General features: G+C 60.3%; 53 protein-coding genes and 1 pseudogene (2 of these 54 running past the window's edge). 33 read left to right on the forward strand and 21 right to left on the reverse strand.

Annotated elements, in window-relative coordinates; all coding sequences use genetic code 11:
- Together kdgK1 and rtcA are read right to left on the reverse strand one after the other, a co-directional pair.
- On the reverse strand, positions 1–795 hold the 5' portion of the coding sequence (gene kdgK1 / locus G6M89_RS03535; protein WP_165160405.1) for a bifunctional 2-dehydro-3-deoxygluconokinase/2-dehydro-3-deoxygalactonokinase. Its footprint begins 159 nt before the window's first position; 795 of the gene's 954 nt are visible here — the first part of the coding sequence; its start codon is at positions 793–795; its stop codon lies off the left edge, out of view.
- A gap of 225 nt (positions 796–1,020) precedes the next feature.
- Positions 1,021–2,100: an RNA 3'-terminal phosphate cyclase gene (gene rtcA / locus G6M89_RS03540; RefSeq protein WP_165160406.1), complete on the reverse strand. Its 1,080-nt coding sequence runs from the start codon at positions 2,098–2,100 to the stop codon at positions 1,021–1,023.
- 503 nt (positions 2,101–2,603) lie between these two features.
- On the opposite strand from rtcA, the gene G6M89_RS03545 reads away from it, so the two are divergent.
- Positions 2,604–3,143, forward strand: coding sequence for a hypothetical protein (locus G6M89_RS03545; RefSeq protein ID WP_165160407.1), 540 nt, complete (start codon positions 2,604–2,606; stop codon positions 3,141–3,143).
- A gap of 138 nt (positions 3,144–3,281) precedes the next feature.
- Positions 3,282–4,199: a DUF6293 family protein gene (locus tag G6M89_RS03550; protein ID WP_165160408.1), complete on the forward strand. Its 918-nt coding sequence runs from the start codon at positions 3,282–3,284 to the stop codon at positions 4,197–4,199.
- Between the two features lie 30 nt (positions 4,200–4,229).
- Here the strand turns inward: G6M89_RS03550 and G6M89_RS03555 are convergent, their stop codons facing one another.
- The 3 genes from G6M89_RS03555 to G6M89_RS03565 form a co-directional block, all read right to left on the reverse strand.
- A complete protein-coding gene (locus G6M89_RS03555) occupies positions 4,230–5,156 on the reverse strand; it encodes a M50 family metallopeptidase (protein ID WP_165160409.1) in 927 nt (308 codons plus the stop codon).
- Positions 5,157–5,158: 2 nt separating this feature from the next.
- The gene (locus G6M89_RS03560) at positions 5,159–6,109 is read right to left on the reverse strand and encodes a RimK family alpha-L-glutamate ligase (RefSeq protein ID WP_165160410.1); all 951 of its coding nucleotides are present in this window, start codon (positions 6,107–6,109) and stop codon (positions 5,159–5,161) included.
- A 1,093-nt stretch (positions 6,110–7,202) separates the two neighbouring features.
- A complete protein-coding gene (locus G6M89_RS03565) occupies positions 7,203–7,376 on the reverse strand; it encodes a hypothetical protein (protein WP_165160411.1) in 174 nt (57 codons plus the stop codon).
- A gap of 405 nt (positions 7,377–7,781) precedes the next feature.
- Here G6M89_RS03565 and G6M89_RS03570 point away from each other — a divergent pair, with 405 nt between their 5' ends.
- Positions 7,782–8,438: a nucleotidyltransferase domain-containing protein gene (locus G6M89_RS03570; RefSeq protein WP_241175197.1), complete on the forward strand. Its 657-nt coding sequence runs from the start codon at positions 7,782–7,784 to the stop codon at positions 8,436–8,438.
- Positions 8,428–8,931, forward strand: a complete 504-nt coding sequence (locus G6M89_RS03575) for a hypothetical protein (RefSeq protein WP_165160413.1) — start codon at positions 8,428–8,430, stop codon at positions 8,929–8,931. The genes G6M89_RS03570 and G6M89_RS03575 overlap by 11 nt, the downstream gene beginning before the upstream one ends.
- Positions 8,932–8,962: 31 nt before the next feature.
- Here the strand turns inward: G6M89_RS03575 and G6M89_RS03580 are convergent, their stop codons facing one another.
- Positions 8,963–11,626, reverse strand: a complete 2,664-nt coding sequence (locus G6M89_RS03580; protein ID WP_165160414.1) for an RND family transporter — start codon at positions 11,624–11,626, stop codon at positions 8,963–8,965.
- Between the two features lie 169 nt (positions 11,627–11,795).
- On the opposite strand from G6M89_RS03580, the gene G6M89_RS03585 reads away from it, so the two are divergent.
- From G6M89_RS03585 to G6M89_RS03600, 4 genes are all read left to right on the forward strand, one after another.
- The gene (locus tag G6M89_RS03585; RefSeq protein WP_165160415.1) at positions 11,796–12,461 is read left to right on the forward strand and encodes a hypothetical protein; all 666 of its coding nucleotides are present in this window, start codon (positions 11,796–11,798) and stop codon (positions 12,459–12,461) included.
- Between the two features lie 150 nt (positions 12,462–12,611).
- On the forward strand, positions 12,612–15,413 hold the full coding sequence (locus tag G6M89_RS03590; protein ID WP_165160416.1) for a valine--tRNA ligase: 2,802 nt from the start codon (positions 12,612–12,614) through the stop codon (positions 15,411–15,413).
- A 41-nt stretch (positions 15,414–15,454) separates the two neighbouring features.
- The gene (locus tag G6M89_RS03595) at positions 15,455–16,444 is read left to right on the forward strand and encodes a hypothetical protein (protein WP_165160417.1); all 990 of its coding nucleotides are present in this window, start codon (positions 15,455–15,457) and stop codon (positions 16,442–16,444) included.
- Between the two features lie 338 nt (positions 16,445–16,782).
- On the forward strand, positions 16,783–17,151 hold the full coding sequence (locus tag G6M89_RS03600; protein WP_165160418.1) for a hypothetical protein: 369 nt from the start codon (positions 16,783–16,785) through the stop codon (positions 17,149–17,151).
- A 27-nt stretch (positions 17,152–17,178) separates the two neighbouring features.
- Here the strand turns inward: G6M89_RS03600 and G6M89_RS03605 are convergent, their stop codons facing one another.
- On the reverse strand, positions 17,179–17,880 hold the full coding sequence (locus G6M89_RS03605) for a DUF1405 domain-containing protein (RefSeq protein ID WP_165160419.1): 702 nt from the start codon (positions 17,878–17,880) through the stop codon (positions 17,179–17,181).
- A gap of 226 nt (positions 17,881–18,106) precedes the next feature.
- Here G6M89_RS03605 and pdxS point away from each other — a divergent pair, with 226 nt between their 5' ends.
- From pdxS to G6M89_RS03630, 5 genes are all read left to right on the forward strand, one after another.
- On the forward strand, positions 18,107–19,018 hold the full coding sequence (gene pdxS / locus G6M89_RS03610; RefSeq protein WP_165160420.1) for a pyridoxal 5'-phosphate synthase lyase subunit PdxS: 912 nt from the start codon (positions 18,107–18,109) through the stop codon (positions 19,016–19,018).
- Positions 19,019–19,171: 153 nt separating this feature from the next.
- On the forward strand, positions 19,172–20,098 hold the full coding sequence (locus tag G6M89_RS03615) for an ABC transporter ATP-binding protein (RefSeq protein ID WP_165160421.1): 927 nt from the start codon (positions 19,172–19,174) through the stop codon (positions 20,096–20,098).
- On the forward strand, positions 20,095–20,877 hold the full coding sequence (locus tag G6M89_RS03620) for an ABC transporter permease (protein WP_165160422.1): 783 nt from the start codon (positions 20,095–20,097) through the stop codon (positions 20,875–20,877). The genes G6M89_RS03615 and G6M89_RS03620 overlap by 4 nt, the downstream gene beginning before the upstream one ends.
- On the forward strand, positions 20,877–21,734 hold the full coding sequence (locus G6M89_RS03625; protein ID WP_165160423.1) for an ABC transporter permease: 858 nt from the start codon (positions 20,877–20,879) through the stop codon (positions 21,732–21,734). Before G6M89_RS03620 ends, G6M89_RS03625 begins: the two co-directional genes overlap by 1 nt.
- Positions 21,735–21,827: 93 nt before the next feature.
- Positions 21,828–22,862: a hypothetical protein gene (locus G6M89_RS03630; protein ID WP_165160424.1), complete on the forward strand. Its 1,035-nt coding sequence runs from the start codon at positions 21,828–21,830 to the stop codon at positions 22,860–22,862.
- A gap of 31 nt (positions 22,863–22,893) precedes the next feature.
- Here G6M89_RS03630 and G6M89_RS03635 read toward each other — a convergent pair whose 3' ends face one another.
- From G6M89_RS03635 to G6M89_RS03645, 3 genes are all read right to left on the reverse strand, one after another.
- Complete coding sequence (locus G6M89_RS03635) at positions 22,894–23,241, reverse strand: hypothetical protein (protein ID WP_165160425.1); 348 nt, start codon at positions 23,239–23,241, stop codon at positions 22,894–22,896.
- 7 nt (positions 23,242–23,248) lie between these two features.
- Positions 23,249–24,133, reverse strand: coding sequence for a homoserine kinase (locus tag G6M89_RS03640; protein ID WP_165160426.1), 885 nt, complete (start codon positions 24,131–24,133; stop codon positions 23,249–23,251).
- 113 nt (positions 24,134–24,246) lie between these two features.
- On the reverse strand, positions 24,247–25,512 hold the full coding sequence (locus G6M89_RS03645) for an MFS transporter (protein ID WP_165160427.1): 1,266 nt from the start codon (positions 25,510–25,512) through the stop codon (positions 24,247–24,249).
- 140 nt (positions 25,513–25,652) lie between these two features.
- Here G6M89_RS03645 and G6M89_RS03650 point away from each other — a divergent pair, with 140 nt between their 5' ends.
- On the forward strand, positions 25,653–26,294 hold the full coding sequence (locus G6M89_RS03650) for a hypothetical protein (protein WP_165160428.1): 642 nt from the start codon (positions 25,653–25,655) through the stop codon (positions 26,292–26,294).
- 15 nt (positions 26,295–26,309) lie between these two features.
- On the opposite strand, the gene G6M89_RS03655 is transcribed toward G6M89_RS03650, so the two are convergent.
- A complete protein-coding gene (locus G6M89_RS03655; RefSeq protein WP_165160429.1) occupies positions 26,310–26,909 on the reverse strand; it encodes a DUF6149 family protein in 600 nt (199 codons plus the stop codon).
- 261 nt (positions 26,910–27,170) lie between these two features.
- On the opposite strand from G6M89_RS03655, the gene G6M89_RS03660 reads away from it, so the two are divergent.
- Both G6M89_RS03660 and nrfD read left to right on the forward strand, forming a co-directional pair.
- A complete protein-coding gene (locus G6M89_RS03660) occupies positions 27,171–28,409 on the forward strand; it encodes an NAD(P)/FAD-dependent oxidoreductase (protein WP_165160430.1) in 1,239 nt (412 codons plus the stop codon).
- 273 nt (positions 28,410–28,682) lie between these two features.
- Complete coding sequence (nrfD, locus tag G6M89_RS03665; protein WP_165160431.1) at positions 28,683–30,029, forward strand: NrfD/PsrC family molybdoenzyme membrane anchor subunit; 1,347 nt, start codon at positions 28,683–28,685, stop codon at positions 30,027–30,029.
- A gap of 40 nt (positions 30,030–30,069) precedes the next feature.
- Here the strand turns inward: nrfD and G6M89_RS03670 are convergent.
- Positions 30,070–31,270, reverse strand: a pseudogene (locus G6M89_RS03670) (aminotransferase class V-fold PLP-dependent enzyme).
- Positions 31,271–31,661: 391 nt separating this feature from the next.
- Complete coding sequence (locus tag G6M89_RS03675; protein ID WP_241175199.1) at positions 31,662–32,249, reverse strand: hypothetical protein; 588 nt, start codon at positions 32,247–32,249, stop codon at positions 31,662–31,664.
- A 189-nt stretch (positions 32,250–32,438) separates the two neighbouring features.
- Between G6M89_RS03675 and uvrA the strand changes: the two genes are divergently transcribed.
- A complete protein-coding gene (gene uvrA / locus G6M89_RS03680) occupies positions 32,439–35,402 on the forward strand; it encodes an excinuclease ABC subunit UvrA (RefSeq protein WP_165160432.1) in 2,964 nt (987 codons plus the stop codon).
- Here the strand turns inward: uvrA and G6M89_RS03685 are convergent.
- Entirely contained in the window at positions 35,399–35,578 is a 180-nt protein-coding gene (locus tag G6M89_RS03685) for a 30S ribosomal protein S14 (protein WP_165160433.1), read from the reverse strand. The two genes, uvrA and G6M89_RS03685, sit on opposite strands and share 4 nt — an antisense overlap.
- 112 nt (positions 35,579–35,690) lie before the next feature.
- On the reverse strand, positions 35,691–36,923 hold the full coding sequence (locus G6M89_RS03690; RefSeq protein WP_165160434.1) for an FAD/NAD(P)-binding protein: 1,233 nt from the start codon (positions 36,921–36,923) through the stop codon (positions 35,691–35,693).
- Positions 36,924–37,069: 146 nt separating this feature from the next.
- Between G6M89_RS03690 and G6M89_RS03695 the strand changes: the two genes are divergently transcribed.
- The 5 genes from G6M89_RS03695 to G6M89_RS03715 all read left to right on the forward strand — a co-directional run bounded on the left by G6M89_RS03695 (position 37,070) and on the right by G6M89_RS03715 (position 40,815).
- On the forward strand, positions 37,070–37,477 hold the full coding sequence (locus G6M89_RS03695) for a hypothetical protein (RefSeq protein WP_165160435.1): 408 nt from the start codon (positions 37,070–37,072) through the stop codon (positions 37,475–37,477).
- A 97-nt stretch (positions 37,478–37,574) separates the two neighbouring features.
- Positions 37,575–37,922: a hypothetical protein gene (locus G6M89_RS03700; protein ID WP_165160436.1), complete on the forward strand. Its 348-nt coding sequence runs from the start codon at positions 37,575–37,577 to the stop codon at positions 37,920–37,922.
- 60 nt (positions 37,923–37,982) lie between these two features.
- Positions 37,983–39,479: an NAD(P)/FAD-dependent oxidoreductase gene (locus G6M89_RS03705; RefSeq protein ID WP_165160437.1), complete on the forward strand. Its 1,497-nt coding sequence runs from the start codon at positions 37,983–37,985 to the stop codon at positions 39,477–39,479.
- Positions 39,480–39,668: 189 nt separating this feature from the next.
- Positions 39,669–40,229 (forward strand): GNAT family N-acetyltransferase, encoded by a 561-nt coding sequence (locus tag G6M89_RS03710; protein WP_165160438.1) that lies wholly within the window; start codon positions 39,669–39,671, stop codon positions 40,227–40,229.
- A gap of 67 nt (positions 40,230–40,296) precedes the next feature.
- Positions 40,297–40,815 carry a GNAT family N-acetyltransferase gene (locus G6M89_RS03715; protein WP_165160439.1) on the forward strand — a complete coding sequence of 173 codons (519 nt, stop codon included), beginning with the start codon at positions 40,297–40,299 and terminating at the stop codon, positions 40,813–40,815.
- A gap of 13 nt (positions 40,816–40,828) precedes the next feature.
- Here the strand turns inward: G6M89_RS03715 and G6M89_RS03720 are convergent, their stop codons facing one another.
- The gene (locus G6M89_RS03720; protein WP_165160440.1) at positions 40,829–42,133 is read right to left on the reverse strand and encodes a ribonuclease R family protein; all 1,305 of its coding nucleotides are present in this window, start codon (positions 42,131–42,133) and stop codon (positions 40,829–40,831) included.
- Between the two features lie 105 nt (positions 42,134–42,238).
- Here G6M89_RS03720 and G6M89_RS03725 point away from each other — a divergent pair, with 105 nt between their 5' ends.
- Together G6M89_RS03725 and G6M89_RS03730 are read left to right on the forward strand one after the other, a co-directional pair.
- On the forward strand, positions 42,239–43,147 hold the full coding sequence (locus G6M89_RS03725) for an ABC transporter ATP-binding protein (RefSeq protein WP_165160441.1): 909 nt from the start codon (positions 42,239–42,241) through the stop codon (positions 43,145–43,147).
- Complete coding sequence (locus tag G6M89_RS03730) at positions 43,144–43,941, forward strand: ABC transporter permease subunit (protein WP_165160442.1); 798 nt, start codon at positions 43,144–43,146, stop codon at positions 43,939–43,941. The genes G6M89_RS03725 and G6M89_RS03730 overlap by 4 nt, the downstream gene beginning before the upstream one ends.
- Positions 43,942–43,947: 6 nt before the next feature.
- Here the strand turns inward: G6M89_RS03730 and G6M89_RS03735 are convergent, their stop codons facing one another.
- Together G6M89_RS03735 and G6M89_RS03740 are read right to left on the reverse strand one after the other, a co-directional pair.
- On the reverse strand, positions 43,948–44,256 hold the full coding sequence (locus G6M89_RS03735; protein ID WP_165160443.1) for a hypothetical protein: 309 nt from the start codon (positions 44,254–44,256) through the stop codon (positions 43,948–43,950).
- 104 nt (positions 44,257–44,360) lie between these two features.
- On the reverse strand, positions 44,361–45,002 hold the full coding sequence (locus tag G6M89_RS03740) for a TMEM175 family protein (RefSeq protein WP_165160444.1): 642 nt from the start codon (positions 45,000–45,002) through the stop codon (positions 44,361–44,363).
- Between the two features lie 202 nt (positions 45,003–45,204).
- Here G6M89_RS03740 and G6M89_RS03745 point away from each other — a divergent pair, with 202 nt between their 5' ends.
- A complete protein-coding gene (locus G6M89_RS03745) occupies positions 45,205–45,684 on the forward strand; it encodes an RNA-binding protein (RefSeq protein ID WP_165160445.1) in 480 nt (159 codons plus the stop codon).
- A gap of 8 nt (positions 45,685–45,692) precedes the next feature.
- Here G6M89_RS03745 and G6M89_RS03750 read toward each other — a convergent pair whose 3' ends face one another.
- On the reverse strand, positions 45,693–47,027 hold the full coding sequence (locus G6M89_RS03750; RefSeq protein ID WP_165160446.1) for an MFS transporter: 1,335 nt from the start codon (positions 47,025–47,027) through the stop codon (positions 45,693–45,695).
- Positions 47,028–47,260: 233 nt separating this feature from the next.
- On the opposite strand from G6M89_RS03750, the gene G6M89_RS03755 reads away from it, so the two are divergent.
- From G6M89_RS03755 to G6M89_RS03770, 4 genes are all read left to right on the forward strand, one after another.
- Positions 47,261–48,013: an SOS response-associated peptidase gene (locus G6M89_RS03755; RefSeq protein ID WP_165160447.1), complete on the forward strand. Its 753-nt coding sequence runs from the start codon at positions 47,261–47,263 to the stop codon at positions 48,011–48,013.
- A 214-nt stretch (positions 48,014–48,227) separates the two neighbouring features.
- Positions 48,228–49,883 (forward strand): thermosome subunit beta, encoded by a 1,656-nt coding sequence (thsB, locus tag G6M89_RS03760; RefSeq protein ID WP_165160526.1) that lies wholly within the window; start codon positions 48,228–48,230, stop codon positions 49,881–49,883.
- A 480-nt stretch (positions 49,884–50,363) separates the two neighbouring features.
- Positions 50,364–50,504, forward strand: coding sequence for a hypothetical protein (locus G6M89_RS03765; protein WP_165160448.1), 141 nt, complete (start codon positions 50,364–50,366; stop codon positions 50,502–50,504).
- Positions 50,505–50,615: 111 nt separating this feature from the next.
- Positions 50,616–52,547 (forward strand): ABC transporter ATP-binding protein, encoded by a 1,932-nt coding sequence (locus G6M89_RS03770; RefSeq protein ID WP_165160449.1) that lies wholly within the window; start codon positions 50,616–50,618, stop codon positions 52,545–52,547.
- Between the two features lie 33 nt (positions 52,548–52,580).
- On the opposite strand, the gene lrp is transcribed toward G6M89_RS03770, so the two are convergent.
- Positions 52,581–53,042, reverse strand: coding sequence for an HTH-type transcriptional regulator Lrp (gene lrp, locus G6M89_RS03775; RefSeq protein WP_165160450.1), 462 nt, complete (start codon positions 53,040–53,042; stop codon positions 52,581–52,583).
- A gap of 125 nt (positions 53,043–53,167) precedes the next feature.
- Here lrp and glnA point away from each other — a divergent pair, with 125 nt between their 5' ends.
- The gene (glnA, locus tag G6M89_RS03780; RefSeq protein WP_165160527.1) at positions 53,168–54,523 is read left to right on the forward strand and encodes a type I glutamate--ammonia ligase; all 1,356 of its coding nucleotides are present in this window, start codon (positions 53,168–53,170) and stop codon (positions 54,521–54,523) included.
- Positions 54,524–54,719: 196 nt separating this feature from the next.
- On the opposite strand, the gene G6M89_RS03785 is transcribed toward glnA, so the two are convergent.
- Complete coding sequence (locus tag G6M89_RS03785) at positions 54,720–56,066, reverse strand: YihY/virulence factor BrkB family protein (RefSeq protein WP_165160451.1); 1,347 nt, start codon at positions 56,064–56,066, stop codon at positions 54,720–54,722.
- Positions 56,067–56,168: 102 nt separating this feature from the next.
- Here G6M89_RS03785 and G6M89_RS03790 point away from each other — a divergent pair, with 102 nt between their 5' ends.
- From G6M89_RS03790 to G6M89_RS03800, 3 genes are all read left to right on the forward strand, one after another.
- Positions 56,169–56,372 (forward strand): hypothetical protein, encoded by a 204-nt coding sequence (locus G6M89_RS03790; protein WP_165160452.1) that lies wholly within the window; start codon positions 56,169–56,171, stop codon positions 56,370–56,372.
- 307 nt (positions 56,373–56,679) lie between these two features.
- Positions 56,680–57,087: an IS200/IS605-like element ISHmu6 family transposase gene (gene tnpA, locus G6M89_RS03795; protein WP_165160453.1), complete on the forward strand. Its 408-nt coding sequence runs from the start codon at positions 56,680–56,682 to the stop codon at positions 57,085–57,087.
- Positions 57,087–57,671 carry the beginning of an RNA-guided endonuclease TnpB family protein gene (locus tag G6M89_RS03800; protein ID WP_165160454.1) on the forward strand. The gene runs 771 nt beyond the window's last position, so the window shows 585 of its 1,356 coding nt (coding positions 1–585); the start codon lies at positions 57,087–57,089; the stop codon falls past the right edge of the window. Before tnpA ends, G6M89_RS03800 begins: the two co-directional genes overlap by 1 nt.

The raw sequence follows: 57,671 nt of genomic DNA on the forward strand, positions 1-57,671 counted from the left end.
GAACGTCCCCGTGAACGCGTCGCCGGTGCCAATCGGCGAGACGGTGTCCGTTTCGTAGACCTCCTGCTCGTGGACAACGTTGTCGTGCCAGCCGATTGCGCCCTCCGAGCCGCGGGTGACGATGACGGTCTCAAAGTCATACTGCGAGCCGAGGTTGTGTGCGATCTGACGTGGGTCGCCCTCGAGCCCGAGGACGTTCTGGGCGTCTCGAGCGGCGATGACGAGCACGTCGATGCCTGGGAAAAACTGGGTCAGCGTCTCCGTTGCCTCCTTGGGCGACCAGAGTTTGGCGCGGTAGTTGAAATCGAAGGCCGTCGTCGTGCCGCCCTCTTTGGCTGCTTTCAGGAGGTTCATCGTCGTCTCGGCCAGCGTCGGCGAGAGCGCAGGCGTGATTCCCGTCGTGAAAAAGACTGTCGCGTCACGAATCAGATCGAGGTTCAGTTCGCGCGCCTCTGCCGTCGTAATAGCGGCGTCTTCCCGGTCGTAGATGACGTTCGTGCCGCGTGGCTCGCCAGCCTGTTCCATGTAGTAGGTCCCCTGCCGACCGCGATGGCACCACGAGACATCGGTTTCGATGCCGTACTGGCGGAGTTTACCCACGACCTGTCGCCCGAGCGGGTTCTCCGGCACTTTCGACATCCAGGTCGCCGGCGTTCCGAGTCGCTGGGCTGCGATTGCGACGTTGCTCTCGGCACCGCCGACGTGAACTTCGAACTCCTCTGCATCCTCGAGGCGCTCGTCTTTCCCCGGCGAAAACCGCAGCATCGTCTCTCCGAACGAGACAAGCTCACTCACGGCACATCCCTCCGATGCTGAATCGGTCGGTCATATCCCGATACACGAACGGGTGTGGTATAAGTCGTACCGGTCTCGTTGGAATTACCCGGTTTTGACTCGAGAAATAGTCTCGCTCAAGCGCGCGTTGTCCGCTCGTCTCATACGGTTTACTGTCCGTCAGTTCCGGTGTAACCGCGACCGGGCGGCGGTTGCACCGGTAATCGGTACAGCAATCCGTCTCACTCACAGATCGAGTGACGGCGCTGCGGTCACGACCAGTTCCTCGCCTCGGTCTTCGAACTCGAGGGCAACGTCGAACGTCTCGAGTAACTCCCGACTGGCTCGCACGTGATCAGTTACGGCCGGAATCCGAACACGTCCGCCCGCGAGCGCGAGGAAGACGAGCAACTGGTCGCCCAGGTGTTGGTCGACTGCCGCCTCGCGCTCGAGGAACCGATTCGCCTCGTCGGCAGCAGTCTCACCGATGCGTTCGGCTGGAACGCCGCGCTCACCAAGCGCAGCAAATCCCGCGACGCCAGTCCCGTAATCGAGTCGAATGACGAGTGCCGATCCGGGTGATGGACTCGGCGCGGTTGTTTCGTGGCGCTCGAGAGCGGGCGCGTCCTCGCCGAGTTCGAGCCGCGCGAGTGCACCCTCGAGTTGGCGATGTGCCACGTCTCGGTCGGCCAGCGATTCGGATTCAGTCGAATAGAGTTGCACGATCTCGAGTGGACCGCGTCGCTCGAGGTCAAGTGACTCGAGTTGTGCGGGGCCGAGATGGAGCGTTGCCTGCCCGCCGCCGTTCGGATAGAAGCCCCGGCGGTCGACCTCACAGGCTGCGACGAGGCCGAATCGCCGAAGGAGTGGCAATTTGATTTCGCGAAAGTAGTCGAGCGGTGGCGACCACTCGACGTCCGTCCCACCGGTGGCTGTCACCCGCAGCGGTGACTCGAGGATCGGTGCGAGTGGAAGCAACGCGTCGAACAGCAGGGTAACACTCCCCGCAGTGTTGATATCGACCTCGTACTGGCCGCCCTCGAGTCGAGGCGAGCCGTCGGGGCCAGTGCTCGAGGGAGTCGGATCGAACCTCACCGTCTCTGCGCCGAGTTCCGCACCGTCGATTTCGGCGTCACAGACCGCAGCCATAGTCTCGAGAACGGCCAGATGCTGATGGCGAAGACCCGGTTTTGGCCGGTCACCGCGGACGTTCTCGATCCGAATCGACTCGTTTCGCAAGACTGCGAGGCCGAGCGCCGTCCGGAGGAACTGCCCGCCAGCGTCCGCACCGTCGAGGACGTGGGTCGGCTCGCGTGTACTCGTCATAGGAGTTCGTACGGACTCGAGGCCCCTACCGGTATCGGGATGCACTCGAGTCAATCGCTCGTTCTGCTCGTGTGTCCAGCCACGCAATGGGCGTCTACGGATGTAAATACAGCTTAGGAAATGGTAGACGTCCAACATTATGGCCATCTGCCCCTTACAATGAGGTGACTCGAAACCGCAGCCTATGGCACTTGATCGGCTAGTGGCGTGCTACTCGAGTGAAGGGCAGATTGAGAGCGAGAGCGGACGAAATAGCACCACAGCCGACCGATATTGCAGCAATCTCTGGTTTTCAATAGGACATATTCGATGAAACTGGACGAAGAGTCAGTTCTCATCTCGGATTGGAGTGTGAAAGCTCCATTACAGCTTATCATCGGTGTCAACCCATGGCTGATACGGTTCGTTGTAGTTCGGTACCAGTGATCACTCTAACCACGTGGTGGTCGTCTAACACGTTACAACGAGCTGTACGACGCGGGGTGAGTGTCACCCAGATTACTATGAGAGATGAGAGCACTTCCAGTCACCGACGTCACATCCTCCGAACAGCCGGCGTAGTCAGTCTCGGCGCAATTGGAATCTCCGGTACTGCGGCTGCCGGTCGTCAACAGGATGGAAAGGCAAAGGGCGAACCCGAGGACAAACCGAAACAGAAGCAGAAAAAAGACGAGCCGAAGGCTGAACCCGAAGGCAAGCCCAAGCAACAGGAGAAACCGAAAAAGGACGAGCCAAAGGCCGAACCCGAAGGTAAGCCAAAACGGACGCAGAAGAAAAAAGATGAGCCGAAGGCTGAACCTGAAGGGAAACCGAAACGGAAGGAGAAACGGAAAAAGGGCGAACCGAAGGCCGAACCCGAAGACAAGCCAACGCGGAAAAAGAAACGCAAAAAGGACGACACAGCCTGTCCGGACGACGACGATACCGTCGTTCAGGCCGGTGATGTCTCCATCGCAAAGAACGACAACGGCACCAGAGTCGAGACCAGTAACACGCGCGTCGAATCCTGCGACGGAGAGCGCAGTATTACCACGGGCGAGTGAGATGTCCCGTCCATTTTTTGTCTGACCGCCACACGGACCACGTCGACGCCAACTCGAGCGGTGTCACTGGCGTCCGATGCCCCGTCGCAAAATACCAAGTCTGGTGGTTTTTATACCGATCAGCACACTCTACTGACTATGCAGACCCACATCGTTCCGGTCGGCTTCGACTACGACCGGCTGATCGCGCCCCTCGTCCGCGATCAGATCGACGTCGAGCGCGTCATCTTGCTCGAGGGAGCCGTCGGGAGCGAGGCCAACGTCGAGTACTCCCGGCATCTCTCGGAGAAACTCGAGACGGACTTTCGAAACTTACTGGGCGCGAGCACTGAGCGATTCATTCTCGAGGATGTCTACGACTACGACGAGGCGTTCGAGCAGGCCTACGACCTCATCACGGCCGAACTGGACCGCGGCAACGAGGTCTGGGTTAACGTCGCCGCAATGCCTCGAACGGTGAGTTTCGCGTTCGCGACCGCCGCCAACTCGCTGATGGTCGAACGCGAAGACGACCGCGAGCAGATCCACACCTACTACACGGCTCCCGAGAAGTACCTCGAGACCGAACTCGCTGAGGAACTACGTGAGCAGATCGCCTTGCTCGAGGACCTCAAGGACGAACGCGACGCAGCCGACGATATTATCGACGACGAACGGATCGACACCCGTCTCGAGAGCGCCCGCGATCTGCTCTCGGAGTTCGACGAGCGCGGGACGACGATTGGCGCAAAAGAGATCGACGGCCGCCACATCGTCGAGTTACCCGTCGCTTCGTTTTCGAACGTCAAGCCCTTCGAGGAGCTAATTCTCTACAAGTTAGGCGAGGACGGTGAGTTTGACTCCGTCTCCGAACTCGCAGAATCGCTCTCGAGCGAGCTCAACGAGGAGTACACCGACAGTTTCCGCTCGAAGGTCATCTACAACGTCGACCGGCTTGGCCCGGGCGGCAAGGGCTACATCGAGCGCGAGGAACACGGCAAATCGTATCGGACGCGCCTCTCGCGTATCGGCGAGTTGTGGGTCCGTGCACACTCGGACGGCCCAGGGTCGCCGTAACGGACGTTTCTCCACTGCCGATTCCCCCAGTCAGACGAGGCCGAACACCGTCGCCAGAATTGCGATATTGAGGCCGACGAACCCGATAGTGAAGATAACAGCCGAGAGCGCGTACACCGCCGGTCCCGAGAGAATGCGGTGCTCGAGGTCGCGAAAGCCTTGCGTCCGCAGGTTGTGCCAGCCGAAGGCATCGACGAGCGCCCAGTAGCCGTCGCCCTCGATGAGGGGGTTCAGGACGAACAGCGCGCGTGCGGCGATGAGAAGTGCCAGAAAGCCGAAGATGGGCTGACCGGGGACGATGACGAACGCGACGGCGAAGCCAGTCGCGACGAGCAGGTCGACGAACGGGCCGGCGAGACTGATCCAGAGGCGCACGTTTCGCGGGCAGCGCCAGGCGTCGGTCGTCCGCGTGATGATTGCGGGAATAACCTTGTTCAACAGCCCGATTCGAAGCTGTGGGTCGAAGTAGCGCCGACTTGGGACGTAGTGACCGAGTTCGTGGAGCGCAATCGAACCAAGGAGGATGGGCAAGACGATCAGCGCAAGTCCGAGGCCGAACTCGAGGTCAGCGGGCAACTGTCGGAGTTCGGGCCAGCGGACCGCAAGACAGCCGACGAGCAGTGTCGCTGTCGCGGCGACGGCGCCGAGTCGCGGCCACAGTCGAATATCCGGCGGCGGCTGCTCGTGGACAATTTCGCCGCCGGGCTCGAGGTAGCCCTCAGAAGCCAGTAACACGACCGTCTCGCGGACGCGCTCGTCGTGGTCGGTGGGGTCACTCGAGCCAGTCGCGATCTCACGCAGTTGCTCGAAAAAGACCGGGTGGACGCGCTTGTACGACCCCTCGTCAGTGCGCAGCCAGGTCGTGCCGTCGGTTTCTCCCCAGGTAAAGCCGAACGGCTCGCGAAAGAGCGCCTCGAGGTCGAGCGTTCGGTCGTCGGTATCGCGTGCAGCGCACATGGTTACGCTGTGGTGGAGTCCGTCTCGGTTGGCGTCGCAAGCAGATCCGCGAGCGCGCCGGCAACGTCCGTTCCCGCCTTGTCGTCGAACGCCGCGAACATCGGTGAGGGGTTTGCCTCGAGGACGGAACAGCTATCGTCGGTGTCGATCACGTCGACGCCCGAAAACGCCAATCCGAGACAGTCCGTCGCAGTAATAGCGGCCTCGGCAATCGCGGGCTCGAGCGCGGAGAGTGGAATGCGTTCGACGTCGTGGTCGGCCGTTCGATAATCGAGTTCAGTGGAGATGATTCGGGCAGCAGCAACGACCTCACCGTCGACGACGAAGACGCGGATATCCTCGCCGTCGATGTACTCCTGGAACTGAACGGGCGAGTTTGCGAGCAACGAGAGCCGGTCGTCCTCGAGATCGTCGGGCGAAAGCACCGCCGCGTGGCCGCCGCCGCTGACCGGTTTGTAGATGATTTTTCCCACTCGGTCCGCGAACGCACGCACTTCATCAGGGGTGGTCGTCGTCAACGTTTCCGGGATTGGAACGCCAGCAGCAGCGAGTCGCTCGAGTTGCCACGGCTTGCGAGTATGCAGGTCCTGCGTCTCGAGTGGGTTAACCATCCGGACGCCACGAGCCTCGAGCGAGTAGAGCATCGACTCGAGGGTCGCCTGATACTCACGGAGTTGGTTGAGCAAGGCGAATGGGTGATCCTCGAGGTCGTCTCGGTACTCGGGTAGTCGCGGGTTGAGCGCGAAGTTCCGAAGGTAGGCCGTGTGAACCTCGTCAACGCTCGTTCCGCCGACCGAGAGCCGTGTCTGGTCGCCCTGACGGTAGGTTAGCATTCCCGAACCGGGCCAGTCGTCGGCATCCCACACGCAGGTCTCGACGCCTCGCGTCTCGAGTGTACGCTCGACAGCGGCGAGTTGCGGGTCCGATCGAGGGCCAAGGAGTAACACACTCATAACGGAGTGCGTGCGCTCGATGCTAATAAATTTGTTACAATGTTTTTATTTTGGAATTATGTGTGGGATGAACGGGCAACAGATCAGAGGTTTCCAGTGCACCTTTCTTTCGCTAAAATACTATTTAACCTAATTTATTATGTGGTGTGTTTATTTGATAACGCGGCGTATCGACAACCGGCTATGAGCCACTCCAACGACCCGATACACTTCGTCGAAGACCTCGAGGAGCGATCAAACGCAACGACACTCGGCGACGTCACGACTATGGCGACGGGCGAGTGTCCGGAGAAGTGCTGGTAACTGAGACAGTCTGCAGTATCGGTGTGTCGATTTCACCGCAGGCGTTCGCGGTCGGGCCAGACTGACGGTCGGTAGGCCGTTTAGTACGGACCAGGCAGTTCCAATTCGACCGCGTCTGTCCTGTGACGAAATCGGGACAACGCTAGAACAGGCTGTGTAACCGCACACCACTCGATTCGCTTTTTTGGCCACCGGTCGTTCAGGAGACGAGAGTTCGTGTCCAATGACCAACGAGATTATTGATTGCCAACCCATACGTTTGGACACGGATGCCAACGCAGTCCGCGACGAATAGCTCGTTATTTTCTCGTGTCGTATTCATTGGAGCGGGAATAGCGACAGCACTGATAATGTCCGCTGTAGGGATTGGTGGCCTGTGGACGATCCCCGTTGTCATACTTGCTCTCGTTGTGGTTGGGGAACTCTATTTGTATCTCACCAACACCGTTTCTCGCGGAGAGTAAGCACTGACAGTGGCGCACCCGAAGCTGGTGCAGTCGTAGTGCATAGCAGCCTTCAGGACGGTCACCGAAGCAACACGCCCTCGAGTGGTGACGACCTCGTACCGTTCCACGCGAACTGAGGGATGAAATCGGATAACCGCAATCGATGTCACCCATTATAGTAGTCACTGCAAGTCAATACACACCTGATCGCCAGAGGGTGCGCGGCTCGGAACGGACGAAGTGAGAGCCGCGGCGAAGCGAACGGGCGTCCGCGCCCGTGAGCAGATGGGCGATCAGTGTGTACATAGTTGCAGTTGTGACTATAGTACAGGCGTAGACCGGTACTAGGGACCGCGATACGAGCGGACGCCGTGGTCGGGTGTGTCAGTGGTGGTCTCGAGCGGGATGATCCGCGCGGCGAACGCCGTCTCGCAGTCCGGACACGTAACCAAATTGTCGGTCGTCGCTGTTCGAACGTCGGTGCCACAGTTGCAGTGAATGGTGACTGGTGTCGACATGCGTTGCTCCGTCCCCGACGTAGCGATGCGAGCCAGGCGAGACCCAGTGGTACTGGACGGCGAAGCGTCGGCACATCTTTATTTCACCGACGTGAAGCGTGGCTTGCTCCCGCTATGCGGGGGTCGTGTTGAGCCGGAGTGTTGGTTGGACCCTTTCGCTCCGGCTCTGTGCACTTTCGTGCGCGCCTATTAGTTAGTGAACCAACCTAATGAACGTTCGGATACTGCGTGTTTGCAGATTCAGATTGGAGTTACAGTGACCAGGAGGCGTGTGCAATATCGCTCATGCTGTTCCTCTCAACAGCGCTTTTCCACTGGCGTCATAGTGAAAAGACCACAACAACTATCACATACTGAACCGTCTAACTGTTCATGAACAGAGAGCCAGTTCAACAGAGGCCGAATATGGATGGGACCCACGTGTGCCTTCCAGTTCCCGTTGCTGAGTCGGGTCTCTTCCGACATACTGCGACAGCTCATATTCTCCAGTTGCTCACGGATAATCCGGATCGAGTGTTCAGCAACCGCCAACTCCAGCGATTGACCGGAAAGGGGATGGGAAACATCAACAGCGCTGTACGCGCGCTGGAAGCGACAGGGGTAATCACAGTCGAGAGAGACAGTCGCGCAAATCAAATCTCGATCACTGCATCACACCTCTGCAAGCCGGATGATCGTATCACGCAGGTCCCACAGGCGGAGTTTCAGCAACCAATTCGGGACGCCATCACGCGACTCGAGGACATGACGACCGTCGAGTTCGGGGTGGTTTTGTTCGGCAGTGTCGCTCGAGGTGATGCGGACCGAGCCAGCGACGTCGACCTATTCGTCGTCGTTCCAGAGAATCGAATGACAGTACAGCGAACGGCCCACGAAATCGAGAACGAGATCGCCACGGAACGCTTCGATGGTGATCGCTATGAGTTCCACATTGTCGTCGAAACGCAAGCGTCTGCACCGACTCACGACCGAATTGCGGACATTCTCACTGAGGGACTGACGCTCCGAACGGCACCTGCGCTGGACATCGTGAAACAGGAGGTGTTCGAGCATGGGTCTTGAGGATGTCGTGAGCGCTGTTGACCACGTAGAACAACTGCTCGCAGATGGCGAAACTGGTCCCGTTCAGGACTCGCTCTCCTGGCAGCGCTCGGATGCCGATATTCAACTGGGGAAAGCCTGTGCGATGTTGGGAACGTGCCGTCAGCTTCGCGACGGAACGAACAACAACGTGAGTATCGTCGAACTCTCTTTCAACGCAATCGAACGGTCGCTGCAGTTCTATCTCGTCGATATGACAGCTGCGGAATCAGCGGATTACCACGAACATGGCGATGTCTATCAGGATATCGAAACTCGTGGTGTGTTTTCCGACGAAGACATCGCAGATCGCATCGACAGCTTCCGGGCGGAACACCGGTCTCGGATCTACTACGATATCGATAAACCTGGCCGCGATCTCGCACTTGGAATGCACGATCTTGCAGAGATAGTTCACTCCTATATCGTCACGTTTGCTGATGCACACTCTCGGTGTAGTTGTAACAGGAACTGATACCTGACTGTTACGAGAGTCACTCCTCGATTCAGAGTCCGCCCCACATACGCCACGCGTGCACTCGCTCGCGTAACACGAGCAGACACGGCAACACCGTCAGGCACGCAATAAACGCGAAGATAATGCTCAGGCCCGTCACGAGGCCAAATCGCTGCAGCGGCGGGGCCAACGCGAGCGCGAGCACGCCGAACCCAGCCGCCGTCGTCAGCGCACTGCCCAACAGCGCGCCGCCAGTGCCCGTGATCGTCGCCCGGAGGGTATCCTCGAGCGCGCCGGCCTCCAGAGTGCCGTTTGAATCACTCCGGCGGTCGCGTTCGTCGAGGAATCGCTCGCTGACGTGGATGCTGTAGTCGACGCCAAGCCCGATTGCGAGACTTGTGATGACGGCGGTTTCGCTGTTGAACGGTACGTCAAGGACGGCCATCGTGCCAAGGAGCCACGCCAGCGCGGCGACGACCGGCGCGAGCGTGAGCACCCCAAAGGCAGGCTTGCGGTGGCGAACCCAGTACAGGACCGTGAGGAAGACCAGAATCACCACCAATGTCACCGCGAACGCCTGCACGAGTGTCTCGAGCAGCGCGTCCTGTACCACGGCGGTCGTGATGGGGCCACCGGCAGCGACGGCCGTTACCGCGCCGTCGCTTTCGGTTTCGATCGCTGAGGCAACGTCGCGCGTATCGTCTGCAATCGACTGGGACGAGGCGTCACCACGGACGGTCAGCAGCAGGCGCATAGACTCGTACTCGCCATCATCGGTTTGGTAGATAACCGACGATGCAGCGTCCGCATCAGCGGCGTACAGGTCGTCGTACAGCCCCTCGAGATCCTCGTCAGGCAGGTCGTTATCGGTCGTATCTCGCTCCTCGAGTGCGGTTGCGACGGAGTCGTTCTCCGCGGCGGTCGTCCGAATCGCCGTCACCGGGCTCTCGACGGCAGGGTCGCCGTCCGCACGGATCGAAATCGTCGTGTTCGACTCGTTGCCAGCGATATCGTCGGTTGCCGACTCGATGGCCGAAAGTGTCGCCGGATCAGTGATCGAGCCACGTATCAGTATCTGACTCTGTGAGCCCTCGCCGCGCTCCTGGAAGTTGTCGCCGAGATACTCGGCGTCGTCGCTAATCGTGTACGTATCCGGTGCAATCGGTCCGGGGAGGGATTTCGCCCACTCAGGAGCGTCTTCGGGGAGGAAATCCGCCTGATTGAACTCCGTGTCGATGCCAGTCGCGCCGTAGACGCCGCCCGAGGCGAGCAAGAAGGCGATCAGAACCACGACGAGCGGCCCGCGCTGGACGAGCGAGACGACACCCGTGAGTGCGCGGTTGACCGGCCCAGTTCCGAGTCCAAACGGCTGTTTCCGCCGATCTCGACCGAATCGAGACTCGAGTAGCCCATCGATCTCGACTTTCAGCGCAGGAACGAGGATGGCGAAGGCGACAAACGTCGCAAAGATGCCGCCGGCGCTCAGGATTGCGAAGTCACGAATTGCCGGAAGCGGACTGACGACGTTCGAGAGGAAGCCGATACCGGTCGAAAAGGTCGCCGCGGCAAGTGCGAGGACGACGCCCGTGAGGCCGAGGCGCATCCCGTTTCGAACGCCGCGGCGCTGCGGTGAGTCCGCCGTATCGTCCTCGAGTTGGCCCGTTCTGGCCTCGCGCGAGCGCATGATGACGTGCAACGAGTAGTCGATGCTCAACCCGATCAACAGGAATGGAACCGCGATCAGCAGTTGACTCGAGGGGACCTCGAGCCAGCCCTGAATGCCGCCGAGCCAGGCCATCACGACGGCGATGCCGAAGACGGAGACGAGCACGTCGACAACGTCGCGGTAGGCAGTGCCAAGTGCGACGAGGACGAGAATCAGCGCAACGGGTGTGATGAGGCCGAAACTGTCGCCGACGGCGTTCGAAGACGCCTCGTCGGTGATTCCCTGCCCGAAGACGAACGCATCGTCGAAGCGCTCATCGACGAGGTCGTCGATCTCGAGTTGGGCTGCGTACGCCTCTTCGGGGTCGTCGTCGGGGCCCCCGTCGTCGATCTGGAAGACGAACGCGACGCGCGAGTCGGCGGTCGTCGCTCCCGGCTCGTAGTCAGTTGGCAGGAATTCGTACGGATCGCCCTCCTCGCCGCTGCCAGCGTCCGCACCGGCCGCGTCGCCGTCGGGATCGAGCACCGTCTCGAGCAATTCCGCAAATTCCTCGTCAGAGCGGTCCTCGAGTGCCTCGATTTGCTCCTCGAGTGTCGGCTCGCTGGTGTCGGGCGGGCCGTTTGCCTCGGCGGCGCGGTCTTCGAACACTGCGCCGGTCGCGACGACGTTCTCGAGTGCGAGAACACCCTGATCGGCGAGCGTCGCGTTCAGCGACTCATTCTCTTGAATGTCTTGCTGGAGTTCGAGTCCCTCGAGGAAGGACTCGCGCGTGAGCACGTCACCGTCGCCAGTGTCTGCGCTATCGCCAGTCCCACGGATGACGATCTGCGTGACGATGTCGTCGTCCGTGCCGTAGGTTGCCTCGATCTCATCGAGTGCCTCGGTTTCTTCGGAATCCGCGTCGAATTGGCCGATATCGCCGTCTTCGGGGTCGCCAATGACGACGCCCGCGGCGACCATCGCGGTGACCAGAAGTGTGAGCACGATAACGACGCGGCTGTGCTCGACAAGTCCATCGGCATAGCGTGTCGCGAGTGACCGACTCATTCGCAGTGGATACCCATCAGTCGCATACTCGTCTTCGTCGCGTCAACTGGCCCGACTCGAGTCGCCCCAACACATCGTCGACCGCACCTGCGAATCATGGTCCGGCATTCAGGCACCGACAACTATAGCTGTTTGGCCAAACACGGTGTTGTATAATCGAATTCCGATTATGAATACCGACATCGACCGTGAACGCGGCATCCTCACCCCCGCCGACCGAGCCTATCTGCTCGGCGAACGCGAGATGAGTCACGAGCAATCGAAGCGAAACGCCGAGGCGCGAATCCGTCGTCGCATCCGCCACGGGCTGTTCGACTTCAATCTGTTCTTACACACCCTCCCCGAGAAGGACCGCCGACAGGTGTTCGAGCAAGCACACAGCGACGACGACCTGCTCGAGGCCGTCCGTGCGATGGTCGCGTTCGCCTACCTCGGCCTCGAGGAATCGGGCACCGACTTCGAAACGGTTCTCGAGCCAGCCGTCAGAAGCTGTGAGGAATACCTCGCGGCTGAAGACGACGAGACCGTCTCAGTCGACATGACGTTCGCAGTCGAGACGACCGTCGAATCCTCGCTGTCGGGCGTCGTCTCCCGACTCGAGGCTGGTGAGCCAGTCACGCCCCGAGAACTATTCACCGTCGTCATGCAGGGCGATCATGATCCGGCGGGCCACACACAGATTACGCTCGTCACCACCGACCACGACGAGAGCGACACCGCATTTCTCGAGCGGATGACGACGTATCTCGACGGCACGCTTCAGCGAGTAAGCGACTCGAGAGCGATCATCGACCTCGAGGAGAGCGACGGATCGGCGTGTGACCAGCGGGAGTGAGACGGCAACGACGAAACATCTAACACGATTGCCGAAACAAGAGTAGGTATGGCCGACACCGTCGCGGTCGAGACGTTTGCAGGGCCGCCCACCACCGTTTTCGTAGGGGCCGACTAGCCCCGCATTTTCCACCCCGTTTCGACGGATGTATTGTCCGCGACCAGCATTCACCGAGCAACGACCGGTATCTTCGATGACCGACCACGACAACACCACGGCGACGACGGATCGACGACGCCCCGCGCGGGCGGTGAGAGCATGAGCATGGACGCGCCCGAACAGGAAGACGAGACGGGCGGGAAAGCCAGTCTCGAGGGCGGCTACGAGCCCGAGGCAGTCGAATCGCGCTGGCAGGACCGCTGGGTCGACGAGGAGGTCTACGCCTACGAAGGCGATCCCGAGCGCGATCCGAACACGACCTACGCAATCGATACGCCACCGCCAACGGTCTCGGGCAGTCTGCACATGGGCCACCTGTATGGCTCGACGCTGCAGGATTTCGCCGCCCGATTCCAGCGAATGGCAGATGGCGAGGTGCTGTTTCCCTTTGGCTACGACGACAACGGCATCGCGAGCGAGCGCCTGACCGAAGAAGAACTGGACATCCGCCATCAGGACTACGAGCGCCGCGAGTTCCAGGAACTCTGTCGCAAAGTCTGTGCAGAGTACGAAGCCGAATTTACTGACAAGATGCAGGACCTCGGCACTTCGATCGACTGGAATAACACCTACAAGACGATCGAGCCACGTGTCCAGCGCATCTCGCAGCTATCCTTCCTCGACCTCTACGAGAAGGGCCGCGAGTACCGCAAGAAAGCGCCCGCGATCTGGTGTCCGGAGTGTGAGACCGCAATTTCGCAGGTCGAGACCGAAGACGACGAGCGCGGCTCGCACTTCAATGACATTGCCTTCGAATTAGCGTCCGACGGCACCGACCGAGACGAGTTCATAATCTCGACAACGCGACCCGAACTCATCCCGGCCTGCGTCTCCGTCTTCGTCCACCCCGACGACGACGAGAATCAGGATCTGGTCGGCGAGACAGCCACAATTCCAATCTTCGGCCACGAAGTGCCGATCATCGCCGACGAACGCGTCGACATGGAGAAAGGCAGCGGCGTCGTGATGTGCTGTACCTTCGGCGACCAGAACGACATCGAGTGGTACCAGGCCCACGACCTGCCACTGCGTGTCGCCATCGACGAGTCCGCGACGATGACCGACCTCGCCGGCGACTACGAGGGCATGTCCACCGAGGAAGCCCGCGAGGCCATCGTCGAGGACCTGGACGATGAGGGCTATCTACGCGACCGCTGGGAGATCACCCACGCCGTCGGCGTCCACGAACGCTGTGACACCCCCGTCGAGTACCGCGTCTCCAAGCAGTGGTACGTCGAAATACTGGATCACAAGGAGGACTATCTCGAGGCCGGCCAGGAGATGGACTGGTACCCCGAGAAGATGTTCACCCGCTACAAACACTGGATCGAAGGTCTCGAGTGGGACTGGCTGATCTCTCGTCAGCGCGACTCGGGGATTCCGTTCCCGGTCTGGTACTGCGCCGAGTGCGATCACGAGGTCATGGCGGAAAAAGCGGACCTGCCGGTCGATCCGCTGTCCGACAAGCCGCCAGTTGACGCGTGTCCAGAGTGTGGCGCAGACGAGTTTGAGCCTGAAGAGGACGTCTTCGACACCTGGGCAACCTCCTCACTGACGCCGCTGATCAACGCCGGCTGGGACTGGGACGAAGAGAATGAGGAGTTCGCGATGGCCAATCCCGAACTCTACCCCTTCGATCTTCGCCCACAGGGCCACGACATCATCTCGTTCTGGTTGTTCCACACCATCGTCAAGTGCTACGAACACACCGGCGAGGTGCCCTTCGATGCGACGCTGATCAACGGCCACGTTCTCGACGAAAACCGCGAGAAGATGTCCAAATCGCGGGGCAACGTCGTCGCACCTGACGAGGTGCTTGCCGACTATCCTGTCGACGCTGTCCGTTTCTGGGCCGCAAGCGCCGCCGTCGGCGACGACTTCCCATATCAGGAGAAAGATCTCCGTGCCGGCGAGAAACTCCTGCGAAAGCTCTGGAACGCCTCGAAGCTCGTTGACACGCTCGCACCCGCAGCCCCCGAGAAGCCAGACGATCTCGAGCCGATCGATCGCTGGCTCCTTGCCGAGTTGGACGACGCCGTCGCCGAACTCACCACCCAGTTCGAAGCGTACGAGTTCGCCAAGGCCCGTGACCGCCTGCGCACGTTCTTCTGGAACACCTTCTGTGACGACTACTTAGAGATCGCCAAAGGCCGCGAAGAGAATCCGTCGACGCAGTACGCACTGCGGACCGCCCACCGGACCTTCCTCGAGTTATGGGCACCGTTCCTGCCACACATTACGGAAGAGATCTGGCAGGCAGTGTACGCTGGCGAAGCACGAGACGCCGACCTCGAGGACGCCAGCATCCACACGCGCGAGTGGCCCGAGCCACAGGGGTACGACGCCGACCTCGAGGCTGGCGAGACCGCAATCGAAGTGATCTCCGCGCTTCGGCGATACAAAAGTGAGAACCAACTGGCGCTGAACGCCGACCTCGAGTCGGTCGCCGTCTACGGCCCAATCGAGGGCTTCGAGGATGCCATTCAGGACGTGATGCACGTCCAAGACCTCGAGGTGCTCGCTGAGGAACCCGAGGTCACCACCGAAATCGCCTCCATCGATCTCGACTACTCGACGCTCGGGCCGAAATTCGGCTCCAAGGTTGGCGACATCGACGCCGGCATCGACAGCGGCGAGTACGACCTCGAGACTGACGACGATGGTACCGCAACCGCACTCCACGTTGCAGATGAGGAACTCGAGAACGACCTCTTCGAAATCGAGCGCGAGCGAACCTACTCGGGCGATGGCGAGATGATCGAAACCGAGTCGGCAGTCGTCATCCTCGAGTAGGCCACCCGAAAACATATATCACGCAGTGACTGTTCTTCTGTATGACACGACTCGGACGCCGACACATCCTTGGACTCGTGGGTGTGGGCGTTCTCGCAGGCTGTCTCGATGCATCGGGATCGAACCCTGACTCGAACGAGTCAGCGACTGCAAGCGACGACGAGCCCGCGTATCCGCGGTCGATTGACGACGATGTCGACCATCCCGCCTGCCTGACGTACGAGAACGCGGATCGAACCCTTTGTTATGGGATCGACGACCTCACAGACGAACCAGTTATCCTCGAGCCGTCCGAGCGGACGGTCGAAGAAGATGGGGAAATCAAGTTCACGCTCCGCAACGACGGCGACGAGCGGTTTGCGACAAACTTCTACGGCTGGCGTATCGACAAGCACGTCGACGGCGAGTGGCACCACGTCACACCGCACATGGTGAACCAGCCGCTGATGTACGTCGAACCCGGCGACAGCCACACCTGGACCGTGACGATAGCGTCCGACGAGACTGACGAAGAGGAGCGACTGTCCCTCGAAAGTGGTACTGAATCGATCACGCTAACGAGCGTCGGTAGCGGAATCTACGCGTTCCGGGCACGCGGATGGGACGAGGACGCCCGCAGCGAGGAAATTTTAGCCACAGCAGTCACGTTCGAACTCGAGGGAGACTCGCTCGAGTTGACGCCGTCGACGTCGATTGCGTCGGTCGAGTGGGATGAGGACGAGGATGGAGCCGATATTCTCGTCGCCCACTCTGACCGCGGCGAGGACGATGAGTATCATCGCCTGGGAGCCTACGAACTCGAGGTCGTCGATGACGTTAGCGAGGAAGCCCAGCAACTGATCACCGAGCAAGTAGTTCGAAACGACCAACTTCGCGACGCAATTGCACTCGCTTCTGAACACGACGTTGAGCGAGTTCGACTCGAGGAACATACCGGAACATCGCCACTGTTCGGCTCAGATTCCGAGGGAAGTTACGAGTATCAGGGGACGTACTACACGGTTCGAACCCGCGAACTCGAGGGCGACTAACCGGCCGCTGGCAATCAGTGCTTGCCGTTTGGCACTCATGGGCGAGAAGTGGGTAAGAACTGCTTACCCGCCGACAGCAGGCAGGTGCGGACACTCATCGGTGAGAATGGCCACGAGACCACAGCTACGACGATGCATCACCGCGGGCGACGTTCAGGAAGTTTAGATATACAGTCCGAATAGAGTTAGAACACAGTATATTGCTCGAAAAATAGGAAGAGATGCCATCATTTAAGAGAAGGTTTATAGAGAATGTGGACAATGTACTGTTGTGCTCTGCTGAAGTTGGAGTCTGTTGAGTCGTTGCTTGCCGTCGTGTAAGCTGAGTACAGAGCACTATGACAACCAAAACCACCCCAATCAAGTCTTCCAGCACCGATACGATCCTCCCAACGGAAACGGTCTTTACGCTCCTCAGCGATGACCGTCGTCGGTACGCACTGTACTACCTGTCCCATACGGTCGGCGCTGTTTCAGTCGAGACCATAATTGACGAGATCGCAGCCTACGAACGACCGAATGAGACACTGACACAGACCTTCCTCGAGGAAGTACGCCTCGAGTTCCACCACAACCACCGTCGGCTGCTGGTTGACACTGGCGTTGTCTCCTACAACGCCGAGGCAGGGACGCTCGAGCGGACGAGAACGGCTCGCGCGCTCGATCCCTACCTGACGATCGCGTTCGACGACGAGCGCGACTACTGATCGCCCACAGTATAACCGAGTCCCCTCTCAGGACTGTTCGTGTGCGGTTTGGCACTTTTTAACCGCTGTTGCAAGTGCGAGAAAGAGCGCGAGGAGGGTAAACGTCACTTCGCCGGCAGCGACGACGCCGAGTGCGTCCGCCCCGAGGAACATGGGTGCATCCTGCGCAACTGGAATCGTCGTGTGATGGACGCCGTGGGGTCCCTCGAGAACGGGGATAAAGTAGTCAACGACCAGATTGCTCGCGTACCAGACGAGCGCGACGCCGACGGCCCAGACGGGAAAGTCGGTGATGCGGTGGAGGACGAACGCCTGGACGACCATCGCGAGGTGGCTCCAGAACAGAAACTGGAACATGAGCGGATGTGTCTGGGCGGCGTACGTCTCGTAGAAGACGAGCAGCGTGTAGGGCGTCCAGAGCCCGAGAATAATGTTCCCGAAAAAGGCGAGGGCAGTCAGCCACGGGAGTTCGTGCCCGAGTTTCCACGCGGCAATCGCAAGCGCGATCAGCAACGTTGCCATCGGGCTGTCGGGAACCCAGGGCCACATCGCAGCCGGTGTCGCCGCGAACTGCCCGGAGTAGTACCAGAAGCCAAAGACCGTCCCCGCGAGATTGATCGCGACGACGAGCCACGCAAACCGGAGCCCGAGGTCCTCGATGGTCTTCGGGACGGGCGCGAGGTACTTCGGCAACGGCTCACGGTCGGCCAGCCCGGTCGTCGCAGACATCGTTCGTCCGGCGTGACGGCCGACACCCGCAAAACAGTAGCGGTTAGTGACTCTCGAGGAGAACGGTCGGGACCAGCGGACAGGCCCACAGAGAGAAACCAGACAGGCCACAGCACAGAGAAACCAACACTAGAGTGTGACTGTCTGGCCACAGCACAAATGACACGACTGCGTGGTACCAGCCAGAACAAACACGTGTAAGTGGGGTGGGTCCTAACCCGCCACTATGACTGCAACCGAAACCGATCTCGAGGAGCTGCGCCGCGGAACGGACCTCATCAAGCGCGGCTTCGCACAGATGCAGAAAGGCGGCGTCATCATGGACGTCGTCAACCCCGAACAGGCCCGCATCGCTGAAGACGCCGGTGCGGTCGCCGTCATGGCCCTCGAGGCTGTCCCCGCGGACATCCGCAAACGCGGCGGCGTTGCCCGGATGGCAGACCCCGCAGATGTCGAAGAGATCGTCAACGAAGTCTCGATCCCCGTCATGGGGAAATCCCGAATCGGGCACACGAAAGAGGCCCAGATTCTCGAGGCCGTCGGCGTCGACATGATCGACGAGTCCGAAGTCCTGACGCCCGCAGACGACGCCTACCACATCGACAAGCGCGACTTTACGGCGCCGTTCGTCTGTGGCGCGCGCAACCTCGGTGAGGCCCTGCGCCGAATCGAAGAAGGCGCGGCGATGATCCGCACGAAAGGCGAGGCCGGCACCGGCGACGTGAACCAGGCTGTCCACCACCAGCGCACGATCAAAAGTGAGATTCGTAAACTCGAGGGCATGACCTACGAGGAGCGCGAAGCCTACGCTCGAGAGATCGAAGCGCCTGCAGAACTGGTCCACGAAACCGCCGATATGGGCCGCCTGCCGGTCGTCAACTTCGCCGCCGGTGGCATCGCGACGCCCGCCGATGCTGCGCTCATGATGCACCACGAGTGCGACGGTATCTTCGTCGGCAGCGGCATCTTCGGCGCGGAGAACCCGCCTGTCATGGGCGAAGCAATCGTCGAAGCCGTCACCAACTGGGACGACCCAGAGACGCTCGCCGACATCGCGAAGAACCTCGGTAAGGGCATGAAAGGCGACGCGAACGTCGACCTGCCCGACGACGAGAAGATGCAAGGGCGCGGCGTCTAAACCGGACAGGATCCTGTATAGGAGAATTGATAGGAGAGGTCGAAACGCACGATATTTGCATTTTCGAGGCGAAATCGTCCGCTCGAGGCGTGGTACTCACTGGAGCCCATATGTCGGCTACCCTTTCAAGTAGTATCGTGGCGTACAATCCATATGTCAACCATCCACCTGGATGGCCTCACAAAGCGCTATGGGGATGTCCTCGCTAACGATGCGGTGACATTCGATGTTGAGTCTGGGGAAATATTTGGGTATCTCGGACCGAACGGCGCGGGCAAGACGACGACCATCCGACTGCTGCTCGGGCTCATCAAGCCGACATCGGGCACGGCGGAAGTGCTCGGGACGGATATTCGTGACCGACGAGCGCTCACCGAACGGAAGGCCGACGTCGGCTACCTCCCCGACTCGCTCGGATTCGAGGAGCGACTCACCGGTCAGCAGGTCCTTGAGTACTTCGCACGGATGCGCGGCGACGAGCGACGAGACGAGTTACTCGAGTTATTTCATCCGCCACTCGAGAAGCCGGTCGAGACCTACTCGCACGGAAACAAGCGGATGCTTGGGATCGTACAGGCGTTCATGCACGACCCCAAACTCGCGATTCTCGACGAGCCGACCTCCGGACTCGACCCGCTCAAACAGGACCGACTCCATCAGTTTCTCGAGGCAGAACGCGATGCTGGAAAGACGATTTTTCTCTCCTCGCACGTCCTGAGCGAGGTCCAGCGCGTCTGTGATCGAGTCGGAATCATTCGGGAGGGCGAACTGGTGGCACTCGAGGACATCGATGCACTGTTGGAGCAAAGCGGCAAGCGCGTGTGGGTCCACCTGACGGAACCGATCAACGAGGAGCAGTTCGTGACGCCCGAGATGATCGACCTCGAGATCGTCGATAACGCGGCCCAGTTCACCTACACTGGCGAGTACAACGCACTCATCGACCACCTCGGCGCGTTCGACATCGCCAACATCGACATCACTGATCCGCAACTGGACGAGATTTTCAAGCACTACTACGGGGAAGACGATTCGGTGGCGACAACTCACGAGAAGACCGTCCAGACGGAGGCAGAATGACGGCGATTCTGCGCGCCGAGTCCCGACAACTGGTTCGCAGTTCGCTCGTCCTGACCGGCCTGTTGGCCCTGCTTTTGGCGTTCGTCCTCGCCGTCTTTCCGGGCTTTGCAGAAGAAGCTGCACTCATCGAGGAGGCGTTTCCGCCGGTGTTGCTCGGGTTATTAGGAATCGAAGAGATTCATACAATCGAAGGGTTCGTCGGCGGCTACATCTTCTCTATCGTCTGGATTCTATTTGCCGGGATCTACTTCGCGTACGTCAGTGCCGGAATGATCGTCGACGACATCCGTACGCGACGGATGGACCTCACCCTCTCGAGTCCAGTCTCGCGCGAGTCAGTCGTCCTCCAGAAGGTCACTGCGCTGTGGGTACCGTTGGTCGCGTTGCACGTCGGACTGTTCGCGGTTCTGGTCGTCGGTATTCGCGTCATCGGCGAGTCGCTCGACCCCGTTGCGCTCGCGATGGCTCATCTGTTTCTCGTCCCCTATCTGCTGGTTTGTGCTGGAATCGGGATCGTCCTCTCCGTCGTCCTCGAGCGCGTCGAGAGTGCGCAGGCAATGGCGCTGGGACTCGTGTTCGTCCTCTGGCTGGTCGACGGCCTCTCGCACATGGACACCGACTTCGAGTGGATCGGCAGATTCGCGCCGAGTCGGTACGTCGACCCGGGAGCGATTTTGGTTCACAAGGAGTACGCGTTCGGGGACGCCGGCATCCTCCTCGCGACGTTTTTCGTGTTGCTCGTGATCGCTATCGCCGTCTTCGTTCGGAGGGATATCTGATGACGGCGGATGCGGGCAGTGATACCGCGACGACTGCCGCAAGCGACTCCTCGGCGACGGGGAGTGCCGGGAGCGCGACAGCCATCCTCCGCATCGAGTCGGGAAAACGCGTCCGCGGATCGGTCGTTCTCGTCGTCGTGTTCGCCCTGCTGGCGGCGCTTTACTTTACGATGTTTCCTGGCCTGTCGGAAGAGATGGAAGCGCTCGAGGAAGCGTTTCCAGCCTTCTTTTTCGACCTCTTTGGGATCGAAGCGCTGCACACGATTGAGGGGTTCATCGCCGCCGAGATTTACTCGTTCTTCTGGGTGATTCTCGTCGGGATCTACTTCGCGTACATCGGTGCAGGCCTGATCGCGACGGATATCGATGACCGGAAGATGGACCTCACCCTCTCGAGTCCGGTCTCGCGCGAGTCGGTCGTCCTCCAGAAAATCGCCGCGCTATGGGTGCCGCTGGTCGTCCTGAACGTCGCCGTCCCGGCCATCGTCTACGTCGGGGCGCTCGTCATCGGCGAGTCGTTCGACCCCGTCGCGCTCGCGATGGTCCACCTGCTCTCGATTCCCTACCTGCTGGTCTGTGCCGGAATCGGTCTCGTGCTCTCGGTCGCTCTCGGTCGACCGCGAACTGCGAGGGCGACAGCGATAACGCTCGTATTCGTGCTCTGGTTGGTCGACGCCGTCTCTGGACTGGATACTGACCTCGAGTGGGTTGGCACGGCGGCCCCGAGCCGGTACTACGACGAGACGGCGATTCTGGTCCGCGAGGAGTACGCCTTCGCGGATGCCGGCGTCCTCCTGGCGGCGTTTCTCGTCTTGCTCGCCGTCGCCATCGCCATCTTCGTTCGCCGGGATATCTGATCCCATGTGGCGATTCCAGACTGGGGCACAACGTTCAGCAAATTCTGAACGAGGGCCCGGGCTATATCGAATCCGTCCGCGTACGCTCGAGTGATGACATCGAATCGACGTGACATCCTCGAGTTCGTCGGCGCGACGGCGACGGCAACGATGGTCGCAAGTGGACTCGCAGGCTGTGTCGGCGTCGAAGCACAGGAACCCGATGACATGCCAGCGTACACCCAGTGGCTCGCACTCGAGGACGACGGCCTCGAGTTCGTGGCTGTCGACTGGGCCGCTCTCGAGGGATACGTCGAAGATGAACTCGCGGCCGTGCAGCCGGGTGCCGAGGAGGAAACAGTGCCGCCAGAGTACGAAGCGGATCCGATGATCGCCCCCGTCTCCGAGGGATTGCTCGAGGCGTACTTTTTCGTTGGATTCGATCTCGCCCAGTACGGCCTCGGCAGACTTCTCGAGGTCGACGCGTTCGAGTCGACCGTCGCGGAACTACTGTTGACCGACGACGCGCTGGTCGCAACCGGAGAGATGGACCGTGACGAACTGGACAGCCAGCTAACCGGCGAGCCAGCGCTCGAGTTCATCCAGGAGTTCGAGCAGACGGATGAAATCGGCGAGTACGATGTGTATGAGACGGTCACGACTGACGACGATGCTGACGACAATGCAGCGATTGGTGTCGCTGACGACGCGCTCGTGGTCGTTCCCGGCGAGGAAATCACCGCGAGCAGCGACGATCCAACGACGGCTCTCGAGGCGACGATTGCTGTCGGAGCGGATGATGCTGACCGAGCAGTCGATGATTCAGAGGCGGTCGCGTGGCTGGTCGAAGCCGCCGGCGACGGCGATGTTGCTGTCGGGCAGTACGGGGATCGAATGGACGCGGGCGACGACGAGGGCCTCGTCAACCTCGCGTTCGAAGCGTTCGACGGACTTGCAGACGCCGATGGCGTCGTCTCGTCGCTGTCCGTCGAAGACATGGAAACGTCTACCGGCGACTTCGCGGCACTCATCGACGACCCCGACGAGGACTCACTCGAGGAGATACTCGGCGCGTCGGCGGACGAGCGCTCAATCGACATCGAGGGGGATCGAGTCACCGCGACGGGAACCTGGACCGAGCCGAACTGAGGAGCGTCAGCTTTCTGGGGTAACAATCGGTTCACTGCGGACTCGAGCGATGGCGTCTCCGACCGACGACGACACCAAGAAACAGCACGTACACGACCAGCGCGCCCGCCATCGCCGAGAGCACGCTCGAGGGAGCGACAATTGCACCCGCAAGCACAGTGCCGAGTGCGAGAGCGACGGCGGCCGTCTGCACTGATCGACGCTCCCAGTACGCGCGAACGGTGTCAGCGTCGCGAGCGGCGAGAGCCTCGAACGCGAGCGTGGCGAGACCGCCAAGCGCGAACGCGTGACTCGAGAGGCTGGCGTTCGTCAGGACAAATCCAACAGCGACAGCGACGAGAACGAAGCCGGTGAGCGCGGCGTCAGTTCGAGCACCCATGCGCCCGCTACTCGGCGTCGTACAGCCGCGCGCCCTCGCCGACGTGTGTCTGGTAGGCACGGCTGTCGATTCCCACGTCGTTGAAGGCCTCGAGCATGGCCGAGGCGACGGCGCGCTGGTCGTCTTCGTAACAGACAGCCAGAATGCCTGGACCCGCGCCACTGACAGTGACGCCGGTTGCCCCGGCCTCGAGAGCGGCCTCGTGGACGCGTTCGTAGCCGTCGATCAGCGCGGTTCGTTTGGGGGTGACAATTTCGTCGGCCATGCCGCGTCCGACGAGTTCGGGGTCGTTTCGGGTCATCCCGACCGAGAGCGTGGCCGCGTTGCCGACGGTGGCGACGACGTCGCCGAGTGGCGCGCTGTCGGGGACGACACCGCGGGCGTCCCGCGTCGAGACGGTCGTTTCGGGGAGACAGGCGACAACAGGAATCTGCGTATCAACCTGCGTGACGCCATCGGCAGTCGCGACGGTGAAGCCGCCGAGCAGCGAGGGGGCGACGTTGTCCGCGTGGGCTTCGCCGGAGACGAGCGCCTCGCCTTCAGCGGCAATTGGAACGAGTTCCTCGCGCGTGAGCCCGCGGTCGTACAGTTCGTTCAGGGCGACGGCCGCGGCCGCGGCGCTTGCAGCCGACGAGCCGAGTCCCGAGGAGGGACGAACGCCCTTGTCGATCTCGATTCGGGCTGGTGCATCGAGTGCGTCCGCGACGGCCCCGACGGTGTTCTTGTTGGGGTCTTCTGGGATGTACTCGCTCCCAGCGCCGCTGACGGAAATCGTCGTCTTTGGGGCGCGTTCGACCCGAACGACGTCCGCGGGCGTCTCGAGCGCGATTCCGAAAACATCGAAGCCACTCCCGAGATTCGCACTCGTCGCTGGCGCCCGCACGGTGAGCATGCCGATTTCTTGCCAGAGTGCAGGCAAAAAGGTAGCGAACGACGACGGCCATCACAGCTCGCTCGAGTCACGACCGAACAGCGACTCGAGACTGGCGTCTCGGAGGCCGTGAGTCAGTCGTCCGCGCTCGTCTCGTACTGGGGCTCTGGCCCACCAAATCGACCGAATCCGGAGAGCAAGCCGACCGAGAGAACGGCACCGGCAAGTGCGAACGCGGCGATGACGAGGAAGAAGGCACTGACTGAGAACTCCCCGAGGACGAAGCCGCCGACAGCGATGCTCGCCGATCCGAACCCGAACTCGCCGAGATAGGTGTAGCCATAGGAGAGCCCCCGCGTGTCCGGAGGCGTATACACTGCGACAGCGTCCTGATAGAACGGCTGGATCGCAAAGAGGAAAAAGCCGAAGACGCCACAGAGCGCGACGACGGCGAGCAGACCCATCTGCATCACAGGGATGAACGCGAGCGCGAGAACGACGAACACGGCGAACAACGCGACCAATCCGCGCGCGGGTTCGACCCGGTCTGTCAGCTTCCCGCCGACGTACTGGCCACCCATCCCGACCACGAGCAGACCGACGTAGATGTAGTGACTCGGCTCGATCCCCTCGAGACCCTCGGGAATGACCAGTCCGTCCATCGCTGGCAGGTCGTGCAGGATTTCGGGGAGGTAGGTCAGCATTCCGCGGTAGTACAGCCCCTCGAAGGTGACGATGACGAACACGAGTGCAAACGCGCTCGCGAACAGCACGCGTGAGTTTTCAGTGAGATCCGACAGCGACAGCGCTTCGTCCGCGCCGGCGTCGATGTCGTCCTCGACGGCCGCGGTCGGATCGAAGTCGGCAGTCAATCCGTAGAGAACGGCGAGAATGCCGGGAATTGCGAGGATCGCAGTGACGAGTTGCCACTCGAGGAAGATTAACAGCGTCGCGGCGACGAACGGGCCGAGCGCGATGCCGACGTTGCCGGCGATGCCGTGCCACGCAAAGACGGTGCCGCGTTCTTCGACGCCGGTACTGATCAGTGAGAGTCCGGCGGGGTGGTAAACCGATGCAGCGATACCCCAGAGCACGAGGCCAACGCCGACAGCGTAGATCGAGGTTCCAAGCGAGATAATAAGAAACGCGAGGCTCATGCCCGCGAGACAGAGGAGAATCAGGCGCTTGGTCCCGTAGCGGTCCGCGAGGATGCCGCCCGGCAGTGCGCCGAGTCCGAACGGTGCGTATCCGAGCGCGACGACGAGCCCCAACAGCGCAACGCTAACGTCGAACTCCGCCAGCCAGACGACCAGCAAGATCGGAATCGACGTTTCGAACCAGTGGACCAGCGCGTGGCCGGTCATCGTAAAGCCAGCTATCGACCGATCATTTGCGTCCATACTCGAGTGTTCGAACGGCGACTCTCCGCATACTTAGCCGCTTGGAACTGCAGTCGCCGGAGTCCATGATGGTTTCGTGGGTAAAACATCGGTTTCAGCCTGCGCCAGTGTTTAGGCCAGCACCGAGAGAACGCCAAGTAATGAAGCGTAGAGCGATTCTGGCCGCGCTCGTGTCAACGGTGGGTGCGACTGCCGGCTGTGTGGACGGCTCGGGGCCTAATTCAGCCAACGGTTCCGGAACAGGTAACGATTCGACGGCCGACACAGTCGCCGGACACTTCGATAGCGGTCCGGATCGACCAGCGTGTGACGTCGATTCAGCGACTGTCGAGGTCCAACGCGGCGACGAAACGCGCGACGCCGAGACCGCAGCGACGAGACCGTATCCAGATCCACCGACAGCAGTTGCAGAGGACGACCTTCTCGAGTACGTCGAATCGTTCGACCACGCCTTCGTTACGCAGTCGATCCTCTGTGATCAATCGCAGTCGGAAGAGATCCTCCAAATCGGCTACAGCCTCGAGACTTACGAACGGATCGACCGGGACGACGACATCGAAATGATCGTCCTCCTACGGGCAGCCGGTGCGACCAGCGGCGTCGGTGAGGACGGCTACGAATGGCAAACGGATCTAGGACTCTCCGGCGTCGTGTACGCGGTTGACGACACTGGGCTCGCCAGAGCCGAGTTCCGTGAGGACGGGGCCGCGGACGCAGACGAACTGGACGCAAACGCTCCCGATCCGCTCGAGGATGGGACACTCGTTGCGGCCTTCGAGTGAGCAGTGCAGAATACGTTAGTCGTCAGACTCGGTCTCGTCTACGCCGACCGCCTGTGAAACGTCAATTTCGTCGTCGTCGGGTTCATCCTGCCCGCCGACGATCAGTTCGCCGTCGTCGGTTTCGACGTAAACATCGTCTGCGAAGCCGCCCTTCGCGTGGGGGTGGTTGGGGTTCTCGAGCAGTTCGGGCGTCGACGGCGCATCCGGCAGGCCCTCCGGCGGCGCGAACTGGCCGAGCGGGTCGTCGATGGTGATCTCCCACGTTTCGAAAAAGTCCTGGTAGCGCTCGTAATGGGCCTCGAGTTCCTCGGCTGGGAACTCCATCATCTCAGTCCAGCCGTGATTATAAAAGTCGAAGTTGGCCTGGATGTGGGTTATTTCGCGGGCTTCGGCTTCGGAGTAGCCATCTTGGAGCGCGCGGAGGTAGGTGTCGACCGTCGCATCGAAGAGGCCATCGAGGTGGGCCTCGCGCTCGTCCGCGCGGTCCGGGTCGGCCTTCCCGAGGAAGATACGCGTATGGAGTCGGACGAGGCCGGATTTGGCGACCGAGCGGACGACGGGCGTCTCGAGGGCTTTTCTCGAGGCGAAGTGGCGTGCGTTCTGGTGGAGTTTCATACGCGGGTCGTTAGGCGGGGAGGGTAATGAGCGATGGGGGAAACAGTGAAACCTGTTCTGTGGTCCTGTATCGTCACGAATGAGACACTACCGTGACGAATACGTGGTTGGAACCGAACGGTTTCGGTCAATAGTCGGAATCGGTGGTATTTCTGGAAGAGTATCCAGTCGAACCGACCAATCGTGTGACTACCATGGTACAGTGAGGCAAAATAGACGAGATAGCAATCCACTTTAACCCGCATTACGAACGGTCCGAATATGACAGAGTACGTCATCATCGGTGACGGGATCTCGGGTAGTTCGGCCGCCGAGACCCTCCGGGAAGAAGCCCCGGACGCGAAGATTACCGTCATCACCGATGAGGGGGAGGCACTGTACAACCGCATCCTCATCAAAGAGCACGCGAAAGGAAAGCTCCCGGAAGCACCGATTTCGATTCACGAAGAAGACTGGTATGCCGAGCGAGATATCGATCTCTCGCTGAATACGCACGTCACGACGGTCGATACCGACGAAAAGGTCGTCCGCACGCACGAGAAAGACGATATCAGCTACGATAAGTTGCTGATCGCGACCGGTGGAACGCCGACGCAGTTGCCGGTCGAGAACAGCGACGCTGATGGCGTCCACCACTTCTGGACCTTCCAGGACGCCCGCAAGATCCGCGAGAGCGCAGAAAACGCCGAGGATGCAGTCATCGTCGGTGCCGGCTTGCTCGGCATCGACTTTGCCGCAATCTGTGGTGCACAGGACGTCAACGGCAAGTACCTGATGCGCGGCGATCGCTGGTGGCGCTACGCGCTGACCGGCGACGGCGCAGAAATCATGCACCAGGCCATGCGCGACGTTGGTGTCGAACCCGTCTTCGACAGCGGCGTCGATCACTTCGAAACCGATGACGAGGGCACAGTCACCGCCGCCGTCGATCCGAACGGCGACCGGTACGAGTGTGACTTCGCTGGCGTCGCTATCGGGCTGACGTTCAACACCGAGTTCCTCCACGACGTCGACATCGAACAGGACAACGGCATTGTCGTCGACCAGTACATGCAGACCAACCTCGAGGACGTCTACGCGGCTGGAGACATTACCCGCTTCTACGACGTCTTGCTCGGTGAGCAGGCCCAAAACGGCTCCTGGGGATCGGCGAAAGAACAGGGTCGGGTCGCTGCGATCAACATGGCTGCGGATGACGAAGCCGAGGAGTTCGAGTGGGTTTCCTCGTACTCCATTACACACTTCGACTTCCCATTCCTCTCGTTCGGTCACCCAACGCTTGGCGACGAGCACGCCGAACGCCGCTACAGCGACACCGAGTGGCGACGTGTCGCGTTCAAAGACGGCAAGATTGTTGGCGGCGTCCTCATCGGCGACCTCTCCCCACAGAGCAAGTTCAAACAGCTCATGCGCGAACAGCGTGCGGTCGCAGACCAGGCCGACGTGCTCCTCGAGAAGCAAGTCGACCTAGACAATCTTGCGCCGTCGCAGGAGCAGTAACTCCCCCTCGATCTGATTGTCTCCGGTCTCGGCGCTGGACTTCCGAGATCATACCCAGTGCCGGTAGGCACGGACAGTTCGTGGGTACCATGTGTTCACGCACCGATGATGATGTTGTGTTCCTCTGATAGAGAGTCTCGCCCACACCTCGGGATTCTCGAGTAATTCTGGGTAGTAGTGCAGCCTCGAGTGGTGACGCACGCGATGGGGGCTTGCAAGAGTAACCATTGCTTCAAAAGGGATGGCAGGGGTACGCATGTGAGAGACACGCACATGAGTACGAAAACGCCGAGTAAGGCGGATATACTGCGCCCAATTCAGGAGACCTCGAGTACGTACTACATCCTGGTTGCGGTGGCTGGGTTGGCATTTGCCGTGTTCCTCATCGGCTGGTTCTATCAGTTGTACGAGGGGATGGTTGTCACCGGCCTGTCGGATTGGGGAACTGGTGGTGGGGTGACCTGGGGTGTCTACATTGGGGCGTTCATCTGGTGGGTTGGAATCGCACACGGCGGCATTATCCTCTCAGCCGCGGTTCGGCTGCTTGGGATGGATCGATACATGCCGGTGGCACGGCTTGCAGAAATGCTGACGCTTGCTGGACTCTCTGCGGCCGGGTTCTATGTTATCGTTCACATGGGCCGACCGGATCGAATGGTGACCAGCGTGATCGGGCACTATCATATTACGGTGAACAACTCCCCGTTGGTGTGGGACGTCACGGTCATCACGGCGTATTTCGTCCTGACGGCGACCTATCTGTCCTTAACACTGCGCTATGATATTATCCGGCTTCGTGACCAACTGCCGGATCACTTCGGGCCGATTTACAGCATGCTGACGATCGGCTACTCCGAAGAAGAAGATGTAATCGTTCAGCGCATGGTCTGGTGGCTCGCGCTGGCGATCATCATCATGGCGCCACTCCTGCTTCACGGCGGGGTGATTCCGTGGCTCTTTGCCGTCTTACCGACATACCCACGCTGGTTCGGCGGGGTGCAAGGACCGCAGTTCCTAACGATTGCGCTGACCTCGGCAATCAGCGGCGTGATTATTCTCTCAGCGGCGTTTCGACGTGCCTATGATTGGGACCACATCATCACCGACGACATCTTCCGCGGCCTGTTGCTCTGGCTTGGCTTCTTCTGTCTGCTCTTTCTCTGGCTCCAACTGCAGCAGGTCACGACTGGCTCGTTCTCACCACCCGTTGACCTCGGCATCGCCTGGATCGCCACCCTCGAGCATCCAGCCTACATTTTCTCGATGACACTGGTCGCAGTCGTCCTCGCATTTATCTTCGCGACGACGATTCGGCCGGCGCTGTTTACGAAAACGCGAGCAATCATTTGCGCCCTTGCCGTCCTCACCGCAACCTTATTCGAGAAGGTGTTGTTCGTAATCGAGGGCTTTTTTCACCCCTCCTTCGAGATTTATGCGGCGACACCCGGCATCTATGTGCCAAGCCTAATCGAAATAGCCTCGATCACTGGGACGATCGGAATGGTCTCGCTGTTCTTCCTGACCGTTGCAAAGATCGTCCCCGTCGTCGAACTGCACGCAATCGAGCATCTCCGCGCCGAACACGACGACTCAAGTACACACGAGGATCAGACCCACTGAACGCAATTGCATGGGCAACAACAGTTCAACACCCGGCGCGCTACAGTTCCAGTGCCTCGAGCAACTGGTCGATATCGGTACGGTTGTTGACCGCGTGGACGGACACGCGGATCGCCTCCGGGTTGGGAAGCGAGCGAACGACAATCCCGTGCTCGGCAAGTTGCTCGACAGTCGCCCCGGGATTGGGAACGTCAATCGTTACGAGGCCCGACTCAGCCTGGCGTGGACTGAGGAGGTACTCGTCGGGCACACCAGCGACGAGTCGATCCGTCAGCCGGGCGATTCGATCGCGAATCCGCTCGAGGCCGATTCCAGTCAGCAGGTCGATTCCCGCGGTTAGACCGGCGTAGGGGACCGGACTCGAGGTGCTGACTTCAAATCGTCGTGCGTCGGGATGGTAGCGATACGCTGAGTCTGGATCGTCGGGGTTCTCGACGCTTCGGTAGCCAATTGCTGGCGGTGTGAGCCCGTCTGCAACGTCCTCGCGAGCGTAGAGAAAGCCGGAGCCAAACGGTGCAAGCAGCCACTTGTGGCCCGCGCCGACGACGAAATCGGCGCCCCATCGGCGAACGTCGACCGGGCGCTGGCCAACCGCTTGGACGGCGTCGGCAATCACCTGCGCGTCGGCGTCGTGAGCAATATTGACGAGTTCGGTGATCGGCAAGCGCGTCCCGTGGGTCCAGGTCAGCGAACTCACACAGAAGACCGTTGCCTCGCGTGCGACCGCCTTGACAGCCTCGAGATTGAGTCGCCCGTTCGTCGTCTCGAGCACGCCCACATCGATATCGCGTGTGCGCTCGAGGCGTTGCCACGGCAAGATGCCTGCGGAGTGCTCGAGGTCGGTTCGGACGACGAGATCATCCGGGCCTATAGTAACAACTGCAACGATTTACACACTGATCGCCGAACTGTCTGGCGATCAGGTGTGCATTGACTTGCAGTGGCTACTATAACTCGAGTGCGCCAGCGATGCGGTTGATGCCGTCGGTGGTGCTCTCGGTGAGTGCGATTTCTGTCGGCGTTGCGCCAAGCAGGTCGGCGACGGCGGCCCGCGTGTCGTCGTAGCTGTCGAACGCTGCCGGGTACTGCCCACCCTCGCCGGGTGCCTCGTACTCGTGGGCGGTGAGCGTCGTCTCAGCGGCCGCAACTACTGGCGTCGGACTCGGGCCGCTTGCACCCCAGTTGCAGTAGACAGTCGACTCGAGGGCGGGAATCCTCGCACGGAGTTCGCTCGGGTCCATTGGACTGCCTTCGGCCGCGACCGTGTTCGGTGTATCGCCTGCTACGTGTGGCAAATTTGCCTCGAGAACGGGGGATGGAGCCATAGAGCGTGTGACAGGGTGCCTGGCTCCGGGCGGGTAGTCCACACCGAGTACCAAAACTGTATTGCCCACCGACAGCACGCGGATCAGGACGGATGCTGATGGCGAAGCTGTTCGCCAATCTGGCTGGGTACCGGCGTCAAGCAGTCTTTGCACTTCCACGTCGGGTAGGTACCAGTCCGTTCTTCGATGAGATCCTGACGGAATCGGAGGGTCGCACCACAGGTGCACCTATGGGTTTGCTGGGACATACGACGACTACGGTGAGGACAGACAAAAATCTCCCGAGCAGCAGCGATGCGTCCGTGACCTATGCGCCGTCGGAGCTGTCTCCGTCGTCGACCTGCTCAGCGATATCAGCCGCAGGTTCGCCATCATCCTCGAGTGAGGTTTCAACGGCGTCGTCAGCCTCGCTATTCGCGTTGGCAACGGCTTCGGCAAGCGTCTCGCGGTCGTCGAAGTACACCGGGGCATCGGCGTCGACTTCAAACTCGACGATTTGCTGTACGGCTTCTGCTGGTTCCTCGACGGTTGTTTGGAGGTCTGCTGCGAGTTCGGTGTAGTTCGCCGCAAGGTCCTGAAACGCCTGCATGCGAGCCTGTTTGGCCTCGACGACTGCCTGCTTTTCCTCGAGTGTCGTCGCGAGCGCCTCGGCTTCGGCGAGGTCGACATCCTCGCTGCCCGGCTCAGTCGTCGAGGATGGCCCCGCCGTCCCCTGCGTGTTCGGCTGGCTCTCGAGTTGCGAGCGAATGTCGGAGACCATTGTGTCGATTTCGTCCAGCAACTCGTCGGCTTCCTCGGCCATTGTTTCGACATGCCCGGAGAGGAGTCCGGCCTGTGTCCGACAGTACTCGACGAACTCGCCGACCGACGGCGTTGGCTCGGTGTCGTCGCCCATGGGCAGCCATTTGTAGCCCCGGACGAAGTCACTTTGGTCACCGCGGTCACAGAAGCGTGCAGTGCTAGCATCGGTCACTCAATTCGGGTTTCAGGCTCGTTAAGTTGCTCGGGCCACTGATACACCTACAATGTATCGCGTATCGTATCGCGTAATCGAGCTGTCACCACGAGACGGGACATCCAAGACATGAGCAAGGAGTACATCGAGGTACGCGGGGCAGAAGAGCACAATCTCAAAGACATTGACGTGACGATTCCGCGCGAGTCATTTACCGTCGTCACCGGTCTCTCCGGTTCGGGGAAATCATCGCTTGCGTTCGAGACGATCTACGCCGAAGGCCAGCGTCGCTATATCGAGAGCCTCTCGGCGTACGCTCGGAACTTCCTCGGCCAGATGGACAAACCGCAGGTCGAGACTGTTGAGGGGCTCTCGCCGGCAATCTCCATCGATCAGAAAAACGCCGCGAACAACCCGCGCTCGACGGTGGGGACCGTCACGGAACTTCACGACTATCTCAGACTTCTCTACGCCCGTGTCGGCACCCCCCACTGTCCTGACTGCGGTCGCGAAGTCGGCGAGCAGTCGGCTCAGAACATGGTCGAGCGCATCCTCGAGTTGCCCGAGGGAACGCGAGCCAAACTCGCCGCACCGGTCGTGCGCGACCAGAAAGGGGCCTTCGAGGACCTCTTCGAGGAACTCGTCTCGGAGGGCTACTCCCGCGTCGAAATCGACGGCGAGGAGTACGACCTCACCCTCGACGACCCCGACCTCGATGAGAACTTCGATCACACCGTCGACGTAATCGTCGACCGCGTGAAAGTCTCCGCCGAGGATCGCCCGCGCATCATCGACAGCGTCGAAACCGCACTCGAGGAGGCCGACGGCGTGATGAAAGTCATCCTCCCCGATGCACCCGAAGAAGCCGCTCGAGACCTCGGCGAGGAGGCTCGACGAACGGGTGCGCTTGGCGACGAGGCCGAAGCGGATGACCGATTTGTCGTCGAGTTCTCGAAGGATCTGGCCTGTACGCACTGTGGCATCGACGTCCCAGAAATCGAGACGCGCTCGTTCTCGTTTAACTCGCCCCACGGGGCCTGTCCCGAGTGTGAGGGACTCGGCGAGACCAAAGAGATTGACGAGTCACTCGTCGTTCAGGACGAATCCAAGTCACTGAAGAACGTCTTCGAGCCCTGGAGCTACAACCGGTCCTACTACCGCACGCGACTCGATGCAGTCGCTGCACACTTTGACATTCCACTGTCGACGCCATTCGAAGACCTCGAGGAGGATATTCAGCAGGCGTTTCTCTACGGCACCGACGAGGAAGTCGTCTTCAAACGCAGCACGAAAAACGGCACCCGGCGCAAACAGAAGCGCTTCGAGGGCGTGATTCCCAATCTGGAGCGCCGATACATCGAAACGGACTCCGATTCGACCCGCGAGCACATCGAGGACTACATGTCCGCGACGGAGTGTCCGTCCTGTGACGGCACCCGACTCAAGCCCGCCTCCCGCGCCGTTCTCGTCGACGAGACGGCGATCACCGAAATCAACGCCCTGAGCATCGGCGACGCCCTCGCACACTTCGAATCGCTCGAGGCGGACCTCACCGAGCGCGAGAAGGTCATCGCCGAGGAAATCCTCAAAGAAATTCGCGCGCGACTGGGCTTCATGGATGAGGTCGGCCTCGAGTATCTGACCCTCGACCGCGAGGCTGCAACGCTCTCCGGTGGCGAGAGCCAGCGCATTCGGCTTGCAACCCAGATCGGTGCCGGCCTCGTGGGCGTGCTCTACGTCCTCGATGAGCCCTCGATTGGCCTGCACCAGCGGGACAACGACCGCCTGCTCGATACACTCGAGGAACTGCGCGATCTGGGCAACTCGCTAATCGTCGTCGAACACGACGAGGAGACGATGCGCCGGGCAGACAACGTCATCGACATGGGGCCTGGTCCCGGCAAGCGCGGCGGCGAGGTCGTCGTCAACGGCTCCGTCGACGACGTGAAACAGTGCGAGGAGTCAGTGACTGGCGACTACCTCTCGGGACGCAAGCAGATTCCAGTACCCGAGGAACGGCGTGATCCAGAGGGGGCACTCACGATTCAGGGTGCCCGTCAGCACAATCTCGCAGACCTCGACGTGGATATCCCACTGGGCTGTTTCACCGCGATCACCGGTGTGTCTGGCTCCGGAAAATCCACGCTCATGCACGACGTGCTCTACAAGGGTCTCGCGCGCCAGATGAACGACAACACGAGCGTGATTCCCGGCGATCACGACCGCCTCGAGGGCCTCGAGGAGATAGAAACGGTGCGCCTGATCGATCAGTCGCCGATTGGCCGCACGCCGCGGTCGAATCCCGCGACCTACACCGGCGTCTTCGACCACATCCGCGACCTGTTCGCCCAGACGAAACTGGCGAAACAGCGCGGCTACGAGAAGGGACGCTTCTCCTTTAACGTCAAAGAAGGACGGTGTGAGGAATGTGGCGGACAAGGCACTGTCAAAATCGAGATGAACTTCCTCTCGGACGTCTACGTCCCCTGTGAGGCCTGCGACGGCGAGCGCTACAACAATGCTACGCTCGACGTGACCTACAAGGACAAGACCATCTCGGACGTCCTCGATATGGAAGTCGGTGAAGCCTACGACTTCTTCGAGGCGAACTCCCAGATCCGCCGTCGCCTCAAACTGCTGAAAGACGTCGGCCTCGACTACATGACCCTCGGCCAGCCCTCGACAACGCTCTCGGGCGGGGAGGCTCAGCGGGTCAAACTCGCCGAGGAGTTAGGAAAGAAAGATTCTGGCGAGACGCTGTATCTGCTCGACGAGCCCACAACTGGCCTGCACCACGAGGACGAGCGCAAACTCATCGAGGTGCTCCACCGACTGACCGACAACGGCAACACCGTCGCCGTCATCGAACACGAACTCGATCTCGTGAAAAACGCCGACCACATCATCGACCTCGGCCCTGAAGGCGGCGAACACGGCGGCGAACTCGTCGCGACCGGCACCCCCGAAGACGTCGCCCGACTCGAGGACTCACACACTGGTCGCTACCTGCGTGATCTCCTTCCGAAGATCGATCTCGAGGGGCCACGTGGGGAACGTGTCGAACCGGTGTCGGCACCGATGGACGACGACTAGTCGTACTTTCGAAAGCCCATATCGCGGGCCATTTCTCGAAATGACTGGCGACACAGCCAGATATCGTACTTGCCAATAAGCCCTTGTTCGCGCCCAGTTGCACGACAGACGCGGGCGTTTCCAGTCGGTTCGTCCGCTGTATTCGCTGGTTGATCGTTCGTATTACTCATTGACATCCTCCGGGCTGATTGTGAGGGGCGTAGTGCATCGTCATCGGTACTACCGCGTCCGGATGCAAATATGTTGTTAAAATCATCTCTCACGTTCACAATATGCCATCGGCTCGAGTCACACTCGAACCGACGATGGCTCGCTCGCATTCTCGGCCTCCTCGAGCAGATCACAGATGAGCGTCCCGGCGCGACGAGCGCCAATCACGTTTCGAGCGAACGGGCCGAGAACCTGCTGAGCAGGCGCGCCAGTGACGATGAGTTGCGATAGCGAGCCATCCGCTCGTCGCCAGCGAAGTGTTTCATCCTCCAGAACCGGTGCCCCACGGTGACCAGTCTGGAGCGTCGTCCCTTCCCGCAGGGCTCGAAACAACGGGCCGTCGTACGGCGAGTCAAACCCAGTTGCACAAATGACGTGGTCAAGACACAGCGCCCGGCCGTTCTGACAGGAGACGACAACCGGGCCGCCGGTCGCAGTGAGGGCAGTAATTTCAGTTCGCTCGAGTGTGACTGCCCCCTCATCCAGTGCCCGTCGGAGGCGACGGAAGACGTGCGGTGGCATCGCCCCATCGTACCGTGCGCGACGAACGAGTTGGGCGCGAGCACTCGAGGCGGGCGGGAGGTCATGCAGGTCGGCGAGTGCCCCCGAAAAGTGCATCCAGTCTGTGTCGGCCTCGAGCGATTCGACCGTGAACGGACTGCGAGCAAACAGGGTTACGTCACGCCCGGGTCGAACAAGACTCGTCGCAACCTGGGCGGCTGTAATCCCACCGCCGACGACACCGACCGACGCAACCTCCTCGAGAGCCGCTGGATCGTACTCTTGGTCCCAAACGTGAGTCACCGGCGCTTCCGGGCGGTCTCGCGCCCATGTAGGCATCGTATACGATCGACCGTGACCGACGGCAAGCAGACACCAGCGGGCAGTATAGACGCCTGCTGTGGTCTCGATTTCAACGTGATCGCCTGCATCACCAATGTCTGTAGCCGCTGCATCGATGACGAGATTCTCGAGGTCGTATCGTTCACAGCACGCCTCAGCATGGTCGAAAAACAACGATACAGTTGGGCGGTCCGCACCGACCGAACTTGAGACGAGTTCGGTTTCACGACCGCAACTGCGGGCGAAATCTCGGAGGGAAAACGGATCGCTATCGACGTGGTGGACGAACGGTGATCGAAGTTCAGTCATTCCACACTGGCGGCACTTTCGCCGAAACCCGCCAAGAATGCCATCCGGTTCGATAATTTGCAACGCCGACCGTGGAACGAGCCCCGCCTCGAGCAGCCGAATCGCGAGGTGAACACCCTGGACGCCACCGCCGACGATGGTGACAGTACTATCGGCCATTAGTGTATTAACTTAGTTGAGCTATTTAATAACTATGCACAATACGAGGTGTTGAAGTAGTACTATCAGTCGTTGGTATTCGGTCGGACGAGAACCACTTCATTTGAATCCGAACGATTACCGGGGCCGACACGAAAGAGCGACCAATGACCGAGAAAGACGCGTTTCGTCGCCGGCTACTCGGTGGCGGCCTTCTCTCGCTCGTGCTCGCTGGCGGGCTTGCCCTCAGCCTCGAGCCGACGGAGTTGCTGACCTGGCTTCCAACTGCGTGGATTGGCACGGGTGGTCTTGCCTTGCTTATCGCTGCCAGCGTCGAACGGCTACCGCTTGGTGTCACCACAATCGGCTGGCCGCGAATCGCCGCGGTCGGCCTTGCAATTCTCGCACTCGGCTCGAGTACGTTCGGTTTCGTGCAACTGCTCACTGGCGCGTCCAGTCTGAGCCTGGTCTATGCAGGCTTTGCCCTCGTCGCCGCGCTGGCGCTGTCGATCGTCACGCTCGAGTGTCTGCTCGGCGGGGTTGGGCTGGACGGCGAAACGTTTGCTGTGGAGTGACTGACAGCGCGAGCATGGCTTGTACGCAACTGTCTGTTCATCAGTTGCGGACAGTCAACATACATCATTATATATTATAAGCAATAACATTCACGGGATGACAACTCACGCGTGCCACCTCGATGGGGAAGCGGAAATCGACCGGCTGTTGGACGTGATGAGCAATCGACTGCGGCGAGCAGTCATCTATTACTTCGAAGAGCAAACTGAACGGACTGTCGAGTCACTCTCGAGTTTGGCCGCCTATCTCTCGGCGGTAATCCCCAGTCTGGCGACGAACGCCGCCAAAATCAAACTCATACACAAACACCTCCCGCAGTTGGAGACGACCGGCTGGCTCGAGTTCGATGGCAGAACGGAGACGGTGGTGTATCACGGCAATGACTACGCCGCGACACTCCTTGCTGACCTCCGCATGACCTTTACCGACGAACATGATGACTAGCACACATACTTCAGCCGGCCGATCCGTACACTAACGGCCGTTGCACGCATAGGAGGTGGTATGAGTGTCCACGTGGCGATTATCGGGGCGTACGGAAGCGCTGGCGTCGCCGCCGCAGACGAACTTCTCGAGCGTGACTCCGCAGTTGAGTTGACACTGATCGACGACGGCGACCCCGGCGGCGGACTGTGTATTCTCCGTGGCTGCATGCCGAGCAAGGACGTCCTCTCAGCAGGTCAACACCGGTATCAGGCTCGCCACGATGACCGACTCGAGGGCGTGCCAGAAATCGACCCGCAGGCGGTCGTTGCCCGCAAGGACGAACACATTTCAGGCTTTGCTGAGCATCGGCGCGAGCACGTCCACGACCTGGCCGGGCGCGACCGCGTCGAATTCATCCACGACACGGCTCGGTTCGTCGATGATCGAGTACTGGAACTCGAGGGAAGCGGCCGCCACCTCGAGCCCGACTACGTCGTCATTGCGACGGGGTCAGTGCTCAACATCCCTGATCTCTCAGGTATCAACGACGTCGAGATCGCCTCGAGTGCGGATGTCCTCGAGACGACCGCATTTCCGGATTCGGGAATTGTCATGGGTTTTGGCTACATCGGCCTCGAACTCGCGCCCTACCTGAGCGAAGTCGGCGGCGTCGACCTCACCGTCATCGAACACGATGAGTACCCACTCGATGAGATGGAAGCCGACTACGGCGAGACACTCCTCGAACTCTATCGTGACCAGTTTGGCATTGAGGTGCTGACCAACACCGACGAAAAACGCCTCGAGTCGACCGCCGAGGGTGGTGTTCGCCTGACCGTCGAGCAGGCCGGTGGTGACGGCAGCGGCGACGCCACAGCCGACAGCAACCCCGTCGAACGAACGCTCGAGGCTGACCAGCTCTACTGTTTCACCGGCCGTCGTCCCGCACTCGATGGGCTCGGACTCGAGCACACGAGCCTCGAGCCCGACGAGGGATGGGTCAGTTCGACGATGCAGGCTGCAGGCGACGAGCGCGTGTTCGTCGCCGGCGACGCAAACGGTCGGGAACCGATTTTGCACGTCGCCAAAGAGGAGGGAATTTCGGCGGCACAGAACATCCTTTCACACCATCGCGGCGAGGACTGCGAGCCATATACGAACATCCCACACCATGTCATCTTCTCCGGACTTGGCGTCTATCCGTTCGCCCGAATCGGCCATACGCCCGCGACGGTCGCTGAGACCGATATGGACGCAATCATCGTCTCACGCGAAGCGTCATCGGATGGCGTGTTCAAGACGAAGAACCATCCAGAAGGACGGGCAACACTGATCGTCAACGCCGAAACTGGAGACGTACTGGGATATCAAGGGCTGCATCTCCATGCGGACGTGATGGCCAAGACGATGCAGGTCGCCGTCGAGATGGGCCTCGACGTTCGTGACCTCCCAAAGCGGGCGTACCACCCGACAACGCCTGAGATTCTGGATGGGCTGTGGCGAGACGCCTGTGCCAAACTCGAGGACCGGGATGCCTGCGTTGAAGACGGCGATTCGCGGGATCTGGCGTTATAGCAACGCGACAGGGAGGTCCGACCGACCAGCCGTTCGGAGCCGGCGCAGACACTAGTCTGATTATCGATAGGTCGGTCCAAGAGACGACCATGCATTGGTGGAAATAACGCCACGAATACGTATCAGAGGCGATGTACGCCCTCAATAGCCAGCCGCGAGCTTTTTGTCGATGGAGTGGTAAACACACTCGTGACCGACGCGGTTCGACGCGCAACCACCGACGACGTTCTGGCAATCCACGAGACGGCCCGCAAGAGCTGGCACGCCGCCTACGACGACGTGCTGGGCACCGACACCGTCGATAGCGTCGTCGACGACTGGTACGCACTCGGCGACCTCGAGTCTGCGATCACCGACGCGAGCAGTCGCGATGACGTCGAGTTCGTCGTCGTCGAACCCGACGCTGACACCGACGGCGTCATCACGGAAAGCGACGGCGACGTTCTCACGGGACTCCAGCGCTGTCGCGCCTTTGCACACGTCGTCCCCTGGCCCGAGGACGCGGCCGTGGCCTACCTCGCTCGCTTCTACGTCCGCCCCGAGAGTTGGGGCGAAGGCGTCGGGACGGCCCTCCTCGAGCACCTCGAGACGACGCTCGAGGAATCATTCGACCGCATCCGACTGGCCGTCCTCGCGGACAACGACGTCGGCATCTCTTTTGCCGACTCGGCGAAGTTCGAACGAGTAGGCGCGAGGAAGACGGATCTCGGGGATGGACTCGAGGAGTACGTCTACGAAAAATCGCTGTGACCGAAAGCTGTGTGGCGTGTGACCAAACAACGACAACGGTTTTTTCGGCTCGGAAACACGACAACGTATGGACTGGACCGTTAGGCACGCGATTGCCGAAGACGCACCTGCTGTTCGCGAAATCGCCCGCGACAGTTGGCACGCCGCCTACGACGAGTTTCTAGGGGCCGAACAGGTCGAGGAGTTCACCGACGAGTGGTACGCACTCGGCGAACTCAAGGACTCGATTGCTGCCGCAAGCGAACGGGACACTGCGTCGTTTCTGCTCGCACGTTCGGGCGAGTCTGCTGTCGGCTTTGCTCACGCTGGCCCTGACCCCAACCACGACTCGAGTGCGCATCTGATACGTCTGTACGCTCGCCCGCGCGTCTGGGGCGACGGCGTTGGCACAGCCTTACTCTCGCGACTCGAGGACGAACTCGACGCACGGTACGAACGACTCCGACTCGTCGTCCTCGCGGACAACGACGTGGGGATTTCGTTCTACGAAGCAACCGGATTCGACCGCGTCGAGGCTCGAAGGTCGGATCTGGACGGGATTGATGGTGGGACACTCGAGGAGTACGTCTACGAAAAGTCGCTGTGAATTGTCGACGTCTCTATAGCGTCTTTTCAGCTTTGTCGTCATCGACGACTTCGATCCCGCGGTTGTTGACCGCCATCGGATCGAGGCCGACCTCCTGCAGGAAGTTCTTGTACTCGCGTTCGCACTGCTCGGCGTCTTTTTGCTTATCGCTCGCGCGGTCACAGAGTTTGATGAGGTTCTCCGGCACGTCGTTCTGGTAGACGATCCAGTGGTTGATCAGGTCCGAAAGCCGACGGATCGGACTCGTGAAGTGGCCGTAAATCTCGAAGTTCAGTGCGTGGTGGCCGCCGAAGGGATCGTTCATGTACTTCGCTCGCGGCATCACCTTCATCACCGCCCACTGAATCTTATCGAGTTGGCGACCGGGTGCCTCCTCGAGCGTGGCATTGACGGCTTTCCGGGGGTCGTCCCAGGTGCTGCCAGGGATCGACACGCCATCGAGGTCCTGAATTTCTTGCAGGGCTTTCGACCACTCGTCAGGGCTTGGCTGTGGGTGAACGCGATACATCGCCTCGACGCCGCGGTCCCACATCAGCGTGTGCGTGACGGCCTTGTTGGCCTTGAGCATACACTCCTCGATGATCGTGTGTGCACGGTCTCGAGCCGGGTTCAAGACGAGCGACCCGTCTTCTTTGCGCTGTTCGTGCATCTGGTCGGCGAGTTCGTGGACCAGGACGTTCTCCTCGTGCAGCGGTGCGTCAGGCTCGTCGAGGCGGTTCTCGGCCTGCGAGTAAGTGAGTCGCTCGTCCGAGCGGATAACCGACTTGTAGATCTCGATGCTCTCGTAGGAGAGATTCTCCTTGTCGAGGTGCATCTCAACGGTGTGTGCGAGGCGGTCCTCGTTGGGCACGAGTGAACAGACCGTCTCGGCCAGTACGGGCGGGAGCATGTGGATCGTATAGCCCGGCAGATAGACCGTGTTCGCGCGCTCGACGGCCGAATCCCACATCGCCGTCTCGGGGTTGACGTAGTGGGTCACGTCCGCGATGTGTACCCAGAGAACGTACTCGTCGTCGCGTTCTTCGACCGAAATCGCGTCGTCGAAATCCTGGGCGTCGATCGGGTCCGTCGTCCACGTCGTCAGGTCCCGCAGATCCTCGCGTTCGTCTGCCTCGTCTGCGATCTCCTGTTGGACTCCCTCGGTGCGTTCTTCGGCCTCATCGAGTACCTCCTGTGGGAAGCCATCCGGGATTTCGAACTTCTCGAAAAGTTCCTCGCGTTTGTTCTCGAGATGTCGCGCGAGGTCCTCGCTAATTTCGACGGACCCCTGACCTTCCGCCGTGCCGGCTTCGGCCTGGGCGTCTGCATCGTCACTCATACCACCGCCTACGGACGTGGTGGTGAAAGTCGTGTCGGGACGCCAGACTCAGTCGATCCATCACGATGACAATACATATTATCACTCAGACATGAACTGTGCGTAATGAGTGCGATTGCCCTCCGCAACGTACAGAAGCACTTCGGGAGCATCGATGCCCTTCGCGGGATCGACCTCGAGGTCGACTCCGGTGAGGTGTTCGGCTTTCTGGGGCCGAATGGGGCCGGCAAGTCGACGACAATCGACATCCTGCTACACTACACCCGCCCGAGCAGTGGCTCGGTCGAGGTCCTCGACCAGGACGTGACCACCGACCCGGTGGCCGTCAGAGAGCGCACTGGCATCCTCCCCGAAGGGTTCGCTGCCTTCGAGACGATGACCGGCCGCCAGCACCTCGAGTACGCCATCGAATCGAATGGGGCCGACGATGACCCGGACGTTCTTCTCGAGCGCGTCGGCCTCGAGGGCGTTGGTGACCGACTTGCACAGGACTACTCGAAGGGGATGACCCAGCGACTCGCACTCGCGATGGCGCTCGTGGGCGAACCCGACCTCCTGATTCTGGACGAACCCTCGACGGGGCTTGATCCCCACGGCGTCCGGCGAATGCGCGAAATTGTCCGCGCGGAACGCGACCGCGGCGCGACGGTCTTTTTCTCGAGTCACATCTTAGAGCAGGTCGAAGCCGTCGCCGACCGCGTGGGTATCCTCCGCGCCGGCGAACTCGTCGCGGTCGACACCATCGATGGCCTGCGCGGCGCGGTCGACGCCGATGCCGAACTGACGGTCGATATCGCCGAAGACCCAACAGATCTCGCACCCGAAATCGACTCGCTCGAGGGCGTTTCCTCGGTGATCAAACGCGACGGCGAACTGGTCGTCGCCTGTACGAACGAGGCGAAACTCTCCGTGCTCGACGAGATTCGCGCTGCTGGTGGGACGGTTCGTGACTTTACTACCGGCGAGGCCTCGCTCGAGGACCTGTTCGTCTCCTACACGGAGGGATCACGATGACTCGAGGCTGGCGACTGATCGCTCGCAAGGAGATCGGCGATGCGATTCGCAACCGACAGCTGTACTCGAACGCTGCGATGTTCGTCATCCTGTTCGGACTCGTGACGTACGTCCACGTCGGACAGGCACGCGAGGGCTTTGCCGACCCCGTTGACCTCGTGGGAGCACTCAACCTCTTTACGATCATGCTCGTTCCGGCAGTCGGGTTAATGCTGTCCTATGCAGTAATCGTCAAGCGCCGCGAGGATGGGCAACTGACGCTGCTGCTCGGGTTACCCCACGACCGGCGCGACGTCGTTATCGGGACCTACCTCGGCCGATTTGTGATCTTTGCACTCGCGCTCGTGGCCGGTGTCGTCACTGCGGCGATACTCGCGCTCGTCTTTCGCATCGAACTGGCGACCACTGAGTTGCTTGGCTTCACCGTGCTTGCAAACGCACTCGGACTCGCCTACATCGCTATTGCGATCTGTCTCTCGATGCTAACGCGCGACCAAACATGGGCCTCAATCGCTGCCTTTTGTACGTTCTTGCTGTTCGTCCTCGCCTGGCGATTCGTTCCCGAGGTGACGACGTACGTCGTCTACGGCTTCGAGATGCCCGCCCAGCAGCCATGGTGGTACGACTACGTCGGCGCACTCTCGCCGTCGGTTGCCTACGAGCGAGCCCTCGAGTTCGTCATCGACGAGGAGTTTGACCAGACACTGTCCGCGTTTGGCATGTTCGTACTCGCCGGGTGGGCCGTCCTCGCACCCGCAGCGGGCTATCTGCAGTTTAAAACAAGCGATCTCTGAGACGGTTTATTCCCACTCGCGGCGTTCTTCGACGCGATCTTGGCGTTCTTGGACAGTGAGCAGATACGCCCGAAGGAACGCCTCCTGATCACGTTCGCCGGCCTCGAGTTCGATCAGGAGATCCTCGAGACCACCGCGTGGGTGATGACAGAGGTCGCGATGACAGGTCTTACAGAGATATTCGAAGGCCTTGTCCTCGCGGTCCCAGCGGTTGCCGTACTTATCGTACTCACGGGCCATCGACCGGCCGGTCTCGTCGCCGCAGGCGAGGCAGGTGACCGTCGTCATCCGGTTTCGTGAGGACCAGGGCCACATAGAAGCTACATAGTCGCGTTACTATTTAGCGATTGTCACACGTTCGCATTGAACAGAGTCTCCGCTCGAGCGACCGGTTCGAAAGTCAACGGACTGCAGCGGGCTCACGGGGGTTGCTCGAGTGGGCTACCTGGGGCTAATTCTCCTGTTACATGCCGGTAGTACCGAACCCACAGGGCCTGCAGCGGGATAATAAGGAGCGGGACGAAAAACGCTACCGTGACGGTAACGGTAGCGACACCGATTGAAATAAGAAAGACGAGCGGTGCGAGCAGCCCCCGGATCGTGATTAGCATAGCCACCTGGTCGTCGATGGCGTCGCTGGTCATCCCGGTCCGCGCGGCGTAGGTCCAAATCGTCGAGAGGATAATTCCGACCAGCGCGAGGTTTGTCGCGTACAGCGACCAGGCAAACTGCGTCCCGTAGACCCCGAGAATCTCCGTTGGGTACGGAAGAAACGAAATCGAGAGCAAAAATAGCAGGTTTAACCAGAGTAAGACGCGATCGTGGCCGACAATGTGCTGAAAAAGGTTGTGATGGACAACCCAGTAGAGGCCAACGACGAGAAAGCTCAGGAGGTAACTGATGAGCAGCGTCTCCTGATCGGCGAGCGCCGCAGGTAACTCCGCCCCAGAGACGTCAGGAACGTTGAACTGGAGAATTAAAAGCGTCAGAACGATGGCGAAGACGCCGTCGCTCAGCCCCTCCATTCGATCCGTTCCGTCGCCACCAAGCATCCAGACCATACCGGTCTTACGCCTCGAGAGCGCATATATAGTAGCCACTGCAACTATTTACACGCTGATCGCCAGATAGGTCGGCGATCAGGTGTGCATTGACTTGCAGTGGCTACTATAGTGGTCGTCAACGGAGAACTCGACTCGAGTACGGACTGTCTCGAGCGCTAAGAATCTAATCAATTAAATGGATACGGGAGGTAGGGCCGGTATGCAGGTCAAATCGCGACATCACCTTCGAAGCGACGCTGTCTCGGATCTCGAGGATGCACTCGAAGCGCAGTTGGGCGTCGAACCCGCTGGAGACACCTACGAGCGGGTTGAATTCGAAGAAACTGATTGGGAAGTGATCTTGATCGATGGGGAGCCGCAGGTCGCCCATTTCGACGACGAGCCGTTTCTCACCGTCCGAGGGGCCAACGCCTACGAGCCTGAAAAGCGACTGGTCACCGTCGACGCTGGCGCAATCTCGTTTGTCAGCGACGGCGCAGACGTAATGCGTCCCGGCATTACCGAGGCGACTGACGACATCTCACCGGACGATCTAGTCGTTATCGCCGAGGAGTCTCACGGAAAGATGCTCGCGGTTGGACGCGCCCGCGTCAACGGCGATGAAATGGCCGGCAACGAGGGGAAAGTCGTCGATTCGCTCCACCACGTTGGCGACGAACTATACGAGTTTGCCGGATAGAGAAGAGATCAGTCGGCCGCCGAGTTTTCGGCCGTATCGATGACGTCAGTCGTCGGGAAGACGTGCCCAGTTTCGTGTTTCATACCTGCAAGTAAAATCGCACCAGCGAGCAGTGGCAAGAGCGCACAGACAGCGTAGATCGGCCAAAAGCCGACGGTTTCGACGAGCGGGAGAGAGACAAGCGGGCCGAGACCGCCGCCGATATCGCCGAGGACGTTGTTCGTGCCGGTCGCTCTCCCCATCCGATCGTTCGGCGTGAGATCAGCAAGCAGGGCAATAAGCGGGCCACTCGTTCCGCCCTGTCCGGCCCCGATGAGGACACAGGCGAGCGTCAGCGTCCAGACTGAATCGGCAATTGCGAGCAACAGAAAACCCACAGAGGATATCGCGACGAACACGAGCAACGTTGGCACGCGCGAGACGCGATTATCGCTCATATAGCCTCCGTAAAACATGAACACGGCCGCTGCGATCACCGTCACGGCCATGAAGATACCCGAACTTCCCTGCGCGTCGAAGCCGAAGACACTGATCTCGAGTTCGCCAAGAAAGAGCACGAGTGTAGCAAACAGCGCGCCGATATAGGCAAAGAGAATCGTGAAGTTAACGAGGCCGACGGTAAGCGTCGAGACAGTGTAATCGATCTCCCAGGGCTTGACCGAACGGTTGACCTCGCCTTCGACGTGCGTTTCTGGGACTGTTGCGAAGGCAAGCGCCGCAGCGAACAGCGAGAAGACGGTTGCGAGGACGAACGCGATCACATCACCAGGAAGCGAAAAGAGGGCGCCGTCAGCGACGTCGCTGACGATACCACCAAGGACGAGTCCGGTCGGGAAGCCAAAGATGCTCCCACCACGGATGAGGCCCATACTCTGGCCGCGCGAACCGCTTTGGCTCACGTCCGCAGCGATGGTGTACGCTGTTGCAAAGACGAGCGCGCTGCCAAGTCCCCAGATGATTCGGGCGAGCAGGAACCACGCCTCAGGCGCTGGTGCGACATATGCAATAACGTAGCCGAACGTCGCAAGTGCCTGGATCAACATCCCGACGACGAACGGTTTTCGCGTCCCAACCCGATCGACCAGGCTTCCTGCCGGCGCGTTCGCAAACAGCCTCGAGAAGCGATTCGCGCTCAGGATAATACCGACCAAAAACGGCGAGATACCGAGTACCTGCCCGAGATTTGGCAAGATTGGGAAGATGACACCGCCACCGAAGCCGACAAAGAAGGTACTCGCGATGACAGAGCCAATAACGAGGTACTCGCTGCGGCTGAGACCGCCCGCATCCTCACGCGACTCGTTTGTAGCCGATTCGTCAGTCGGTGCGTCCGCCCCGCTCATCGTTCGATCACGGGCCGAAGACAGCACAGAGTAGCGAATTTCGAGGGCGATACAACTGGCGAAACGCGCCGCGATAGCAGTCGCGAGGAGAGAGCCGAGTACGTAACCACGCTAGTTGACTGAGTGGTCAGTTAGCGTTTATGCATTTCGCTTGCCGATGACTCGTGACCGACGTTCACGACGGCTGATACGGAACAGGCAGACGTTTAGTCGCATGAGACGTCTCAGCGTGTATGTGCGGACGCTACACCCTTACACTCGAGCGCGACGACCTCGAAGATCGCTTCGGTGTGACCGTCGACGGCTCCTACACGCCGCGGTACAACGCCGCACCGGGCCAGAAACTGCCGGTTATCACGAGTGATGCACCTGAGGAGATTCGCCGACTCGAGTGGGGACTGGTGCCCTCGTGGGCGGACGACGACACCGGCGGACTGATCAACGCGCGTGCGGAGACGATCGATGAAAAACCGAGTTTTCGGGCGGCGTACGAGCAGCGTCGGTGTTTGGTCCCAGCGGATGGGTTCTACGAGTGGGTCGAGACGGGCAGCGATGGCGACGAGAGCAGTGGGGATGGCAGCGGCAGTGGCAGCAACGGCGGAAAACAACCCTACAGAGTCGCCCTCGAGGACGACCGCCCGTTCGCGATGGCGGGGCTGTGGGAGCGCTGGGAACCCAATGAGGAGACGACCCAGTCAGGGCTCGATGCCTTCGGAGGTGGCGTCGAAGAGAATACTGCAGACGACGGCCCACTCGAGACGTTTACGATCATCACGACCGAGCCGAACAACCTTATCGCGGACTTGCACCACCGAATGGCCGTCATCCTCGAGCCCGGTAGCGAGGGAAAATGGCTGACAGCTGACGACCCAAAACGACTGCTCAAACCCTACGCAGCCGACGAAATGCGTGCCTATCCCGTCTCGCAAGCGGTCAACAATCCGGCGAACAACGACCCTGCGTTGCTCGAGCCACTCGAGTCCTGAACCGCCGCCCTAATACACTTAAATGTGTCGTCGATCGGCGACCACACGGCGCGTGTGGGGTTCGATATCACAACACAACACAGCGTCGGTTATCGGCTGCAGTACGGTGGTTTTCAGTACTCTGAGACGACACACTCTCTGTTTCGCCGGAACGTAATACCAAAGAGTTTATATAGAATCACAATCAATGAATCAGCTGACTATGAGCCAGCGAATGCAGCAGGGACAGCCGATGATCGTGATGAGCGAGGATTCCCAGCGCGTCAAGGACAAGGACGCCCAGGACTACAATATCAGCGCCGCTCGTGCGGTCGCTGAGGCCGTCCGTTCGACACTTGGTCCAAAAGGAATGGACAAAATGCTCGTCGACTCGATGGGCTCCGTCACCATCACGAACGACGGCGTCACCATCCTGCAGGAGATGGACATCGACAACCCAACGGCCGAAATGATCATCGAGGTCGCCGAAACCCAGGAAGACGAAGCTGGTGACGGCACCACGACGGCCGTCGCAATCGCCGGCGAACTCCTCAAAAACGCCGAGGACCTCCTCGAGCAGGACATTCACCCAACGGCGATCATCAAGGGCTTCCACCTCGCAAGCGAGCAGGCCCGCGAGGAAATCGACGACATCGCACAGGACGTTGACACCGACGACGAGCAGCTCCTTCGCTCGGTCGCCGAAACCTCGATGACCGGCAAGGGCACCGAGGTCAACAAAGAGCACCTCTCGCAGCTCATCATCGACGCCGTCAAGCAGGTTACCGTCGAGAGTGACGAAGGCGACAACATCGTCGACCTCGAGTACCTCAACATCGAGACCCAGACCGGCCGCAGCGCCGGCGAATCCGACCTGCTCGTCGGTGGCATCGTGGACAAAGACCCCGTCCACGACAACATGCCAACCTCGGCCGAAGACGCCGACATCCTGCTTCTCAACCAGGCAATCGAAGTCGAAGAAGCCGATGTCGACACCGAGGTCTCCGTGACGGACCCAGACCAGCTCCAGAAGTTCCTCGACCGCGAGGAAGAACAGCTCAAAGAGAAAGTCGACCAGATCGTCGACACCGGTGCTGACGTCGTCTTCTGTCAGAAAGGCATCGACGACCTCGCACAGCACTATCTGGCCAAGGAAGGCATCCTCGCCGTCCGCCGCGCCAAGAAGAGTGACCTCGAGTTCCTCTCGGAGGTCGTCAACGGTGCCGTCATCTCCGACCTCGCAACGGCAACCGAGGCCGACCTCGGCCATGGTGACGTCACCCGCGACGATGATGACGACCTGTTCTACGTCGAAGGCGACGACGCCCACGGCGTGACGCTCCTGCTCCGTGGCTCGACCGAGCACGTCGTCGACGAACTCGAGCGCGGTGTCAACGACGCACTCGATGTCGTCGCACAGACCGTCTCCGACGGCCGCGTCCTCGCAGGCGGCGGCGCAATCGAGGTCGAACTCGCCTCGCGACTGCGCAACTACGCCGACTCCGTTTCGGGCCGCGAACAGCTCGCTGTCGAAGCCTTCGCCGACTCGCTCGAGCTCGTCCCTCGCGTGCTCGCTGAGAACGCAGGCCTTGACTCCATCGACACGCTCGTCGACCTCCGTGCAGCCCACGAGGACGGCGACATCGAAGCCGGCCTGAACGTCCTCTCGGGCGACGTTGAGGACACCTACGAGGCTGGCGTTGTCGAGCCAGCCCACGCAAAGGAACAGGCTGTGACCTCCGCTGCTGAGGCCGCAAACCTCGTCCTCAAAATCGACGACATCATCTCCGCCGGCGACCTGTCGACGGACAAGGGCGACGACGAAGCAGGCGGCCCAGGCGGTGCCGGCGGCATGGGCGGTATGGGCGGCGGCATGGGCGGCATGATGTAAGCGAGGTTCGGAATGAGCGAAGCGAGTGAGAACCTCGTACGGCGAGCGGGGAGCGACTGCGAGGCGTGAACGCAGTGAAGGCCTCGAGAGCGAACGGCGAACGGAGTGAGCCGTGAGCAGCGACCCGCGAGCGAAATCTAAATTTTGCTCTACAGGCCGCCTTCGGCGGCCCTCGGCAAAATTTAGTATAAAAGCACTCCTCTCTCCGTTCCGTCGCGCTCCGCGCGACTCCACATCAGTCGTCGGCCCGAGCGTGACACGCTCGGTGAACGGCATCGTTCGGGTTCTCCGAACCACTCACTCGCCGACGAGCAGTTCGGAGGTGGACGCGAGACACGTTCTCGTATTTTCACCGGATCTTTCGTAGACGCTGTTCGTCCACTCCCGAGTCCATAATTACCATCCGACAATTCGATAGTCCGAACTCACATCATACCTGACACCCATGCAACTAATGAGGCCAGGTATCGTAGCTTAGCTATGAGCTATCAGACCACTATTGGCTGGTCGATCTTCACCTCCGGAATCGTTACCCTCCTGCTGGTCGCGCTGCCGGGCGACTCGATCTGGTGGGGGATTTTCCTGTTGGTTCTGGGAATCGCAATCCTCTACGTTCGCTGAGGGCCACTCGAGGTCGTCAGCGCCGTCAATTTCACCTCGAGACCCCTGTCAACCGGCGTAACTCGCCGCCATCGCAGGCAGTTTAGGAGTCCGACGGATAGCGAGTTGGCAGTGAGTACCACAGAGGACGAAACACCGTTTGACGCCTATCGCGAGGATGTCGACCGACCGCTGACCAGACTCTTTCGCGAGTACGCGCCCGGCTATCTCGGCTACTTTTCGGTTGGGATGGTCGCGAACTTCATCGCCCGCATGGCGAGTCTCGTTCCCCCACTAATTCTGGGGACTGCTATCGACGCGATTTTTGTCGAACCAAACACGGAAGCATTTGACCTTCCGCTAGTGCCAAACGCCGTGTTGCCGACGACAGAGATTGGCCAGTTCGAGTTCTCTGTGATGGCGATTGTTTTTGCCTTCCTCGCAGTCGCCGTCTTCACCTGGATCTACGGCGTCACCGCGAATCTCTTCGCCCACAGCGTGATGCACACCGTCCGAGTCGACTCCTTCGAGAAGATGCAACAACTCGACATGGCCTTCTTCGACGAGAAACAGACCGGCGAGGTCATGGCCGTCCTCAACAACGACACCCAGAACCTCGAGATGTTCCTCGATAACGCGATCATGAACGCCGCCCGGCTCATCCTCATGGTCGGGGGCATCACAGCCGTCCTCTTCTATCTGAACTGGCAACTCGCCTTCGTCACCCTGTTTGCCGTGCCCGCAATGGTCGTCTTTACCCTCTGGTTCATGCGCGTCGTCGAACCCCGCTACGTCCGTCAGCGCTCGTCCGTCGGCCGACTGAATACGCGCCTCGAGAACGCCATCGCTGGGATGGGCCTGACAAAAACAACCTCAAGCGAGTCCTACGAGGTCGACCGAGTCAGTGACTCCTCGATGAACATGTTCGAGCGGACAATGGACGTGCTTAGACTGAGTTACATCTACCGGCCCGGCATGGAACTGCTCGCTGGCGTCGCCTTCGCCGCGACGTTTCTCGTCGGCGGTTACTGGCTCATGATGGACACCGCACCAGGGCCGATGACGGGATCGCTCTCGGTTGGTGATTTCGTCGTCTTCCTCATGCTCACCCAGCGCATCGTCGACCCGCTCGCCGAAGTATCGAACATCGTCGATCAGTACGAGAACGCCAAGGCCTCGAGCGAGCGCATCTTCGGACTCATGGACATCCCGGTTCACGTCGATGACCCGGACGAGCCCGCCGAAATCGAGCCTGTCCAGGGTCGCGTGACCTACGAAGACGTCTCCTTTAGCTACGAAGACAGCGAGGTTCGGGCCGGATCGGGCGACGAGACGGCCTTCGAGGAGACTGTCATCGAAGACATCTCCTTCGGCGCCGAACCGGGCGAGACGGTCGCGTTTGTCGGTGCGACTGGAGCGGGCAAATCGACAGTTCTCAAACTCCTGTTGCGACTGTACGACGTCCAAGATGGGACGATCCGACTCGATGGCCACGATATCCGCGACGTCGCGCTCTCGGACCTTCGCTCCGCGGTCGGCTACGTCAGTCAGGATACGTTCCTCTTCGATGGAACAATCGCGGACAACATTCGCTACGGCTACTTCGACGCCACCGATGAGGACGTCACAGCGGCCGCAAAAGCCGCTCAGGCCCACGAATTCATCACCGATCTCACGGAAGGCTACGACACACGTGTCGGTGAGCGCGGGGTTAAACTCTCCGGCGGACAGCGACAGCGAATTGCACTCGCCCGGAGTGTCCTTGCCGATCCGGAAGTATTGATCCTCGACGAAGCGACGAGTGCAGTCGATACGAAGACGGAACTGCTGATTCAACAGTCAATCGACGAACTCACCGAAGACCGGACGACGCTTGCGATTGCACACCGCCTGTCGACGGTGAAAGACGCGGATACGATCCTCGTGATGGACGACGGGGAAATCGTCGAGCGCGGGAGTCACGACGAACTACTCGCTGCGAACGGCCAGTACGCAACACTATGGAGCGCACAGGCAGGTGATCGAGAACAGGCGGCGAAGGCGCTCATGGAAGACGATGACTGACAGCCGAGAACGATAACGGGCAAGTACCGAGGCTCAGGTCTCGTCGACGTCGAGTTCGAACTGCTTGTTTTCGCTGACCGCGTTGAGGACGACGCTCGTGTTCGAGGCTTTGATATCCGGATCGGTGAGCAGGGACTTGATCTGTTCGTTCATTCCATCGGTGTCTGTGAACTTGCCGATGGCAATCACGTCGTAGTCACCTGTAACCTCGTAGACGCTGATCATCTGCTCGTGGTCGCTGAGCGTGTCAGTCACGTCCGGCAGGGCGTTCCCCTCGACCTGCAACTGGATAACCGCGGTCACATCGTAGCCAACAGCGTCGTAGTTAACTCGTGGCGTGTACCCCTCAATGACGCCCTCATCCTCGAGATCCGAGAGGTGATTCGAGATCGTCGTCACGGAGACATCGAGGTCCTCGGCGAGACTTCGGAGACTCGCGCGGCCGTCGCCCAAAAGCGCATTCACTAGTTTTGCATCGAGATTTTCGTACGTCATCACATCTAACCTCTCGTCCGGCCCTTTAGAAATTTACGAATATTCAATTCCAGTCGAGCGACGGAAGATTTGCAGAGAGCAGTAGGGTTTTAGTAGCGGAGATGCTTGAACAGCACGACCAGAAGATGACAAGCGGAAACATCAGCGAGGCGGAACAGGCGGTACTCGACGAAATTGAAGCGAAAGACGTTGACTTCCTCCGACTGCAGTTTACCGATATTCTGGGCACAGTCAAGAACGTCGCCGTCCCGGCCCGCCAGGCTGAGAAGGCGTTCTCTGAGGGCATCTACTTCGACGGCTCTTCTATCGAAGGCTTCGTTCGGATTCAGGAATCAGACATGCGACTGGTTCCCGACCCGGACACCTTCGCCGTTTTGCCATGGCGCAACGACGACGAGAGCGCCGCCGGCCGAATGATCTGTGACGTCTACGACACCTCCGGCGGCGAGCCGTTCGAGGGCGACCCACGTCGCGTCCTCAAGAACGCACTCGAGCGTGCCGAGGAGATGGGATACACAGTTAATGCCGCCCCAGAGCCCGAATTCTTCCTGTTCGAAGAAGACGAGGATGGCGGCGCAACGACGAACACCAACGACGCCGGCGGCTACTTTGACGTTGCCCCGAAAGACCTCGCCAGCGATGTCCGCCGTGACATCATCTACGGACTCGAGGACATGGGCTTCGAGATCGAAGCCAGTCACCATGAGGTCGCCGAAGGACAGCACGAAATTAACTTCGAGTACGACGACGCACTCGCGACGGCGGACAACGTTGCGACCTTCCGAACGGTCGTCCGTGCAATCGCCGCCCAGCACGACTATCACGCGACCTTCATGCCCAAACCGATCCCGAAGATCAACGGCTCGGGCATGCACACCCACATTTCGCTGTTCACCGAGGACGGCGAGAACGCCTTCCACGACGAGGACGATGAGTTCAACCTGAGCGACGAAGCACATGCCTTTACCGCCGGACTGCTCGAGCACGCACCGGCGATCACCGCCGTTGCAAACCCGACAGTCAACAGCTACAAGCGACTTGTCCCTGGCTACGAAGCACCGGTCTACGTCGCCTGGTCCGACCGCAACCGCTCGTCGCTGATCCGCAAGCCCGCAGCCCGCGTTCCTGCCGCCAGCCGCGTCGAACTGCGTTCGCCCGACCCATCGTGTAACCCATACCTCGCACTCGCCGCCATGATCCACGCCGGTCTCGAGGGCATCGAGAACGACCTCGAGTGTCCAGATCCGGTCCGCGAGAACATCTACGACTTCGACGAGGAAAAACGTGAAGAGTACGGCATCGACACGCTGCCATCGAACCTTGGCGAAGCCGTCGACGCACTCGAGGACGACGAGGTTATCTACGACGCCCTCGGCGAGCACGTTGCGCCGAAGTTCGTCGAAGCCAAGAGCCAGGAGTTTGAAGAGTACCTCATCGATGTCTCCCAGTGGGAACTCGACCGCTACCTCGAAACCTACTAACGACTGAAGTATCGCGAGTCACGCAGGGCTCGCACTGTCACTTCACAGCCGCGCTATTTTTTGACCGGCGTTCAATCACGCGAATAGTCGGGGAGCCATCGCCCGAGGCGAGACACAACGATAGCACGAGACAGAGCACCGACTCGAGACAAACCACGTCACCGGACGGGAGACAAAACGAGGGGACGACCGAAGCTCAGGAGCGCCACTCACTGATTCGGTTCCGGAGTCGTCCCGGAACGCCGAGAATTGAGAGCCCGGCTCCGAGCAGCACCATCAGTATGTAGACGCCGAGCGTCGACGTCCAAACGGTGAACATCGCCAAGATCGCCCAGATCCCATCGAGGAAGTAAAACGCCGCGATAGCCATGGCCGTCCCATACAATAAGACGAGATATGGGCCCCAGCCGTGGGCATGGCCGCGACGAACGCGTCGGCGGACGTAGCGTTTGAGTTCGCCCTCGAGTGAGTCTTTTTCGACGGTTCGGCGTTCGACATTGCCTTCGAACTCGTCGACGCGGTCGCGCAGGCGTTCGATCTCCTCTCGGAGCGCGGCCGGATCGTCAGCCCGGTCGCGGGTCCGTGCACTCGAACTCGAGCGCGAGTGGGCGCGTGCGTGCGAGTCGGTTTCGGTCGGTCCATCGCCGCTGTGCGAGCGATCGGCTGGATCCGTATCCGTGCCCCCCTCGTCGCCACCCGTAGCGTCGTCAGTCATCGCTTCTACCTCGATCTGTCGAGCGCCGGGACTTTGTAGCTGCCGATCCAGTTCACGGTCGGCGAGAACGGCATTGCAGACGGCACCAAAGACGAGGATGATCGCGCCGATATACAGCCAGATGAGGACGAGAAAGACGGCTCCAAGTGCGCCGTAGATGACCTGTTCGGACGCGAGCGAGGCGTAGACGGTAAACGCCCGACTCAGTACGAACCAGCCGACGGCTGCAAGGATCGTGCCCGGAAGCGCCTCGCGAATGCCCACGTTCGCGTTCGGGAAGACGACGTACAGCGGCAGGAACGTGACGACGAGTCCAAGAAGGATCAGCGCTGGGCCGACCGGACCAAGGTCGATAATGGGAACGAATCGAATCACGACCTCGAGGATGCCAACCAACGCGAGACCGATTGAGATCACCAGAAAGACGATCATCGCATCCCAGGCGGTATCGAGCAGGGATTTCGTCGCTGCAGTCCCGTACACCTTCGAAAAGGCGCGGTCGAGCCCACGGAAGACGCGACTCGAGCCCCAGAGTAGGCCGAAGGCACCGACGACCGTAGCGCTCTGACGGCCGCCTTCATCGAGGACTGTCTCGGCAAGCAGTTGCTGTGCCGTTGGTGTCAACACGTCACTCGCGGCGGCTGTGAGTCGCGCTGCAAGCGCGTCACCACCAATCGATGCGGCGATCCCGAGAGCCAGCAACATGAGCGGGACAAGCGAAAGGAAGCCATAGAAGGCGACGCCGGCGGCAAGGAGCGTTAGCTGTTCGGTCCGAGCGATACCGAGGGCACGACGACTGTACTCGAGTGCAGTACTGCGATCAATCACGTACGCCACAGTTAGGCAGCCAGAAAGATATGTTATTGTGTGGCACGAACTCGAGTCTGTCATGGACCGCGACATTATCTGTCGGCGTGATGACCGTCTCGTATGGAACAGCGACGCTGTCCAGACTGTGGCGTGACGATGGAAGCAGTTCCCGTTCGCGACGGCAACAGCATGAAACTCTCGATCAAAACGGGGACACGAGATGGACTGCTCGGGAAATTGGGTGTGTCGAACAGCGCACACCTGCAGAGTGTCTGTTGTCCGGAATGTCGACTCGTCAGGCTCTACGCCGAGGATGACGACTGACAGCGAGTACCGTATGTGTTAGCTGAATCGAGGCGCTAAGCCCCCTTCCTCAGCGAGCGCCGACCGGACGGGAGGCACGAACAGAGAGGGGATACAGCGTTCACAAGAGCAAGCTCTTGTGCAGCCCATCAGAAACGCGAGCGTTTCTGAGGACGTCCCCAGAAATCGGAGATTTCTGGTGTGCGAACGAGACGCGAAGCGTCTCGTCAACGCCGCCCAGTTCTCACACACGATTCGGTGGCAGGTCCACAGGACCACGCAATCGCAACGTTTTTTCAGTAGGGTGTTATAGTATTGACAGAACCCAATGGAATACGACCTCGACTCGGGAGCGCACTCGACGTTTTCCTTGCACTACCACCTGATACTCACCACGAAATATCGGCGCGGAGTGCTAACCGAGGAGCGAACCCAATTCATTCACGAGGTTATCAGCGGGTTCACGGACAACTACGGTGTCGAACTGACGAACCTCGACGGCGAGGACGACCATGTACACATCCTCTTCCGAGCGAAACCAACCACAGACCTCGTGAAGTTCATCAACACGGTCAAGGGCGCGACCGCCCGCCGTATCCGCAACGAGTACTCGGACGAACTGAAGACCGAACTGTGGGGCGACTCGTTCTGGAACGACTCGTACTGCCTCATCTCGACGGGGCAGGTGTCTCTGGATGTGCTGAAACAGTACGTAGAGGACCAACGCGAGAACTGATGTACTACGCTTACAAATACCGCCTCAAGCCGTCCGACGCCCACCGCGAGGAGTTGGACCGTCACCGAGACATTTGTAGGCAACTGTACAACCACACGCTCTACCGCCTCAACGAATACCAAGACGAACACGACGAACTGCCGTCCATGACCACGCTTCGGTCGGAACTCCCCGACCTCAAGAAGTGGTGGAACGGCCTTTCGGACGTGTATTCGAAGGTTCTCCAAACCGTCGTGGAACGCCTGTTCGACAACCTCAAAGGACTCTCCAAACTCAAGGAGAACGGCTACGACGTCGGTCAACTCAAGTGGAAGCCGCCACGGGAGTTCCGTAGTTTCACGTACAGTCAGTCTGGCTTCAAGCTCGACAAAAAGGGCGGTCAGACTGTCCTGTCCCTCTCGAAACTCGCGGATATACCGATTCGGCTCCACCGCGCGATCCCCGACGTTCATAAGAGCGACAGCTCTTGTGCAGCCCATCAGAAACCCCCGATTTCTGAAGACGACGCCACGCTCAAGCAGGTCACGGTCAAGAAGGAACCGACGGGCGAGTGGTTCGCCACGTTCGGCGTCGAAATGGACCGT

The sequence above is a fragment of the Natronolimnobius sp. AArcel1 genome (assembly GCF_011043775.1).
GTDB lineage: Archaea > Halobacteriota > Halobacteria > Halobacteriales > Natrialbaceae > Natronolimnobius.

Coding starts and splice junctions, on each gene's coding strand:
- glnA (WP_165160527.1), top strand. CDS start 53,168: ATGACAAGCGGAAACATCAGCGAGGCGGAACAGGCGGTACTCGACGAA.
- G6M89_RS03560 (WP_165160410.1), bottom strand. CDS start 6,109: ATGAGTGTGTTACTCCTTGGCCCTCGATCGGACCCGCAACTCGCCGCT.
- G6M89_RS03645 (WP_165160427.1), bottom strand. CDS start 25,512: ATGGACGCAAATGATCGGTCGATAGCTGGCTTTACGATGACCGGCCAC.
- G6M89_RS03700 (WP_165160436.1), top strand. CDS start 37,575: ATGACAACTCACGCGTGCCACCTCGATGGGGAAGCGGAAATCGACCGG.
- G6M89_RS03725 (WP_165160441.1), top strand. CDS start 42,239: ATGAGTGCGATTGCCCTCCGCAACGTACAGAAGCACTTCGGGAGCATC.
- G6M89_RS03605 (WP_165160419.1), bottom strand. CDS start 17,880: ATGTCTGCGACGACCGGGCTGGCCGACCGTGAGCCGTTGCCGAAGTAC.
- G6M89_RS03550 (WP_165160408.1), top strand. CDS start 3,282: ATGCAGACCCACATCGTTCCGGTCGGCTTCGACTACGACCGGCTGATC.
- G6M89_RS03660 (WP_165160430.1), top strand. CDS start 27,171: ATGACAGAGTACGTCATCATCGGTGACGGGATCTCGGGTAGTTCGGCC.
- G6M89_RS03640 (WP_165160426.1), bottom strand. CDS start 24,133: ATGCTCACCGTGCGGGCGCCAGCGACGAGTGCGAATCTCGGGAGTGGC.
- G6M89_RS03555 (WP_165160409.1), bottom strand. CDS start 5,156: ATGTGCGCTGCACGCGATACCGACGACCGAACGCTCGACCTCGAGGCG.
- G6M89_RS03600 (WP_165160418.1), top strand. CDS start 16,783: ATGACAACCAAAACCACCCCAATCAAGTCTTCCAGCACCGATACGATC.
- G6M89_RS03790 (WP_165160452.1), top strand. CDS start 56,169: ATGGAACAGCGACGCTGTCCAGACTGTGGCGTGACGATGGAAGCAGTT.
- G6M89_RS03595 (WP_165160417.1), top strand. CDS start 15,455: ATGACACGACTCGGACGCCGACACATCCTTGGACTCGTGGGTGTGGGC.
- lrp (WP_165160450.1), bottom strand. CDS start 53,042: ATGACGTACGAAAATCTCGATGCAAAACTAGTGAATGCGCTTTTGGGC.
- G6M89_RS03580 (WP_165160414.1), bottom strand. CDS start 11,626: ATGAGTCGGTCACTCGCGACACGCTATGCCGATGGACTTGTCGAGCAC.
- G6M89_RS03625 (WP_165160423.1), top strand. CDS start 20,877: ATGACGGCGGATGCGGGCAGTGATACCGCGACGACTGCCGCAAGCGAC.
- G6M89_RS03715 (WP_165160439.1), top strand. CDS start 40,297: ATGGACTGGACCGTTAGGCACGCGATTGCCGAAGACGCACCTGCTGTT.
- G6M89_RS03750 (WP_165160446.1), bottom strand. CDS start 47,027: ATGAGCGGGGCGGACGCACCGACTGACGAATCGGCTACAAACGAGTCG.
- nrfD (WP_165160431.1), top strand. CDS start 28,683: ATGAGTACGAAAACGCCGAGTAAGGCGGATATACTGCGCCCAATTCAG.
- G6M89_RS03690 (WP_165160434.1), bottom strand. CDS start 36,923: ATGGCCGATAGTACTGTCACCATCGTCGGCGGTGGCGTCCAGGGTGTT.
- G6M89_RS03570 (WP_241175197.1), top strand. CDS start 7,782: ATGGATGGGACCCACGTGTGCCTTCCAGTTCCCGTTGCTGAGTCGGGT.
- G6M89_RS03675 (WP_241175199.1), bottom strand. CDS start 32,249: ATGGGCGACGACACCGAGCCAACGCCGTCGGTCGGCGAGTTCGTCGAG.
- tnpA (WP_165160453.1), top strand. CDS start 56,680: ATGGAATACGACCTCGACTCGGGAGCGCACTCGACGTTTTCCTTGCAC.
- G6M89_RS03615 (WP_165160421.1), top strand. CDS start 19,172: ATGTCAACCATCCACCTGGATGGCCTCACAAAGCGCTATGGGGATGTC.
- G6M89_RS03695 (WP_165160435.1), top strand. CDS start 37,070: ATGACCGAGAAAGACGCGTTTCGTCGCCGGCTACTCGGTGGCGGCCTT.
- G6M89_RS03650 (WP_165160428.1), top strand. CDS start 25,653: ATGAAGCGTAGAGCGATTCTGGCCGCGCTCGTGTCAACGGTGGGTGCG.
- G6M89_RS03545 (WP_165160407.1), top strand. CDS start 2,604: ATGAGAGATGAGAGCACTTCCAGTCACCGACGTCACATCCTCCGAACA.
- G6M89_RS03735 (WP_165160443.1), bottom strand. CDS start 44,256: ATGTGGCCCTGGTCCTCACGAAACCGGATGACGACGGTCACCTGCCTC.
- G6M89_RS03655 (WP_165160429.1), bottom strand. CDS start 26,909: ATGAAACTCCACCAGAACGCACGCCACTTCGCCTCGAGAAAAGCCCTC.
- G6M89_RS03585 (WP_165160415.1), top strand. CDS start 11,796: ATGAATACCGACATCGACCGTGAACGCGGCATCCTCACCCCCGCCGAC.
- G6M89_RS03630 (WP_165160424.1), top strand. CDS start 21,828: ATGACATCGAATCGACGTGACATCCTCGAGTTCGTCGGCGCGACGGCG.
- G6M89_RS03720 (WP_165160440.1), bottom strand. CDS start 42,133: ATGAGTGACGATGCAGACGCCCAGGCCGAAGCCGGCACGGCGGAAGGT.
- G6M89_RS03685 (WP_165160433.1), bottom strand. CDS start 35,578: ATGTCAATGAGTAATACGAACGATCAACCAGCGAATACAGCGGACGAA.
- G6M89_RS03765 (WP_165160448.1), top strand. CDS start 50,364: ATGAGCTATCAGACCACTATTGGCTGGTCGATCTTCACCTCCGGAATC.
- thsB (WP_165160526.1), top strand. CDS start 48,228: ATGCAGCAGGGACAGCCGATGATCGTGATGAGCGAGGATTCCCAGCGC.
- G6M89_RS03635 (WP_165160425.1), bottom strand. CDS start 23,241: ATGGGTGCTCGAACTGACGCCGCGCTCACCGGCTTCGTTCTCGTCGCT.
- G6M89_RS03745 (WP_165160445.1), top strand. CDS start 45,205: ATGCAGGTCAAATCGCGACATCACCTTCGAAGCGACGCTGTCTCGGAT.
- G6M89_RS03740 (WP_165160444.1), bottom strand. CDS start 45,002: ATGGTCTGGATGCTTGGTGGCGACGGAACGGATCGAATGGAGGGGCTG.
- G6M89_RS03730 (WP_165160442.1), top strand. CDS start 43,144: ATGACTCGAGGCTGGCGACTGATCGCTCGCAAGGAGATCGGCGATGCG.
- G6M89_RS03755 (WP_165160447.1), top strand. CDS start 47,261: ATGTGCGGACGCTACACCCTTACACTCGAGCGCGACGACCTCGAAGAT.
- G6M89_RS03620 (WP_165160422.1), top strand. CDS start 20,095: ATGACGGCGATTCTGCGCGCCGAGTCCCGACAACTGGTTCGCAGTTCG.
- G6M89_RS03575 (WP_165160413.1), top strand. CDS start 8,428: ATGGGTCTTGAGGATGTCGTGAGCGCTGTTGACCACGTAGAACAACTG.
- G6M89_RS03705 (WP_165160437.1), top strand. CDS start 37,983: ATGAGTGTCCACGTGGCGATTATCGGGGCGTACGGAAGCGCTGGCGTC.
- G6M89_RS03565 (WP_165160411.1), bottom strand. CDS start 7,376: ATGTCGACACCAGTCACCATTCACTGCAACTGTGGCACCGACGTTCGA.
- rtcA (WP_165160406.1), bottom strand. CDS start 2,100: ATGACGAGTACACGCGAGCCGACCCACGTCCTCGACGGTGCGGACGCT.
- uvrA (WP_165160432.1), top strand. CDS start 32,439: ATGAGCAAGGAGTACATCGAGGTACGCGGGGCAGAAGAGCACAATCTC.
- pdxS (WP_165160420.1), top strand. CDS start 18,107: ATGACTGCAACCGAAACCGATCTCGAGGAGCTGCGCCGCGGAACGGAC.